The sequence below is a fragment of the Actinomadura bangladeshensis genome (assembly GCF_004348335.1).
Classification (GTDB): Bacteria; Actinomycetota; Actinomycetes; order Streptosporangiales; family Streptosporangiaceae; genus Spirillospora; species Spirillospora bangladeshensis.
In genome coordinates this window covers 57,672-108,484 of sequence record NZ_SMJW01000002.1, presented here as the reverse complement: position 1 = coordinate 108,484, position 50,813 = coordinate 57,672, and the positions used below count along the sequence as shown (strand labels likewise).

Below are 50,813 nucleotides of genomic sequence, written 5' to 3'. Positions count from 1 at the left end.
AGCCCCCGCCGCCCCCCGAACCCGCGCCGATGGACGAGAGCGACGAGGTCGACCCCGAAGGCGACGCGGACGCCGACGGCACCGAGGCCGAGATGAACGGCATGGCCCTCATCCAGCGGGAACTCGGCGGCCAGATCATCCGCGAGATCGACAACTCGAACTAGCGGCCGGCGGCGCACGGCCGGCGGCGCGGCCGGCAGGTCGGCGACGGCTCAGCGGTGGCCCAGCACGTTGACCACTCGGCCGCCGGGGTCGCGGACGAAGAACCGGCGCACCCCCCACTCCTCGTCCTGGAGCGGGTGCACGATCTCCGCGCCGCTCTCGCGCACGGCCGCGAAGGCCGCGTCCACGTCGTCCACCTCGACGCTGATGTCGGGGACGACCGGCCCGGTCTTGTCCTCGGTCATGAAGCTGACCTGCGCCGTCGGGTTGGACGGGGAGGCGACCGTCACGATCCAGCCCTGGTTCATGACCTCCTCGAAGCCCAGCAGCCCGTAGAACTCCCGGTTCTCCGCCACGGCCTCCGTACGGATGTTGGGCACGACACGGCGAACAGACATCAGCGACTCCCCATCTGGATCTGACCACTGCCGCCATCGTCTCCCGTGACCCCGCCGCCGTCTTGGACGGATGGCACCCGGGCCGCCAAGATCGTGACGTGCGTACTTACCGCATCATGGCGCGAGCCCGTAGTCTCGGGGGACGGACGTCCGGTGGCTGGCGGAGCGCCAGAGAGAAGGTCCCCGGCAAGGGGGCCGGAAAAGGGAGTGCACCGTGGAACCCGGTGGTCAGTTGAACATGCAGGAGCTTCTGCAGCAGGCGCAGGCCATGCAGGAGCAGCTCTTCAACGCGCAGCGCGAACTCGCGGAGGCCGAGGTGAAGGGCACCGCCGGCGGCGGGCTCGTCACCGCGACGGTCAACGGCCAGGGCGAGGTCACGGGCCTGTCGATCGACCCGAAGGCCGTCGACCCCGATGACCCGGCCGACACCGCGGAGACCATCGCCGACCTCGTCCTCGCCGCGATCCGGGACGCCGCGCGCGAGGCGCAGCGGCTCCAGCAGGAGAAGATGGGACCGCTGGCCCAGGGCCTCGGCGGGCTGCCGGGCGGCGACCTCCCCGGCGGCTTCCCCGGCCTCGGCGGCGGCCCGGGCGGCGCCTGAGCCCGGAGCACCGGGCGCACGGCGTCCATGGCGCGTACCAGGCGTCCAGCACAGACTAGGAAAGGAGGGGTCCGTTGTACGAAGGGGTGGTCCAGAACCTCATCGACGAGCTGGGCAGGCTGCCCGGCGTCGGCCCCAAGAGCGCGCAGCGGATCGCCTTCCACCTGCTCGCCGCCGACCCGGCCGACGTCGAACGGCTCGGCAAGGCGCTCAAAGAGGTCAAGGACAAGGTCCGCTTCTGCAAGACGTGCGGGAACGTCGCGGAGGAGGAGGAGTGCCGGATCTGCCGGGACGCCCGCCGCGACCCGCACGTCATCTGCGTCGTGGAGGAGTCCAAGGACGTCGTCGCGATCGAGAAGACCCGCGAGTTCCGCGGCACCTACCACGTCCTCGGCGGCGCGATCAGCCCGATCGAGGGCGTCGGCCCGGACGACCTGCGCATCCGCGAGCTGATGCAGCGGCTCGCGGACGGGACGGTCACGGAGCTGATCCTCGCCACCGACCCCAACCTGGAGGGCGAGGCCACCGCGACGTACCTCGCCCGGCTCGTGAAGCCCATGGGCCTTACCGTCACCCGTCTGGCCAGCGGCCTGCCGGTGGGTGGCGACCTCGAGTACGCAGACGAGGTGACGCTGGGCCGCGCATTCGAAGGACGGAGGCTGCTCGATGTCTGACACCAACAGCCCGCAGGACTGGAACGCCCTCGCCGAGCGCGTGGCGTGCCACGTCGACAACTACCTGAACGGACTGGAGGCGGTCGCCCGCGGCGACGGCGGGACGCACACGATCCCGCTGCTCCTCCTCGAAGTGTCGCAGGTCATCCTGGCCGGCGCGCAGCTCGGCGCCAGCGCCGACGTCATCCTTCCCGACAACTGGGAGCCGGAGGTCGGCGACGACCCCGACCTCGACGCGATCCGGCAGGGCCTGTCCGAGCGGCTCGTCGCGCTCGACGAGTACGTCGAGGTCTTCGACCCGTACAAGGACACCGAGCCCACGTCGTACCGCCTGTCGGACGACCTGGTCGACGTCGCCAGCGACCTCGTCCACGGGCTGCGCCACTACAACCAGGACCGCCCCCTGGAGGCCCTCTGGTGGTGGCAGTACTCCTACTTCAACCACTGGGGCAACCACGCCGGCGCCGCCCTGCGCGCCCTCCAGGCGTTCGTCGCGAACGCCCGCCTGGACGTCGCCCCGGAGGCGGAGGCCGCGACGGCCTGACCCACGGCGTTCGGACGGTCGGCTATCCGTCCGAGGGGGAGGTCGCGGGCGCGTCCAGGGCCCACGCGACGAGTTCGGCGGCCTTCTCGGCGTCCGGTCCGAGCTGCCCGCCGGATTCCCAGGCGTACTGGCCGAGGTCGCCGTCCCAGACGACGGTCGCCGTCCGGCCCCGGTACCCGACGCGCAGCGCGGAATCCTCCGGCGGCGCCGCGGACACCTGCGGGGCGCGCCGCCGCAGCGCCGCGTACAGCGAGTACAGCGGCCCCCTGCGGACGCGCGGCAGTTCATCGGACGCGGCCATCGGCTCTCCCATCGGCTCGGTCACCGCCGCGCACGCCCCCGCCGGGTCAGGGCGCGGACGCGAACGGCTCACGCGTGGACGAGATGAACCACGGCACCCCGCCGTTACCTAGACGCTTTGCCCCCCTTTCGGGTGGTCCGTGACAACCCGGGGATCCGGCGCTCCGCGACGGGGACGCGCCCGGAAACGACCGACCCCGACCGGAGGCGCGGGGCGCCGGCTCGGTCGGGGTCGGTGACGAGGAGGTCGTTCGGGCCGTCAGGCCACGCGGCCGCGGAAGGTGCCGGCGTTCTGGAAGGCGCCGTCCAGGATGCGGCCGACCTCGTCGAGCTTCTTGCGGACCTTGGCGACGCCGATCGCGCCGCCGGACATGCCGGTCGTGGCGAGGCCGGCGTCGACGACCACGCTGCCGTCCTGCTGCGGGCGCAGGATGATCCGGTACTTGTAGTGGGTGGCGAACGCGCCGAGCAGCAGCGCCTTGGTGCGGCTGCCCTTCTCGATGATGCACTCGCCGGGGTTCTCCCAGGTGAAGCGGAAGCCCTCGGCGCCGAGCACCTGCTCCAGCACGGGACGGACCTGGTCGGGCGTACCGGTCACGTGGATCTTGACGGAATCGGCCATGGTGTTCCTTCGTCAGGGGGTTCCGGCGTCCGCCCGCGGTGGCCGGACGGGGATGCGCGGCGCGTGCGCGCGCGAGATGTCGAGCAGTGAATCATAATCCCGAAAAGGCCGCCGGTGTGGGACAGCGGCCACAGTCGAGTTACCTGGTCGTAATCGATGGGCGGGCGCTCGGTAGACTCGTCCAACGGAACGCCTGACCCCGATCCGAGGAGCGCCCACTCGTGGCTCTAGTCGTGCAGAAGTACGGTGGCTCCTCCGTCGCCGACGCCGATGGCGTCAAGCGGGTCGCCCAGCGCATCGTCGCAACGAAGAAGGCGGGCAACGACGTGGTCGTCGTCGTGTCCGCCATGGGCGACACGACGGATGATCTCATCGATATGGCCAAGCAGGTCAGCCCCTTGCCGCCGGGCCGTGAGCTGGACATGCTGCTCACCGCCGGCGAGCGGATCTCGATGGCGCTGCTGGCGATGGCCATCGCGAACCTGGGCCACGAGGCCCGCTCGTTCACCGGCTCCCAGGCCGGTGTGATCACCGACGGCTCGCATGGCAAAGCCAAGATCATCGACGTGACGCCGGGGCGGATAAGGACCGCGCTGGACGAGGGCTCGATCTGCATCGTGGCCGGCTTCCAGGGCGTCTCGCAGGGCACCAAGGACATCACCACGCTCGGCCGCGGCGGCTCCGACACGACCGCGGTCGCGCTCGCCGCCGCGCTGGACGCCGACGTCTGCGAGATCTACTCCGACGTCGACGGCGTGTTCACCGCCGATCCGCGCATCGTGCCCGCGGCCCGTAAGATCCCGAAGATCTCCTACGAGGAGATGCTGGAGATGGCGGCGAACGGCGCCAAGATCCTGCACCTGCGCTGCGTGGAGTACGCGCGCCGCTACAACATCCCGATCCATGTGCGGTCCTCGTTCAGTCAGAAGGAGGGTACGTGGGTCGTCGACAGCAGCGAGATCGAAGGACAGGACATGGAGCAGGCGATCATCTCCGGTGTCGCGCACGACCGGAGCGAAGCCAAGATCACCGTGGTGGGGGTGCCCGACAAGGTCGGTGAGGCCGCCGCGATCTTCTCGGTGCTGTCCGACGCCGAGATCAACATCGACATGATCGTGCAGAACGTGTCGGCCGCGTCCACCGGGCGGACCGACATCTCGTTCACCCTGCCGTCCACCGACGGGCAGACCGCGCTGACCGCGCTGAACAAGCTCAAGGGCCGCATCGGCTTCGAGTCGCTCCGCTACGACGACCGGATCGGCAAGGTGTCGCTGATCGGCGCCGGGATGCGCTCGCACCCGGGCGTCACCGCCAACCTGTTCAGCGCGATCGCCGACGCCGGGGTGAACATCGAGATGATCTCCACGTCGGAGATCCGGATCTCGGTCGTCGTCGCCCAGGACGACATCGACACCGCGGTCGCCGCCGCCCACCACGCCTTCGACCTCGACTCCGAGCAGGTCGAGGCCGTCGTCTACGGCGGCACCGGCCGCTGACCTTCGCGCGGAGGCCGCGCCGCCCCGGGAGGCTTCCCGGGGCGGCGCGGCCTTTCGCATCCGCCCGGTGCCCGCGGGCGCCGACGTCGCGGTGTTCGCGGTGCCGGACGGGGTGGCCGCCGGGCTGACCGCCCGACGCGGGCCCGCGCCGGCGGCCGGCCCGCCCGCGCGACCGGGACTCCGCGCGAGCGGGACGCCGGGGCGGGGACCTAAAGTGGCATGCGTGACCGAGACGAAGGCCGTGAAGTCCGAGCAGACGCGGGCCGCGATCGTCGAGACGGCGCTGCGCCTGTTCCGGGAGCGCGGATACGAGGCGACGACCATGCGGGCGATCGCGAAGGAGGCGGGCGTCTCGGTCGGCAACGCCTACTACTACTTCGGGTCCAAGGAAGAGCTGATCCAGGCCTACTACGACGAGCTGCAGGACGAGCACGTCGCCGCCTGCCGGGCCGTCCTGGACACCGAGACGGAGTTCGCCTCGCGGCTGCTCGGCGTCCTGAAGGCCCGGGTCGACACGATGGTCCCCTACCACGAGTTCGCCGGGAAGTTCTTCAAGTTCGCCGCCGAGCCGACGAGCCCGCTGAACCCGTTCAGCGCCGAGTCCGGCCCGGCCCGCGACTCGGCGGTCGCGATCTACCGCGAGGTCGTCGAGGGCTCCGATCTGAAGATCGACAGGGAGTTCCGGGCGGAGCTGCCCGAACTGCTGTGGATCTACTCGATGGGCATCGTCCTGTACTGGGTGCACGACAACTCACCGGGCTGCCGCAAGACGTACCTCCTCGTCGAGCGGACGGTCCCGCTGGTGAACCGCATGGTGGCGATGTCGCGCCTGCCCGGCTTCAAGTCGGTGACACGGGAACTGGTGGGCATCATCCGCGAAGTCCGCGCCTGACCCCCTGCACAGGCTCGCCGGGTCAGCGGAAGGTGATGTCCCAGTGGTCCTTCTCGCGGGCGAAGACGGTGCCGTCCGGTGAGCGGTAGAGGCGGGCCCCGTCGCCGCGCGTGCCGGCGGACGGGTAGCGCTTGATCGCCGCGTCCACGCAGCGCCCGGGGGCGATGTCGAGTTTGTAGCCGTTCGCGTGGCTGTAGGTGCCGGGGGCGTGCCCGCGCTCGGTGCCGCCAGTGATGGTGATCTCGCAGCCGCTCGACTCCGCGAAGTCGATCACGCCCTTGATCGTCCCCCACCGGACGCCCTCGAACGACGTGCAGGTCCGGACCGTCCGGTCGGAGCAGCCCCCGGTCGAACGCCACCGGATGCCGCCGGCGCGCAGCGCGGTCTCCGCGAACCGCTGCTCCAGGCGCAGCGACACGGGCAGGTCCGGCGACTTCGGCAGCGTCTCCTGGACCTGCACCGCGGGTTCGGAGTCCGACGGCATCGGCGGACGGGTGAGGGGCGAGGCCGCCGATGGCGGGTCCTGTGCCGGCGTCAAGGGCGTGCTCTCGGTGGGCGTGCCACTGGCCGACGGGTCCGCGAACACGGGGCGGGGAGTCTGCGCGGGCGGCGTCAGGGGAGCGTCGCGGAGGCGCGCATGGGCCGGCATCAGGCGGACGGCGCGGCCGGGCCGGAGCGGCGCCGTGCGCGCGGACGTTGTGCTCGGATGCGCCGAGGTGAGGCGGGCTTCGCGCGTGTCGGCGGATGCCGAGAGGGGAGTGAAGGCCGTCGCCGCGACGGCCAGCGCCGTGACCGCGCCGGTCAGCCGGAAGGCCGGGCCCTGCGGGCTCGGTATTCGGTCGCCGAAGGCGCGTGCGGCGAACGCATGGGCGTGCCGGACGAGCGCACGGGCATGCCGAAGATGTGTCATCTGGGTCCCCCCGATCGGTGCTCTTCGATTACCGGGGGGTAGGCCGGCCGTCATGATCAACGGCCGACCCGAGGATGCCCAAGGTTCGATCTTGTAAACGCGGGGGACGGGCGGCCGCGCCGCCCGTCCCCCGGAGGATCACGACATGCCGAGATGCTTGCGGGCGAAGTTCATCTCCGCCGCCATCTGCGTGATCCGCTCCTCGACGATGAGGGAGCCGTGCCCCGCGTCGTACCGGTACACCTCGTGCGGCAGGCCCAGCTCGGCGAGGCGGCCGAGATAGTTGTCGATCTGCCGGATCGGGCAGCGCGGGTCGTTCTCCCCGGCCAGCACCAGCACCGGCGCCTTGACCGCGTCGACGTAGGTGATCGGGGACGATTCGCGGTAGCGGTCCGGGACCTCGTCCGGCGAGCCGCCGAACAGCGAGCGGTCGAACGCCTGCAGGCCCTCCATCTCGTCCTCGTACGCGGCGACGTAGTCGGCGACGGGGACGGCGGCGACGGCGACGCTCCAGTCGTCCGGCTGCGTGCCGATGCCGAGCAGCGTGAGGAAGCCGCCCCACGAGCCGCCCGTCAGCACGAGCCGGGACGGGTCCGCGAGGCCCGACGCGACCGCCCAGTCGCGGACGGCCTTGATGTCCTCCAGTTCGGTGAGGCCGACGCGGCCCTCGATGGCGTCCCGCCACTCCGAGCCGTATCCGGTCGAACCCCGGTAGTTGACGCGGACGACCGCGAACCCGTGGTCGACCCAGGCGGCGGCGGTCGGCGTGAACGAGTCGTCGTCCTGCGCGGTCGGCCCGCCGTGGACGTCGAACACCGTCGGGTACGGTCGGTCGCCGTCCGGCCTGCTGACCAGCGCGTGGATGCGGCCGCCGGGGCCGTCCACCCACACGTCCTCGACCGGGACGGACGGCGGCGCCGCCGGGCCGGGCGGGGTGAGGACGACCGCGCCCGACGTGGAGCGGATCACCGGCGGCTCGGCGGCGGACGACCACGAGAACTCGACGGTCCCGTCCGGCCGGACGCCGGCCCCGCCGATCACCCCGCGCGGGGTGTCGATCCCGGTCAGGGCCCCGTCGGCCAGGTCGTACCGGTACAGCTCGTCGCGCGCCTCGTGCGAGTGGGAGATCAGCAGCGCCGTCCCGTCCGGGTACCAGTCGGCGCCGATCTCGCCGGGCAGGTCGAGGACGATCTCCCGCTCGGTCCCGGCGACCGGGTCCCAGATGAGCATCTCGTCGCGGCCGCGCCGCTCGTGGTTGACCAGCAGTCGCGAATCGCCATCGACCGGGGCGAATCCGGCGCCGTAGACGCCCTTGCCCGGCCCGTCCCACAGGTCGGCGACCGTGGAGCCGTCGGGGCGCAGCACGCGCAGCGCCATGTGCCGGCTGTCGCCGTGCTCACTGTGGCCGATGGCGATGAGGGTCTCGTCGCGGGAGAGCGCGGCGATGTGGGCGTCCTCTGCGTGGTGGTAGAGCACCTCTGGCTCCGCCCCGGGGCGGCACAGGTGAACAGTGTTGCCCTGGTCGGTCGTCCGTCCGACGACGGCGAGACCACTGCGGCCCAGGGACAGCCCAGACGGATACGACGGCTCCAGCCCCGGAACGGCCGGCTCGCTCTGCATGCCCTCGCCTGAGAAGGGGAGGCGGTTCCATACACCGAACTCGTCGCCGTCCGTGTCGGCGAACCACCACACCCATTCGCCGGACGGGTCGACGGTTCCCATCCACGTCCCGTTGGGACGATCGGTCATCTGGCGCTGCGCACCGGTTTCCCGGTCCCACGCGTAGATCTCCCACGTCCCGGTCACGTTCGACCGGTAGATGCTGCGGTTCGGGGCGTCACGCGCCCATCGGGGCAGGCTCATCCGGGCGGCCCGGAAACGCGCCTTCCAGCGCTCGTCGTCGACCATGCCCCCAGTATCCCGACCGCGCGCCCCGGACGGGCCCGGGGGCGGACGGGCTCAGGGCGGGGTCAGGCGGCCGAGGAGCTGGTCGATCGCGGCGCGGACCTGCCGGTCCATGGCGCGCGCGAACCCCGCCTCGACCGTGACCTGCGCGCCCGGACGCAGCCGGGCGAGGGTCTCGGTGAGTTCGCCGAGGTCCTGGTCGTCGATGCTCTGCACGACGTGCGTGGTGATCAGCCCGACGAACATGGCGGCCAGGTCGTCCATGCTGCGCTGGAGCTCCCCGGCGGCCGACAGCACCGCGTCCAGCGGCACCCCGGCCCGGACGAGCGTGACGGTCGCCTCCAGCTGGCGGCGGCTCCAGTGCGTGATGCGGTCGCCGTCGACCTCGATGTGGCCGAGCTCGATGGCCCGCGCGATGGACTCGGGGCCGATCTCGCCGGGGAACAGCGCGGCCGCCTCGTCCAGCGTCATGGTGACGGGGACCTCGTTCGACCACGGCGCCGTCACCGCCTTCTCGACGCCGAGGAGGGCCTCGATGTCGCGGCCCTGCTCCCACGCCGACAGCAGCTCCCGGATGCCCTCCAGGGTGTGCCCGCGCTCCAGCAGGTTCCCGATCATGCGCAGGCGGGCGAGGTGGTCCTCGGTGTAGAGGCCGATGCGCCCCTCGCGGCGGGGCGGCGGCAGCAGCTTGCGCTCCTGGTAGTAGCGCAGCGTCCGGACGGGGACGCCCGCCGCGGCGGCGAGTTCGCCGATCCGGTACTCGCGTCCCGCGCCCTCCGGACGGTCCTGCGTCGGCTCTTCGCTCACGGGCGTCAGCATAGTTCGCGGCCGGACCCGGTCAGCCCCCGCCGTCCGCGGCGGCGGAACGGGACCGGCGCGGCGGGCGTCGGACCTGCGTCGTCACCGCAGTTGACAGAAAGGCCGCTCATGTCCAAGACCCGTCCCGCCGCACTCGCGCTGGCCGCCCTGGTCGCCGCGTTCGGGCTGACCGCGTGCGGCCAGGACCGGTGGTGCGAGCACGACGCCACCGACACCAAGGTCAGCGACCGCTTCTGCAAGAACGGCACCCCCGGGTACGAGTGGGAGACGGACGGCGGCCACGGCCACAAGACGAATCACAAGAAGACGAAGAGCAAGACGTCCAAGACAAAGTCGCACCGCTGACGGTCACGGGGACCGCCGGACGGTCCTGATCCTGCGTTGTCGGCGCCGGGGCCTCTCGTTCCCGGACCGGTCCCGGCCCGGCTGGGCCGCCGCCTCGGCGGCGAGAAGCTGGCGGAGCGACCGGGGAAGGATGTCCTCGCGTCGCTCGATGAACGGTGAACGCATCGGATTCTCCCTGTTCATGTGGCTTCGTTCGGGAGGGTCAGGCCGCCGTGCCGACGAAGGAGTAGGCGGCGGCCACGGTGTCGAGCGCCCAGCGCATCCGGGCGCGGTAGATCTCCGGGTGGTCGCCCGCCTCCTGCGCGACACTGGCGAGGCAGGCGGAGCTGTCGCCGCCGCAGGCGCCGATCCGGTCGTCGATCGCCGCGCGGACCTGCTCGGCGGTGGGGTGGTCGGACTCCTGCAGCCCGCTGCAGAACAGGATTTCGGCCAGGTCGGAGGCGGTCATCGAGGTGAGGGCCGGCGTGTTCGACATCGTGTGCCTTCTTCCTGCGGAGGGGCCTCGTCCCCCTGCTGCCAGATACGACTCTGCCCGCCGGGCGAAGTCATCGCCATAGGGGAAAACCCCTAATCACGGTGGAGCGATCCCCCGACCGACCTGTTCTGTTGCGCGAACCCGTCCGCGAGCGCCGCCCGGAAGGCGCGCACGGCCGGATGTTCACCGCCGCCCTGGCGGGACGCGGTGGACAGCCGGCGCGTCCGCTGCTCCGCCGGCAGCCGGACGACCCGGACGGTCGGCGGACGCCCCGCCCACACCAGGCCGGGCAGCAGCGCGGCGGCATGGCCCCGCTCCACCAGCCGCAGGTGGAGCAGCAGGTCGGTGGACTCGAACCGGACGTCCGGTTCGAACCCGGCCTCGCGGCACAGCCTCGTCGCCCACTGCCGGGACGCCGTCCCCACCGGCTCCATGACCCACGGGACGCGGGCCAAACCACGCAGCCCGGTGCCGGCGGCGCCGCTCGGGACCGCCAGCCCGATCTCGTCGTCGCCCAGCTCGGCGTACTCGACGCCCGCCGGGCGCGGCCCCGGCTCCCCCGGGTACTCCTCGGTGATGACGAGGTCGAAGTCCCGGGCGAGCAGCGCGGGCAGCGCGCTCTCCGGCTCCCGCTGGGTGATCTCGATCCGCAGCCGCGGGTGGGCGTCGCGCAGCAGGGTGAGGGCGTCCGGGACGAGCGCGAGCGCGGCGGTCTGGAACGCGGCGACCCGCAGCACGCCCGTGATGCCCTCCAGCGACGCGGCGAGGTCGGCCTCCGCGCGTTCGAGCCGCGCCAGCACCGCCTCGGTGTGCGCGACGAGGATCTCGGCCTGCGCGGTCAGCCGGACACGGCGCCCGACCGGCTCCAGCAGCGGGACCCCGACCTCCTTCTCCAGCACGGACAGCTGCTGCGAGATCGACGAGGGGCTGTAGGAGAGGGCTTCGGCGACGGCGGCGAGCGTCCCGCGGTGCTTCAGCTCGCGCAGCAGGCGCAGCCGGTGGAGGTCGAGCATGCGCGGCATCCATTCATCGGTTCTGCTGACGGTTATCGCTCGAAAACATTCGCTGGACCAACCATAGGACGCTACGGAAACGTATCGTCCATGGTCAATGCCCCCGCCGCCTGGTTCAGCCGCCCCGCCGCCCGCGCCTGGACGGGCCCGCCCGCTCCCGCCGGCGTCGCCGCCTTCCACCGGACGCTCCCCGGATACGCCCCGACGCCGCTCGTCGAACTGCCGTCCCTGGCCGCCGAGCTGGGCGTCCGGCGCGTCTTCGTGAAGGACGAGTCGTCGCGGCTCGGGCTCCCCGCCTTCAAGATCCTCGGTGCCTCCTGGGGGATCTACCGGGCGCTTTGCGAAAAATACGGTCTGGCGGCCGGCTCGCTGCCGCCGCTGCCCCGGCTGCGCGCCGCGCTGGGCCCGGTCCGGCTGATCACCGCGACGGACGGCAACCACGGCCGCGCGGTCGCGGCGATGGCCCGCCTCCTCGGCCTGGCGGCCGACGTCTACGTCCCGTACGGCGTCCACCCCGCCGCGATGGCCGCGATCAAGGCGGAGGGCGCCGGGCTGACCGAGGTCCCCGGGCCCTATGACGAAGCGGTGCGGCTCGCGGCGGACGTCGCGGCCTCCGACCCTGAGGCGCTCCTCGTCCAGGACACGTCGTGGCCCGGCTACGAACGCGTCCCCCAGTGGATCGTGGAGGGCTACTCCACCCTCTTCACCGAGATCGACGAACAGCTCGCTGCGTTGGGCGCCGCCCCAGCGGGGCTGATAGCCGTCCCAGTGGGCGTGGGTTCGCTGGCGCAGGCGGCCGTGGCCCACCACAGGTCAGGCCCGGCCAGACCCACCGTGCTCTCCGTGGAACCCGATGCCGCTGCCTGCATCTTGGCGAGCCTCCGCGAAGACGAGCCCGTGACCGTCGAGACGGGGTCGACCACCATGGCGGGCCTCAACTGCACCACCCCGTCCACTCTCGCCTGGCCCGTCCTACGCGCCGGTCTGGACGCGGCCGTAGCGGTGACCGACGCGGAGTCGGCCCAAGCCGCGCACGACCTGGCCGCCGCCGGCATCTCCGCAGGCCCTTGCGGCGCGGCTTCCCTGGCCGGCACCCGCACCGCCTTGGCTTACCGCCACGCACTGGCCCCCGAGCACGGCGACACGATCGTCCTCCTGAACACGGAAGGCCGGGCGGCCAACCCGTCCCTCCCCTGACCGGCCGACCGCCGTTGGCCGGATCGTGCGGTGTGGAAAGATCTGGCCGTTCATCGGGTGGCCGTGCCGGCGTCGTGGCGCTGGAGCATTTGCGGCCTGCTCTGTCGTTGAGCGGGGTGTCTCGGCACGCGCGTATGAGCGTGCGGACGTTCCGTGCCGAGCGCGTCTGATTCTTCCAGTCCCGATTGTTAAGGTGAGCGCGAATGGGCGACGAGGACCGCGAGTACCGGGTCGAGGAGCTGGCGGACGCGGCGGGCATCCCGGTCCGGACGCTGCGCTACTACCAGGAGCGGCGGCTGCTGCCCGCGCCCCGGCGGCAGGGGAGGGTCGCCCTCTACAACGCCTCCCACCTCGGCCGGCTCCGGCTGATCGCCGAGCTGCTGGACCGCGGCCACCGGCTGGACGGCATCGAGGAGCTGATCGCCGCCGCCGACGAGGGCCGCGACGTCACCGAGCTGCTCGGCTACGAGTGGGCCGCCGCCACGCCCTGGGCGGACCGGGAGCCCGCCGAGATGAGCCTGGCGGAGCTGGCCGAGGTGTTCGACGGCCGGCTCACCCCGGAGATCCTCGCGGAGGCGGCCGAACTCGGGTACGTCGCGGTCGAGGGCGAGCGGGTCGTGATCAGCAGTCCGCGGCTGTTCGACGCGGCGGTCCAGCTGTCGCGCGCCGGGATCCCGCTGCGCTCGATCCTCGCGATGAGCTGGGAGCTGGAGGCCGCGTTCGACCGGATGGCGTTCGGGTTCGTCCAGCTGGTCCGGGGCCGGCTGCCGGACCGCCCCGCCGGCGATCCGTCCCCCGAGGAGCTGGACCGGCTGGCCGCGCTGGTCGGGCGGTTGCGCCCGCTCGCCAGGACGGTCGCCGACGAGCATTTCGCCCGCGCGATGGACCGCCGCCTCACCAAGGACATTTCGGAGATCAAGGAGCGAATCCGGCCTACGCGCCGGTAACATACCCCTACCGCATCCCCGCGGGATTGGTTACTCTCGGCCAACAATCCCAGTCGCAACTGGGAATGAGTCGCGAGGGGGTAAGCACGGTGGCAGGGACGAACGACGGCCGGGTGGCAGTGGTGACGGGCGCCGCCCGCGGACTCGGCGCGCTGCTCGCCCGCAGCCTGGCCGACCGGGGCATGAAGGTCGCGCTGATCGGCCTGGAGCCCGCCGAACTCGCCGAGACCGCCGCCGCCTGCGGCCGCGACGCCCGGCACTGGGAGGCCGACGTCACCGACGACGCGGCCCTCGCCAGGGTCGCCGCCGAGATCAAGGCCGTGTACGGGCGGATCGACATCGTGATCGCGAACGCGGGCATCGCCACCGGCGGCCCGGTCGAGTACTCCGACCCGCGCACGTTCAACCGCGTCATCGAGGTCAACCTGCTCGGCAGCGTCGCCACCGCCCGCGCGTTCCTGCCCGCGCTCCGCGAGAGCAAGGGCTACTTCTTCCAGGTCGCCTCGCTCGCCGCGCTGTGCTCGGCGCCGATGATGGCCGCGTACTGCGCCAGCAAGTCGGGCGTCGAGGCGTTCGCGCACAGCCTGCGCGCCGAGGTCGCCCACCACGGCGTCGGCGTCGGCATCGGCTACCTGAGCTGGACGGACACCGACATGGTCCGGGGCGCCGACCAGGACGCCGCGCTCGCGGAGATGCGGGCCAAGCTCCCGTTCCCGACCAACCGCACCTATCCGCTGGAACCGACGGTCGATCGGCTGGTGGCCGGCATCCTGCGCCGCCGCGCGCACGTGTACGGCCAGCGCTGGCTGCCGCTTTTGCAGGCCGTGCGCGGCTTCGTGCCCGCGACTGTGACCCGGCACGCGCGCCGGCACCTCGCCGATGCCGAGTCCCAGTGGCTCGCCGGCGGCGCGGACACCCGCCTGGTCGGCGCGGGCGGTGCCGCCAACGAGACCCGGAACGTCCCATGAAGCCCGACCTGTACCGGTTCCTGGCCGACCGCATCGACGAGATCACCGCGGAGACGGCCGCCGAGATCGCCGCCCGCGTCCCCGCCTACACGCACCTGCGCCCCGGCGAGATCGCCAACCTCGTCGCGGAGGCCATCGCCGTCTACGCCGGGGCGCGCGAGCCGCGCGCCGTGCTGCCGGTGTTCCGCGCGCTCGGCGCCGGCGAGGCGTGCGCCGGGCACGACGCCGGGCACTTCGAGACGGCGCTGCGCACCGGCGCCCGCGTCCTCGTCCGCCGCACGGCCGGCGCCGCGGCCCGCCTCTACCCGCCGACCGCCGAGTTCATCGCCGTGATGGAGACCGCGTTCACCGCCGAGAGCGAGATCGTCGGCGCCGCCGTCGACGGGCACCGGCGGGCGGCGCGCCCCGCCGTGGCGCGCCGCCTAGCTAACGCCGCGAAACGTTGACCTGCGGCGTGTTGTTGTTATGAGCGCGTCGAAAGCAACAACACGCCGCAGATCAACGAAGTGGCGCTCAGCGCTGCTGGACGGCCCGCTCGTTGGGGACGCAGTGCGTCATCTTCAGGCCGGTCACGTCCCGGGGGCCGTTCTTGCCGAGGTTCGCGAGGCGCTGCCTGTCCTCGTCGGTGAGGGTCTGGCCGGGCAGCGGATCCAGGCGCTCGACGTCGTCCGGCCCGATGCCGAGGCCCTCGCCGACGCGCAGCCCGAGGTCGTCCTCGACGAGCAGCAGATGCCACACCATCCGCTCCTGGACGGGACGCGCCGCCTGCGAGATGTTCTCGACGAAATTGCGGACGAGGTCGTCGCGCTCCCAGTCCTCCATGAGGCAGTAGCGCTGGCCCGCCTGCTTGTAGTCGTTCGTCCGCGCGATGCGCATGCGCGTCAGCCGGCCGTGGATCTCCGGGCCCTGCTCATCATGCGTCGGGTATTCGCCTTCCCGCAGCCCGCCCGTGATGGACGGCTCGTAGTTCACGTGCGGGTTCTCACCGCAGGCGTCCACCTGATAGGCCATCTGCCCGTCGCGTTGGTGCGTGCGCACATTGGCGCCCTTGGCGCGGTTGACGGGCAGTTGCAGATAGTTCGCCCCGACGCGGTAGCGCTGGGTGTCGCTGTAGGAGAACGTCCGCCCCACGAGCATCTTGTCGTCGGAGAAGTCGAGGCCGTCGACCAGGACACCGGTGCCGAACGAGATCTGCTCGTTCTCGGCGAAGGTGTCGTCGACGTTCCGGTCGAGGACGATCCGGCCGACCGGCTTCGCGGGGAACTCGTTCTCCGGCCACACCTTGGTGTCGTCGAGCGGGTCGAAGTCGAGTTCCGGATGGTCGTGGTCGTCCATCATCTGGACGAGCAGCTCCCATTCCGGGAAGTCACCGCGGTCGATGGCGTCCTTCAGGTCCTTCGACGCGTGCCCGAGGTCGTGGGCCTGCACGTTCGCCGCGTCCTCGCCGGTCATGCTCCGCACGCCCTGCTTCGGCATCCAGTGGTACTTGACGAGCTTGGTCTCACCCGACTCGTTCACCCACTTGTAGGTGTTCACGCCGAAGCCCTGCTGGTGCCGGTAGTCGGCGGGGATTCCCCGGGGGCTGAACAGGTTCACCAGCATGTGCATCGACTCGGGCGTCTGCGACATGAAGTCGAAGATGCGCGCCGGCTCCTGCCGGAACGTCACCGGGTCCGGCTTGAGGGAGTGGATGACGTCGGGGAACTTGATGGCGTCCCGGATGAAGAAGACCGCCAGGTTGTTGCCGACGAGGTCCCAGTTGCCGTCCTCGGTGTAGAACTTGATGGCGAATCCGCGGGGGTCGCGCGCCGCTTCCGAGGAGTCCCGCCCGCCGATGACCGTGGAGAACCGCAGCGCGATCGGGGTGCGCTTCCCCTGACTCTGGAACAGCTTGGCCCGGGTGTAGTTCGCGATGGGCTCGTCGCCCCACTTCCCGTACGCCTCGAAGAACCCGTAGGACGTCACGCCGCGCGCGTGGACGACCCTTTCCGGCACCCGCTCCCGGTCGAAGTGGCTGATCTTCTCCAGATACTGGTAGTTCTCCAGCGTGGCCGGTCCGCGCGAGCCGATCGTCCGCTGGTTCTGGTTGTCGTACACCGGGTGGCCCTGCCGGTTGGTCAGCACCGGACGGTCGTCCCCCGGCTCCGGTCCCCTGCTCGCAACGTCCGTCACGACGCCTGCTCCTCTCCACGGGTTCGAGTGCGGCCCTACCCGAAAACCGGAAAGTAAACGGTCCGAAACAGGTAAACGCCTGCCGCGCGGAGGCTGGAGGCGTCACGCCTCCCGTCCGGGCGCGGGGAGCCGCGCGAAGACGGGGTCGGGGCTCGGAAGCCGTTCCCCGGCGCACTGCCGTCCGATCCGTGCGGCCAGGTCGGGCAGGAAGGGCGCGAGCTGCTCGGACAGGATCCGGCAGGCGAGGACGAGTTCCGCGAGGACGGCGTCAAGCCGCCCGTCCCCGCCCTTGGCCAGCTCCCACGGGCGGACCCGGTTGATGTAGCGGTTCGCCTCGTCCACGATCTCCCAGACGGCGGCGGTCGCCTGCCGGAAGTCGAAGCCGCCGAGCGCGGCGCCGACCCGGCCTTCCACCTCCCCGCAGACCTCGCCCAGCTCGCCGGGTCCGCCGGCCGTCGGCACGAGGCCGCCCCGGTACCGGTGCACCATGGACACGACGCGGTTGACGAGGTTGCCGAGCCCGTTGGCCAGTTCGTCGTTCGCGCGTTGGACGAGCCGCTCGGCGGTGAAATCGACGTCGCCGACGCGGGGCACTTCGCGTAGCAGCCACCATCGGACGGCGTCCGTCCCGTACGCCCTCGCCAACGCCACCGGGTCGACGGTCACGCCGCCCGACTTGCTGATCTTCCGTCCGCCGGCGGTGAGGTAGCCGTGCACCAGCACCTCGTCCGGCAGCGGGAGCCCGGCGGAGAGCAGCATCGCGGGCCAGTACACGGCGTGGAAGCGCAGCACGCCCTTCCCGACGAGATGGACGCGGTGGCCGCCGCCCGTCCACCACTTCCGGAATTGCGCGCCGTTGTTTCCGTAGTCGAGCGCGGTGATGTAGTTGCCGAGTGCGTCCCACCACACGTAGATGACCTGCTCCGGGTCGCCGGGCACGGGAATTCCCCAGCCGTGCGCCCGTTCGGACGACCGTGAAATGGAGAAGTCCTCCAGCCCGCCCGCGATGAACGAGAGGACTTCGTTGCGCCGTTCGGCGGGCTCGATCCGGAGCCGTCCCGTGCTGATGAGATCGTGGAGCCGGCCGGCGTATCGCGACAGGCGGAAGAACCAGTTCTCCTCGGAGACGTGGTGCGGAGCCGTCCCGTGTTCGGGGCACAGGCCCGCCGGCAGTTCCGCCTCGCCGTAGAACTGCTCGCATCCGACGCAGTACAGGCCCTCGTAATGGCGCCGGTACAGATCCCCGGCCGCGGCGCAGGCCCGCCACAACCGCTCCACGCCGGCCCGGTGCCGGGGATCGCGGCTGGTTCGGATCACGTCGTCGACCGACAGGGAGAGCGGTCCGGCCAGGCCGATGAACTCCTCGGCCCGCGCGTCCACGAAGTCCTGCACGCCGATGCCGGCGGCCTGGGCGGCGAGGACGTTCTTCAGGGAATTGTCGTCGGTCCCGGCCTGGAACCTGACGTCGTCGTGGCGGCGCAGATGCCGGGCCAGGACGTCCGCCTGGACGAGTTCCAGCGCGAACCCGAGGTGCGGGCGCGCGTTGACGTAAGGGATCGTCGTGGTGAGGTAAACGCCCAAGGGAACCTCCAGAGAAAACCGGAGCCCCAAAGGGAAAGAGGCCCCGCGAACAGGGCCTCGTGAAACGTCCAGCGTCAGCGACCCCGCGAGCGGGGCATCATCTCCTGACCGGTGGACGTCCTCATGCGATCAGGTTACCAGGGAGTGGCTCGGCGACCGGGTTTGCTGCTGCGGGTTGTTGTGGTGAGGATGTGACGGGTGATCCCCCTTTACACCACCGACACGGTTCCCATTGCGGGGCATCCGCCGGTGACGCATGCGTGGCCCGTCTGGACGGTGGCGGCCGACATCGGGCAAGGGCTCGAAACGCTCGCCGTGTCCGCGGGCACGCGCGGGGCGCACGCCATCATCGGTCTGCGGGTGACGGCGTTCTCGACTACACCGCTACTGGAGCGCTGCGTGCTGATGGGGACCGCCGTCGTGCTGGGCCAGGACTCGGGCCCGGCGCCGGCCCAGTGAGGCCGTCTCCCCCAAGGCGCGGGTCAGGCGTCGAGCGCGGCGGTGAGGTCGGTCAGGTAGCGAGAGACCGGGCCGAGGGTGAGGATGCCGCTGCCTGCGCCGGCCAGTTCGGCGGCGGCCGGGGCCAGTTCGGCGTGGGCGCGTTGCATCGTTTCGTGGTCGTTCACGGCCAGCGCCGCTGTGGCGGTCAGGCACCACAGGGCCTCGAAAAGGAGGTCATGGGGTGGATCCGGGGCCTTCTGCAGTGCGGCGGCGGCTTCGTGTGGGCGGTTGTGCGCGAGGAGCACCAGGGGGCGCGCCCATGGCTCGTACGGCCCCCAGTCGGTCGGCTCAGTCTGGGCGGGTTGCTGGTGTTGGACGCGGAGGCAGAGCAGCGCCAGCGGGAGCAGGCCGTCCTCCAGGCCCGGCATGCCCGAGCCCTGCATGCGGTCGGCCGCGCTCAGGTAGGCGGCCTCCGCTTCGGCTCGCGAGGCCCCGGACGAGGCCAGCCGCAACGCGCGATACCAAGCGGTGAACACCCCCACGAGGGGACGTTCGTGGCTTTCCGCCAGCCGTTCGACCGCGGCCGCCTGCTCGTCGGCCCCGGCGAAGTCGGCGAGCGCGCCGCGCGCCTGCATCCGGATCAGGCGGCCGAGCACCTCGTAGTTCGCCAGGTCGTGCCGGACGGACAGTCCGACCAGTTCAGCCCCGATCTCGTCCCGCCGCCGAGCCAGCCCCGCCCGCTCGAAAGACTGCATGAACACGCCGTTCAGCGCGAACGCGAGCAGCGCCGGATCGTCCAGGCCGCGGGCGATCGCCTCGGCCTGCCGGGCCGCCTCGCGGGCCCGCCGCGTTGCGGTGCCGCGCGACTCCACGGCGATCGTGGCGAGCAGCCGCGCCCGCGCGGCCTCGTGCCCGGCGGGGAGCGCGGCGAGGGTGCGCTCGGCCGCCGCCACGACCTGGACGGCCTGGCCGGGGTCGTCCGAGCGGGTCCAGATGGCGGGGACGTCGTACGCGCCGATCACGCGGGCGGTGAGTACCGGGTCCCCGAGCTGCTCGGCGGCGGTGATCGCCGGCACGCGCTGCTCGCGGGCCGCCTCCAAGCCCCCGCCACCGGACACCGCGAGGTTGCGCAGGATGCCGACCGTCGACTCCAGACGGGACCGCGCTCCGGCCGACACCGTCCGGTCGTAGGCTTCGGCTGCTCGCGCCCACAGCTGCGACGTCGCGTCCAGGTGTTCGGCTTGGCGGAGGATGTCCTCCTCTAGGCGACGCAACTCCGGCCCTGGGTCGACCCCCAGTTGCTCTACGAGTAGTGCTCGTGCAAGGCGAATCACTGCGAGCGCGTCCCCTTGGCGGCCGGTGCGGTAGAGGGCGAGCGCGAGCAGGCGCCACGCGTCCTCGCGCCACGGATGCTCGGCGACATGCGCGTCCAGATCCGGTACCGCGTCCGCGGCGAGGCCGAGTGCCAGCCTTGCCTCGGCCCGGCGCTCGATCGCCCGCAGGCGCAGCTCCGCCAGGCGCGACCGCTCGGCGCGGGCCCACGGTTCGTCGGCGAACTCGGCGTAGGCGGGGCCGCGCCACTGGGCGAGCGCCTCGTCCAGCGCGGCGAGCACCTCGGACGGCGGGGCGGTCGCGGCGACGGCCTGCTCGAAACGCCAGGCGTCCACGCCGTCCGGGCCGGGGCGCAGCGCGTACCCGGGCCCTTCGGTGACCAGGAGCCGGGACGGCGTCCGGGGCGGACGATCGGGCTCCAGGACGCGCCGCAGCGCCGCCACGAACGTGCGCACCGCACCGATGCCGTCCGAGGGCGGGTCCATCCACAGGTCGTCCACCAGCAGCGACACGGGGACGACCCGACCGCGCGCGATGATCAGCCGGGCCAGGACGGCGCGGTGCCGCGGCCCCTTCAGTGCGATCGCGTTCCCGGAGTCGTCCCAGGCCGTCACCGGCCCCAGTACGCCGAACAGGACGTCCACGACCGCCACCGTATAGCGATGCTCATCGGATGCTCATTCGCGCGGGGCAGCCTTGGGGACATGCCAACCATCACTGGATTCGAATACAAGCGCGTCCCGGTCGCCGAGGGCGTCTCCCTCAACGTGGCCGTTGGAGGGTCGGGTTCGCCGATCGTCCTGCTGCACGGCTTCCCGCAGACCCACCTGATGTGGCGGCACGTCGCCGAGGACCTTGCCGCCGACCACACCGTCATCTGCCCAGACCTCCGTGGTTATGGGGCCAGCGACAAGCCGGACGGTGACTACTCCAAGCGGGTCATGGCCGCCGATATCGTCGCCCTGGCACGCGCGCTGGGCCACGAGCGGTTCGCCCTGGCCGGACACGACCGCGGCGCCCTCGTCGCCTTCCGCGCCGGCCTCGACCACCCCGACGTCATCACCCACCTGGCCTGCCTGGACGTCCTGCCCACCCTGGACATGTGGGACGTCATGCACGGTGCCGGCGCCGCCGTCGGCTTCCACCTGTACCTGATGGCCCAGCCGCCCGGACTGCCCGAGCAGATGATCGCCGGGGCCTCGGACGCGTTCTTCGGCCACTTCCTCGACCTGTGGGGGAACGACTCGTCCGCCATCCCCGCCGACGTGCGCGCCGCGTACCTGTCGGCGTGCCGCGAGGCGATCCCGTCGATCGTCGCCGACTACCGCGCGTCCGCCGGGATCGACGTCGAGCACGACACCGTCGACCGCGACGCCGGCAACCGGCTGCGGATGCCCGTCACCGTCCTGCAGCAGGACTGGGGCGCCGCCCTCGGCTACGACGCCGTCGCGCTCTGGGGCGCGTGGGCGTCCGACCTCGACCACAGCACCGTGACCTGCGGCCACTTCATGGCCGAGGAGGCGCCCGCCGAGATCGCCAAGGCCTTCCGCACCCTCCTGACCCGCTAGCGCCCCGAACGTCCTCCGGGGCCACTTTCGTTGACCTGCGGCGTGTTGTTGTTTTCGACGCGCTCATAACAACAACACGCCGCAGATCAACGCACTTGGGGGGCCGGTCTGCGCGGTCGTGGGTTACCAGGGGGGTCCGCCCTGGGTGGTTGCCCATACCCACACGTAGATGATGAACGCGGTCCCCAGCAGTCCCAGCAGCAGTTCCCAGTTGAGCGGCGCGCTGTGTCCACGTTTACGGGCCATGGTCATCGTCCGTTCGTCGGCTCGTCCGGCGTTCTCGTTGCCTCGTCATGTAGCCGGACGATCCGCCCCTAACCTCAGCGAACGGCAAACAGCGGTGCGTTACTGGAAGTAGTCGTCGAACCCGGTCGCGAGCGATTCGGCCATGCGCTGCCGGAAGGCGGCGCTCGACAGCTTCGCCGCGTCCCCCGGGTTGGCCATGTTGCCGCACTCGATGAACACGGCCGGCACCGTGGACAGGTTCAGCCCGCCGAGGTCGTCGCGCTGGTCGAGGCCGTCCTTGCCGATGTAGGTGGCGAAGGGCATGCCGGTCCCGGCGCGGTAGGCGTCGCGGATCGCCAGGCCGAGATGGCGTGATCGGTCCACGATGCCCTTGTTCTCGCCCACGGGCAGCGGCACGATGACGTGAAATCCGTGACCGGATGCCGGGGCGCCGTCGGCGTGGATCGACAGCGCCGCGTCCGCGTGCGCCCGGTTGGCGGTCGCCGCGCGCTCCGTGATGCACGGCCCGACTCCGGTGTCGTTATCGCGGGTCAACGTGACCTTGGCGCCTTGGTTTCTCAGCACCTTCGCGAGGCGGTTCGCGACGTCCCAGGTGAAGGCGTGCTCGCTGTAACCGCTGGGCGTGCTGGTGCCGGTCGTGTTGCACGGCTTGTAACCGTTCCCGACGAAGACCTGCTTGTTGATCTCCTCGGGATGGGACGCGCTGCCGCCGTTGTGACCGGGATCGAGCACGATAACCTTCCCATTGACCGCGGACGCGCTCTTGGTGGCGGACCCGCCGGCCGTCGGAGTCCTGGTCCCGCCGCCCCCGTTGTCGCCGTTGCCGGACGACCCGCCGCCGCACGCGGCCAGCAGGCCGAGGCACAGCGCCGCCAGCCCGGTTACCGGAGCACCCACGAGACCCCGCACGACACCGCCCCCCCGAAGACATCGTCAATGTGCACCCAGGGTAAGTATGCAAACACGACACCGGGCGGGACGCCTCTGGGGTGCGTCCCGCCCGGTGCGCCGGCGGGGGGTCAGCTCTTCGTGAACTGGGCGATCGCGCCGAGCGTCACCACGTCCGTGAGGTAGCCGAGGTGGGTCTGGCAGACCACGTAGTGGTTGTTCGCGCCGTCCAGGCGGGTGCTGGTGTAGGGGATGATGATGCCGTCGCAGGGCGAGTACCAGGTCGCGTACCGTGTGTTCCCGGGCGTCTCGTCGCCCGCGCTGATCTGCTGGATGAAGGACGAGCCGGGGAGCATCTGGCGGCACGTCTCGAAGACGGTGCACGCGGCGGCGTACGTCGTCCCGTGGTTGGCGCCGGCGATGGACGCCAGGTGGGCCACGTTGCCGTTGCCGTTCAGGACCTTCAGGTAGTACTGGCTGACCAGCCCGCCCATGGAGTGGTTGACGATGTCGACCTGGGACGCGCCCGTCCGCGACTTCACCTGGTTCACGTACGAGGCGAGACCGGCGGCGTTCTGCTTGTTGTCGCCGTAGGAGTTGTACTCGTACGCGAACAGCTGGTCACTGCTGTAACCGGCCGCGCGGAACACGGACATGGCCGTGACCCAGTTGGACGCGCTGCCGGTGTAGCCGTGCACGAAGACGACGGGGCGGGGGCCGGCGGCGCTGGCCGGTGCCGCGAGGCCGAGCCCGAACGTCGCCAGTGCCGCGCACAGCGCGACGAGCGATCCGAGGATCCGTTTCATGATGCCTCCAGGGGGTGGGGGTGAGTCATCGCCCTGAACTGTGACCCCTCGGGTCCGGGTGCGCATCGGCGAAATCACCAGCCTCGCGCCGTCGCGCTCGTCGAGGGGGTAGCCGGCTTCGGACGGTGTGGGCTTCGGCCTGCGCTCGATGGCTGAGTGCGATTGAGTGATTACAGTGCGCTCGGGCGGGCATGGCTGAGTGGCATGAAAAGAACGTCCGGGCGGCGGACGGGGCTGGTCGGCGGTCGTATCTGCCTCCGGCGTGGTCGGCCGGACATGGGCGCATGACGGCGGGCCGCCTGCTGGGGCGTCGCGTGGTTGGGCGTTGCGGGGATCGGGAGGCGCCGCATGGGGAGCGAGGACGCACCGGTCAGGCCCCGCGTGCGCCGGGTGCTGCGCTGGTGGCCGCCGCTGTTCGCCCTGTGGATGCTGTTCGTGGGCGACTGGTCGTGGCAGATCGGAGTCTGGGGCGCGGCCATGGCCTTGGTCGCCGCGGTGAGCGCCGACCTCGTCGCCGCCGTGGGCCTGCTCGACGCCCGAGGACGGTGGGGCTGGGCCCGCGAGCTCGGCTCGGCCGCGGTCGCGGTGATCGTCGACTTCGGGATCCTCGTCCGCGTCCTGGTGACGTCGATCGCCGCCCGGCGGCGCGAGGCGGGCGTTTTTCTGGAGGACACGAGCGCGTCCGGTACGGGACCGCTCCCGGCGGGCCGGCGGGCATGGGTGGAGCTGGTGGCGGGCTGGTCCCCGAACTGCTACGTCATCGACATCTCGCCCGATTCCGGACGGCGGATGATCCACGATCTCCGGCCGCGCCGGCAGTCGGAGCGTCCCTGGTGACCCGGCCGCTGTTCCTGGTCGCCGCCGTCGTCCTGCTCACCGGGTGGCTTCCGCTGCTCGTCGTCGGCCTGCGCGCACAGGCCATCGACGGGGTGGCCGCGCTCCAGGCGGCGGGGACGCAGGCGACCCTGGTTCTGGTCTGCCTGTGCGTCGGGCTGCAGCAGTCGTCCTTCTCGTCCCTCGCCCTCATCACCGCGGTCTGCCTGATCGTCAGCGGACTGATCTTCGCCCGCTTTCTGGACCGGCTGCCGTGACCGCCGCCGAGCTGGCCGCGCAGGTGCTGCTCTGGACCGGAGTGGCGGCCCAACTCGTGTGCTGCGTCGGCGTGTGGTGGATGCGGGACGTCTTCGACCGGCTGCACTACACCGCCGCGTCCACCGCCGTAGGACCGGCGCTCATCGGCACGTCGGTGGTGGTGACCGGCGGGGCCGGCGCGGTGTCCGGGACGGTCGAGGTGGTCACGGCGTGCGCGGTGATCATGCTGCTCGGCCCCGTGGTCACGCACGCGGTCGGACGGGCGGCGCGGCGCATGCTGCACGACGACATCGGGCCAGAGCCCGGGGAGGTGGCCGACTCGTGACGGCGACGACGCTGACGACCGTCCTGCAGGCGATGGCGCTCACGCTCGTCGGCGTCCTCGCGGTGGGGACGGTCCTGGTGCGCGACCCGCTGCGCCAGGTCGTCGTCTTCAGCCTGTTCGGCCTGTCGCTCGTCATGGCGTTCGCGACGCTGATGGCCCCGGATGTGGCGATCGCCGAGGTCGCGGTGTCGTCGATCGGCGTCCCGATGGTGCTGCTGCCGGTCATCTACCTCACCCATGGCGGGGGCAAGGGGTGAGCGTCCGCTGGAGACGGGTGCTGGTGCTGCCTCCGCTGGCGGCCATACTCGGTGTCCTCGTATGGGGATATATGGGGCTGCCCGGCTTCGGGGCCCGGATCGGCGAGTACGGCAACCTCATCAACGAGCACGCCCAGGGGCAGCGGCACATCACCAACTACGTGACCGCCGTGATGTTCGACTACCGCGGCCTGGACACCCTGATCGAGGAGTTCATCCTCTTCACGGCCGTGATGGGGCTCGTTCTGCTGCTGCGGTCGGGACGGGACGTCGCCGAGCAGCGTCCGCGCGACATCGTGACGAGCGACGCCGTCCGTACGGTCGGCAGCCTGCTGTCACCTGTTCTGCTGCTGTTCGGGCTCTGGGTGATCACCTTCGGGTACATCACGCCCGGCGGGGGGTTCCAGGGCGGCGTCATCGCGTCGGGGGGCGCGCTGATGCTGTGGGTGGCCGGGAGCTACCGGCATTTCCGGCGGCTGTCCGCGTCCACCGTGCTGGACGCGTCCGAGGGGCTGGGCGCCGCCGCGTACGTGGCCGTCGGATTCATCGGCCTGACCGCCGGCGCCGCGTTCCTGACGAACACCCTGCCGCTGGGGTCGGCGGGGACGCTCGCCTCCAGCGGCACGATCGCCGCCCTGAACTGGGCTGCGGGCGTCGAGGTCACTGCGGCGTTCGTCCTGATCTACCACGAGTTCCTTGAGGAGTACATCCAGACGTTCCCCGGAGTGAAGGGGGAGCGGTGACCTATTACCCCTATGTGGTGGCCGGCGTGCTGTTCGTCGCCGGGCTGTACGGGGTGGCGACCAGCCGCAGTTACGTGCATCTGGGGGTGTGCCTGAACATCATCCAGTCGTCCACGTACCTGTTGCTGCTCGCGGTCGGTTTTCGGCGGGGTTCATCGCCGCCGGTCACTCAGGGCATGACGCCTGGCACTCCGCTGACCGATCCGGTCGTGCAGGCTCTCACCCTGACAGACATCGTGGTCAGTGTCGTCGTGCTGGCCCTCGTCCTGTCGCTGGCGCTGCAGGCCCACCGTCACGCGGGGACGGTGGACCCGGAGCAGATGCGCCCCACCCGCGGATGACCCGCGGATGAACCAACTCGTCCCGCTGGTAGTCGCGCTACCGCTGATCTGCGCCGCCCTGCTGGCCGCCGTGGGCACCCACCTGCCGCGGCTCGTCCCGGACGCTCTCGCCATAGCCTGCGCCGCGGCCGTGGCCGGTATGACGTTGACGCTCACCCTTCACTCGGGCGACCGCACGATCGTGTACTGGTTCGGAGATTGGAAGCCGGTTGCGGACGGCTTCCCATGGGGGATCGGGTTCGTCGTCGACCCGTTCGCCGCTGCGGAGGCGACGTTGGCCGCCGTCGCCGTCCTGGCCGCCCTGGTGTTCTCGTGGGGGCATTTTGAGAGCATCCGGCATCTGTTCTATTCGCTGATGCTGGCCTTCCTGGCGGGCATGGTCGGGTTCGCCCTCTCCGGTGACCTGTTCAACATCTTCGTGTTCCTGGAGTTGATGAGCGTCGCCGCTTATGCGTTGAGCGGCTACCACGTGACCCGTCCGGAAGTTCTTCAGGGCGCCCTTGACTTCGCAGTGCTGAACACCATCGGAACGTTGACGCTGCTGATGGGCATAGCCGTTCTGTACGGCCGCACGGGCAACCTGAACCTGGTGGGGATAGGCGCCGTTCTGGCGCGCGACCACCCGTCCGGCCTGCTGGTGCTGGCGCTCACGCTCATCACCGTGGGGTTCCTGGTCAAGGCTGGCACGGCACCGTTCCACTTCTGGCTGACCGATGCCTACGGTGTGGCGACTGCTCCTGCGGCGGCCATCTTCACAGCGGTAATGAGCGATCTGGCCTTCGATGTCTATTCGCGTGTACACGCCACCGTTTTCGCTCCCACTCTGGGGAGCGATGACGCCGTGCGGCACGCTCTCCTGGCCCTGGCGGTGCTGAGTGCGGTCATCGGCGCCGTGATGTGCTTCCTGGAAGCCGATCTGAAACGCCAACTGGCGTTCATGACGGTCAGCAATGGCGGCGTGGTCCTGGCCGGCATGGCGACTCAGACCGCCACCGGGCTGGCCGGCTCGATCATGTACATCATCGCCGCGGGTCTGCTGCGAGGGGCCCTGATGCTGTGCCTGGGCATGCTGATCGTCCGCATGGGCTCCGCTGACGAGATGATTCTGCACGGCAGAGGCAGAACCGGCCATCCCGTCCTGGCCTTCCTGCTGACACTATGTGCGCTCGGCGTGGCGGCACCGCCCGGCTTCGGGCCTTTCCTGTCGCTGACCCTGGTCTACGACGGGCTAACGGCCAGCGGCTACGCCTGGGCGGCTCCGGTCTTGGCCGTGTGCATTGCCGTCAGCGCTGCCGCGCCGCTCCGTGCGGTAGCCCGCATCTTCCTGGGGTGGGGTCCCGCTCACGACCCGATCCTGACGAGCCAGGAGGCAAAGCCGCGCCGTTTCCCCGACGGCCACCACCGGCTATGGCCTCTGATCGCGCCCCTGCTGCTGGCCCTGACCGGCTACTTTCTGGCCTTGGCGCCCGACCTTCCCGGCCAAGCGATAAAGGCAGCCGCTCAACTCCACGACCACGCCGCCCACGCTCGCCTGGTAACGCAAGGCATCGTCCCGCCCGCAATGCCGCTCCCCGGGCACGCCATCCCTCTACGCGACTGGCTCTACGGGGCAGTCTCGTTCGCAGGCGCCTTCCTGATCGCCGCAATCGGCCTATGGTGGCAGCGTCTACCTGTCCGCGCCCAAAGGCCAATACGCACCTGTATTCGCCCGCCGATAATCGCCGTGAAAACCATTCACAGCGGCAGCATAGGCGACTACACGACCTGGCTGATCGCGGCGGCCGCAGCCCTGGCCCTGGCCTGGACGGTCACACTCTGAGCGCCGGCCCGGCACGGCCCGGCGGACATGTCCCGAGCCCGGGCCGACTCCGTCGGCTCGCAGATCGTCGCCGTCGGGCAGACGGCTCAACGTCCGCCCTTCGCGCGCTCGTAGTGGCGGGCGGCTTTCGCGCGGTTGCCGCAGACGGCCATTGAGCACCACCGACGAGTGCCGCTCTTGGTCGTGTCATAGAAGTGGAGCACGCAGTCTGGGTGCGCGCACGGCTTGACGCGTCCCGGGGCGCCGGCCATGAGCCGCAGGTAGTCGGCGGCGGCCAGCCAGGACGGCAGCCACGCGGGATCGGCAGTCCGCGGATGCTCCTCCACCCCGTCGTCCCCGAGCCGGTAGTGCAGCGCCCCGCGTTCGAGAACCCGGTTGCACGCCTCGACCGTCTCAGCGGACCGAGACCGACCCTGCTCCAGAAGCGCCAGCAGAATCTCGCGCGTCTCCACCGTGGCGTCGAGCGTCGCTCGATCGGCCACAGCCCGGTCGTCCAACCCCGCCGAACGCAGCCAGACGGCCAGTCCGTCGACCGAATCGAGCAGGTCGTGACGGACGCGCTCCTCGATCCACCGCGTGTTGAGCAGGTCCAGGCACAGCGGCTCGCCGACCAGCGGACGGGGGTCCGCTGCGTCCTGCCGCCGAGATCGGTGTTCCTCCTGCACCCCGCGATTCTATCCGGCTATCGCCACTTAGCCGGTTGACGATCACTGCCCTAACTGTCTATCTTCAGATAGCCAGTTAGATCAAGGATCGAGCTCGGGCGAGACAGCCCGAGGGTTAGCGAGGTGCGTCATGGAGACGGCCGCCATCAAGGCCCTGCAGATGGGGCACGTCGGGTTGAACGTGACCGACCTGGACCGGTCGCTGCCCTTCTACCAGCGCGTCTTCGGATTCGAGGTGCAGGCCGAAGGCAAGGAGCCCGACCGCCGCTGGGCCTTCCTCGGACGGGACGGAAAGCTGGTGCTGACCCTCTGGCAGCAGAGCGACACCGCGTTCGCGACCCGCTCCGCCGGCCTGCACCACCTGTCGTTCCAGGTCGAGACGATCGACGAGGTGAAGTCCGCCGAGCAGGTGCTGCGCGAACTGGGCGCCGAGTTCGCCCACGACGGCGTCGTCCCGCACGGCGAGGGCGTCTCGTCCGGCGGGATCTTCTTCACCGACCCCGACGGGACGCGCCTGGAGATCTACGCACCCACCGGCGCCGACACCGCCCCCGCGCCCAGCGGAGCCGCTCCGACCTGCGGTTTCTTCTAACCTCACCCGGAAGGAGGCCGCTGTGGCGGTCGACGTCTACCACGAAGGCGAACGAGCCGCCCAGCGGCGCGCCGGCCTGCTGGACCAGGGCGGAGTCTCCGGACGTGCCATCCGCGCGGAGATCCCGGAGGTGGCGCAGAAGTTCCTGATGCAGCAGCCGATGGTGGTGCTCGGAGCCACCGACAACGCCGGACGAATGTGGGCCACACTGCTCACCGGCCGCCCCGGCTTCCTGCGCGCCGAGGACACCCGCACCGTCACCATCGAAGCCGCGACCGGCCCCGACGACCCCTTGCACGACCGGCTCACCACACCCGCCCCGGTCGGGATGCTCGCCATCGAACCGTCCCGCCACCGCCGGATGCGCATGAACGGACGAGCCGTCCCGACCGACAACGGGCTCCACGTCAAGCTCGACCAGGTGTACTCGAACTGCCCCAAGTACATCCAGAAGCGCGAGTACCAGTGGGAAACGGGGACCACCCCAGGCCGCCCTCACCATTCCCGCACCCTCACCGGCGACCAGCAGCGCTGGATCACCGACGCCGACACCTTCTTCATCGCCACGTCCGACCACGAGGGCAACGCCGACGCCTCTCACCGCGGCGGCAACCCGGGATTCATCCAGGTGGTGTCGCCATCGGTTCTGCGCTGGCCCGACTACGTCGGCAACGCCATGTTCAACACCTTGGGCAACCTGGAGGTCAACCCCCAGGCCGGCCTCCTACTCCCCGACTGGCGCACCGGCGCCCTCCTGCACCTGACCGGCACCGCCGAAACCGACTGGACCCCGGCGAACGCCGCCGCGATCCCCGGCGCCGAACGCCTGGTCGAATTCACCATCACCGAAATCACCGAGATCCCGACCGCCGTCCCCCTTCGCTGGACCGCCCCCGTCTCATCCCGCTTCAATCCACCTGTTCGTGGAACCTCGTGACTCACCCGGCCCGAGCGCGTGTCGGGGCCCCTTCGACACCTCTCACAGAAGCACCTCGCCGTCGCGCCGTGACCGATCCATTGCGATGACTTGGCGGGCCGGGCGTGCCATCGGCCCGCCGCGGGGGACGTCGGAACGTGACGACCGGACACGTCTGATGGGGGCGACGCCATGGCCAGGGGTTTCAAGGGAAGGATCGCGCTCGACATCCGCGATTCGGAGCCGGACTGGGAGCCGTACCTGTCGCCGTGGGCGCCCAAGGACGCCCCGAACGTCCTGGTGATCGTGTGGGACGATGTCGGCTACGGGACGATGGACTGCTACGGCGGCCCGGTGAAGACGCCGACGATGACCCGGATCGCGAACCTGGGCCTGCGCTATTCGAACTTCCACACCACCGCGCTGTGCTCGCCGTCGCGCGCCTCGCTGCTGAACGGCCGGAACGCCACGTCGAACGGGATGGCCACGATCGCCGAGTTCAGTGCGGGGTTCCCCGGCATCTCCACCCGCGTTCCCAGGGAGAACGGGTTCATCTCGGAGGTCCTCGTCGAACGCGGCTACAACACCTACTGCGTCGGCAAGTGGCACCTCACGCCCGGCTGGGAGACCGGCATGGCCGCGTACAAGGGACGCTGGCCCCTCGGCTGCGGCTTCGAACGGTTCTACGGTTTCCTCAACGGCGAGTCGAGCTGCTGGTACCCCAACCTGGTCCACGACAACCACCAGGTCAGCCCGCCGGCGACGCCCGAAGAGGGTTACCACATCGCCAAGGACCTGTCCGACAAGGCCATCCAGTTCATCCGCGACGCCAAGGCCGTGCAGCCGGACAAGCCGTTCTTCATGTACCTGGCGCTCGACGCGGCCCACGCGCCCCACCACGTCTTCAAGGAGTGGGCGGACCGGTACAAGGGGATGTTCGACCAGGGTTACGAGGCGATCCGGCCCGAGATCCTGCGCCGCCAGAAGGAGCTCGGGCTGCTGCCCGAGGACACCGAACTCTCCCCGATCAACCCGCACGGCGAACCGGCCGCGACCGGACCGGACGGGCAGCCGTGGCCGCAGCTCGACACCGTCCGGCCGTGGGACTCCCTCAGCGCCGGCGAGCGGCGCCTGTTCAGCCGGATGGCCGAGGTCTTCGCCGGATACGTCTCCTACACCGACGACCAGCTCGGCAGGGTGATCGACTTTCTGGACTCCGCCGGTGAACTCGACAACACGATCATCGTCGCCGTCTCCGACAACGGCGGCAGCGGCGAGGGCGGGCCCGACGGGACCTTCAACGAGATGCGGTTCTTCAACAACCTGCCCACCCCGGCCGAACTGTCCCTGGAGCACATCGACGAACTGGGCGGCCCCTCGTCCTACAACCACTACAACACCGGGTGGGCGTGGGCGTTCGACACCCCGTTCCCGTACTGGAAGCGCTGGGCCGGGTACGAGGGCGGCGTGGCCGACATGTGCCTGGTCGCCTGGCCCGCGAAGATCAAGGCGCGGGGCGGGGTACGGCACCAGTACGTCCACGCGGTCGACGTCACCCCGACGCTCTACGACCTGCTGGGCGTCACACCGCCCGACGTGCTCGGCGGCCGCCCGCAGAACCCGATCGAGGGCGAGAGCTTCGCGGCCTCGATCACCGACCCCGCGGCACCGGGGAAGCGGACCCAGTTCTACTCGATGCTGGGGCAGCGCGCGATCTACCACGAGGGGTGGCTGGCCTGCACCGTGCATCCGCCGCTGAGCGGCTGGGGCAGGTTCGAGGACGACGTGTGGGAACTCTACGACCTCACCGCGGACCGCGCGCAGAGCCGGGACCTGGCCGAACGGGAGCCCCGCCGGATCGAGGCGCTGAAGGCCCTCTGGCACTACCAGGCCGGCATCTGCAACGGGCTTCCGCTGGACGACCGGACCGCGCTGGAGCAGACCCTCGCCGAACGCCCGCAGGGCACCCCGGCCCGTAACCGCTACGTCTACTACCCCGACTGCGCGCCCGTGCCCGAGCAGTCCGGCGTCATGCTCAGCGGCCGGTCGTACACCATCGCCGCCGGCGTCGACGTCCATTCGGCCGACGCCGAAGGAGTCCTGTACGTCCAGGGGGGCGTCACCGGCGGGCACGTCCTCTACATCAAGGACCGCCGCCTCCACTACGTCTACAACTGGGTCGGCAGCCTGCTCCAGGAGGTGTCCGCCGACCTGGAGATCGAGCCGGGCAGACACCTGTTCACGGCCGAGTTCAGAGCCGAGGACCGCAGCAGCGACCCCGAGATGCCCGGCACCAGCGGACCCCTCACCCTCTATGTGGACGAGCAGCGGCTGAACGAGGACCGCATCATCACTCAGCCCGGCTACTTCCACGTCGTGGGGGACGGCATCTGCGTGGGCCGCGACGACGGCTCGCCCGTCACCCCCGACTTCCGGCCGCCGTTCCGGTTCACCGGTGGCACGATCGACAGGGTCGTCGTCGACGTCTCCGGCGACCGCTTCATCGACCACGAGGCGGAAGTGCGCGGCTGGCTGATGATCGACTGACGCGCGGTACCGCCTCGCCCGCTCAGGCGGTGCGGTGGCGGGAGGTGGTGCAGTACTCGGCGGTGACGGCCTGGGCGGTGAGCCGGACCTGGTCGACGGCGTCGGTGGTGAGGACGAACGACATCGTGTGCCGGCCGTCCCGCGTGCCGCCCGTCCAGGTCTCCCAGCCGTCCAGGGTTCCGCCGTTGCCGTACACCCGGACGCCGCAGGGCGGCGCGGCGATGACCACCCCGAGGCCGTAGCGGAACATGTCACTGCCGGGGTAGGGCCGCGATCCCGGGACGGGACGCAGCATCGCGCGCAGCAGCCGTCCGGGTAGCAGCCGCCCGCCCAGCAGGGCGGAGTCGAACCGGTTGAGGTCGCCGACCGTGGAGATCAGGTCGCCCGACGCGCGTGCGAAGGTCGTGTTGACCTCGGTGGTGTCGGCGAGCCGTGCCGGGTCGCCGTCCACCGGTGTGTACGCGTGCAGGTGCGGCCCGCGGATCCGCGGGTCCGCGCCGGGGAAGTAGGTGCCGCGCAGGCGGAGCGGCCGGATGATCCGCCGCGTGATCTCGTGCGTGTACGTCCGGCCGGTGAGGCACTCGATGATCATGCCGAGCAGCACGTAGTCGGTGTCGGAGTACCGCCAGGAGGTGCCGGGCGGGAAGTCCGGCGGGTACTCCAGGCCCGCCTCGGCGAGTTCCCGCAGGGTGAAGTCGTGCCGCGGGTCGGTGACGGCGATCTCCTCGATCCGGGGGTTGCGCGTGTAGTCGGCGATGCCGCTGGTGTGGTCGAGGAGCATGCGCACGGTGATCTCGTCACCCCGGTACCCGTTGCCCTGCACGACACCGGGGATCACCCGGTCGACGGTGTCGCCGAGACGCAGCCGCCCCTCGGCGACGAGCTGGAGGATCACGGTCGACACGAACGTCTTGGTGATGCTGCCGATCCGGAACCGCATGTCGGCCCGCGGCGGCCGCCCGGTCGTGCGGTCGGCGACGCCGCTGGACAGGTTCCGGACCCGCCGCGGCGTGCGCGACTGGGCGAGCGCCCCCGGAGCGCCCTGCTGGACGGCCTCGTCCAGGACGCGCTGGAGGGCCTCCCCCGGCCCGTCGCCGCCGGGCGCGGGTGCCCGCTGTGCGGCTGCGGCCGTGCCTCCTCCGGCGATGTGCGCCCCGGCGGCGAGCACCAGAACGGCGAAGGCCGCACCCCGGGACGCGGGGGTGCCCGTGCGAACTCCTCCGAACATCATCCTGTCACTCTAAGTAACATTCCGGCGGCAGTGCGTATACCGGAGGAGAAGTAATGGTAATGCGAATAATGCTCGACTCGGAGCGGCATTCGAGGGTGATTCATCGATCACCCTCGACAGAGGATTTACCTGCCTGAGGAGATGGCCGAAGATCTCGGATGGAAGATCGTCTTAGTCCGCGCATTCGTGCGTCCCGGCGGTCGTTCCGTTCCGCGCCGGCGAACGAATCGGATGATTCGGGCCAATCGACGTTTCCCAACTGGAGAGATCGGTGACCATGTCACATTCCCGCAGGGGCAGGCGGTCGGCGTTCCTGGCCGTGCTGGCGCTCGGCGTGGGCGCGCTCGCGCCCGTGCCCGCACGCGCCCAGGAGCCCGTCCCGCACCACGAGGACGCGGTGGTGCGCGCGCTCGCCAGAAGCGCGCGACCGCTGCTCACCGCCGAACCGAACCGCGACGCGCGCGACCTGCGCCCGCTGGGCCGGATGATCGGCGACGCGCCGGTGGTCGGCCTCGGCGAGGCCACCCACGGCACGCACGAGTTCTTCAGCCTCAAGCAGCGGGTCTTCGAATACCTGGTCAAGGAAAAAGGGTTCACCACGTTCATGCTGGAGCTGAACTGGGGAACCGGACTCGAACTCAACGACTACGTCCGGTACGGCAAGGGCGATCCGGTCAAGATCATGCAGCGGGAGTTCCAGCAGAACTACCGCCTGTTCGCCAACCAGGACTACCTGCGCCTGATCCGGTGGATGCGCGCCTACAACGAGAAGCACCCGGAGCGGCAGCTCCAGTTCATGGGCGACGACGTCTACTTCCCGCACGTGCGGATCTTCGAGGACATCTTCAGGTACGTGCGCGAGCGCGGCCGCCCCGACCTCGTGCCCACGCTCAAGGCCCTCTACGACGGGCTGATCCCCACCACGGACTTCAACAGGTGGGAGAGGTGGTACGACGCCAAGCCCATGAGCGAGCGCCAGAAGGTGCAGCGCCAGGCCGCGCAGGCGCTGCGCCTGGTCGAGAGCCTGCGCCGGGGCGCTCCCCGCAAGGCGGCGGAATGGGCCGAGCAGCAGGCGAACGTCGCGTTCTGGATCGCCAAGGCGCATGCCGCCGAGGACTTCTCGGGCCCGCGCGACGAGGCCATGGCGCTGAACACCGTCTGGTGGCTGCGCCACATGAAGAGCAAGATCCTGCTGTCCGCGCACAACGCCCACGTCGGCTACCTGGGGGAGTTCCCGCCGCACACGTTCAAGCGGCAGGGGACCTGGCTGCGGCAGATCCTCGGCCCCCGCTACGTGGCCGCCGGCCTCAGCTTCTACAAGGGGACGTTCACCGCCCTCGACGAGGACACCGGTTTCCTGCGCAGGTTCACCGTGGGCCCGCCTCCGCCGGTCAACGCCGAGCGGGTGCTGAACCGGGTCCGCTACCCCAAGTACTACCTCGACATGCGCACCGCGGACGAGCCGGCGCGCTCGTGGCTGAGGGAGGAGCACCAGGTCCGCTACATCACGGCGGTGTACTCGCCGACCGCCACGGAGGAGAACGACATCGTCCAGTCGCTGGGCCGCACCTACAGCATCCTCATCGAGATGCGCGACACCACCCCGTCCAACCTGATACCGGGCATCCCGCTCGGACCGCAGGAGTAGAGCCGCGGCCGGCCGGGCGACGTCCCCTCGGGGATGCCGCCCGGCCCGCTCGCTCGCAGGACGCGGAGGCGCGCGCATGGGTACTGTGCGGACACGGGGGCGGGGAGATACTCGGCGGGAGGCCCGGGTGATGATTCGGCGTTCACGGCTTTCTCCACGCGATGACGTGCGGCCGGCCCATTGGGTGATCGCGGGTGTCGGGCCGTTCGGGTCCGGGGTGGGCGGTCTGGTGCCGCACGGCTTCGAGGCGTACGCGCGGATCCTGCACCCGGCCTACGCGGCCGACGGAAGCCCGGTGACGTGGGCGCGGGTGGCCTCGTGGTCGGGCGGGACGGTGCATCCGCGGGTGCAGTTCCAGGCACTGGCCGGGCCGGTACCGCGTTCGGGCGCCGCACGTCCATGGGTGGAGGAGCCCGACCCGGGGTCGCTGGCTCCGGCGCTCCTGACGGCACTGTGCGACGTCCTCGCCGGGCACACCGAAACGCCAGGACACTGCTGGTTCTGCGTCTGGGACGGCTACTACGACCCGGCGCCGGACGGGGCGACCGCCACGTTCACGGCGGACGCGGACCAAGGGGAGGAGCGGCAGCCCGACGTGCGTGCGCCGGCGATCCCGCCAGAGATCGCCGAAGGCCCTCGAGTGGAGCTGCCGGAACGCGCATATCTCCTGCTCGAGGGCCCTCTTGACGCTGCCGGGGAACTCGCGATGCCGCTCCGTCCGCAGTCACCCAACCTGTTCTGGCCCGATGACCGGGCATGGTGTGTCACGACGGAAACGGACCTGGACTCCACCTACCTCGGCGGCACTGCGGCGCTCATCGCCGACATACTGGCGGACGAGCGCTTGGAAGCCGTCCCGGTCGATGTGACCGACCCGGTATGGGCGGACAGCGACGACGTCAACAGGTGACGCCTCAGCAGTGAATGGAGACCGTCGGAGTCCGCTTTCCGACGGTGGCGACCCTGGGGGAGTATCCCGGGGGCGCGTAGAGGGTGGCGACCGCTTCACCGTGGTACCTGCCGGTCCTGCAGACGAGCGCCGCGTTGCCCTTGGCCGTGCGCGCCCCGGTGCTGCCGAACCGCCGGATCTTGGATCCGTGGTTGCTGAAGAGGCCGACCTTCCCGCGGATCATCCGGAGCGGCTGGGTGCAGGTCACACCGGTGCGGACGTTGACGGTGCCGTGCACGTGACCGGACTTGTGCGGGATGCCGCCATGGGCACCGATGAACCGGATCTCGCAGTGGATGACCCTCCTGCCGAAAACCTTGGAATGGGACGAGAAGTCGACGTTGGACGCGGCCGGTACCGGCGGCCGGACGGGCGTCACCGTCGCCTCCGCCGTCGCCGCGTTACCGACGACACCCATGACGGCCACGGCCCCCACGACGGCCAGCCTCCGCCTCAGACCCGCGGCGGATCCCCGATCCTGCTGCCCCATGTGCTGCCTCCAAGCAATTACCGAACCAAGACCCCCGTCAAGGCCAGCAATGCTCGCAGCGCCAGTGAATTGCTGTCAATGAACTCCGTTCGATCGAGAGCGGCTGCGGTTCGCCATTTTTGTGCATATAACTGAATACCTACTTCAGATGAAACGGATATGTAACCCGCGCGCCGCCCGCCCGCCCGCGCCCGCCCGCGCCGCGGCGGGGAGGCCCTGCGCCGCTGCGTCTACGGGACGATGAGCCACACGGCCAGCGGCGGGCGGGGCTCCCGTCACCTGGCTGAACTCCGACCAGACGACCGCACCCGATCCCTTCTGAAGGCACCCATCAACAACGACGGAACTCTGGCCCGTGTCGGGGGACTCCGCGCGTCCGGACGTTCTGCCAAGCAGATCGCCCGTGCACTCGGCCTGTCCCCCCGCCATGGTGACTCCGCTGATCCGGGCGGTGTGGGCGGCCCACGCGAAATCCGACGAGATCGTCGCCTGCCACGTCACACCGGAGTGGAGCAGCGGACTGACGGTCGCGGGCGAGCCCGACTGGCCCGCCCCTCGCCGCACCCGAATCCGAGGCGTCCGGGACTGGCCGGGGTAGTCCTCGCGCGGACCGCCGGACACAACCGGGTCAGGCCCGTGGGATTCCTGATCGACGTCTACTGCCCGGGCGTCAAGAACGTCTGGCCGCCCACGGAAATGACCGCGAGCCGCCTCCCCGAGTACACCGACAAGTTCTTCTACCTCTTCTCCGGCCGCTGGGTCCGTGGTCACTGCCCAGCGCCATCACCTAGGACGGCAAGCCCTTCTACATCCAGGGTCCGCACGACAACGGCCAGAAGACCATCAGGACGCTCGAACGCACGGCAGGCGCCGGCAACGACGACTACCTGGCCGTTATCGACCCACCCGAGGCGGCCGGCCTACTGCGAAGCGCTCCAAACCGCTGAACGCCGCCCTGGACGGCTCAGCCGCCCGGTCGCGACTGCCAGGCCAAATCCGGCCATGTGAAGAGCGTTCACGGCCGGTCTCGCGGTATATAACTGCATACACCGAGTTCGACCGGTGTGTGCTCGTTAACTGTCGGCATGTGCGCAGCCCGTTTTCAACGTGCCGAAGTACCTGCTCGGACGGGCTACGGCACGGCATGGACAGCGACGTGAGGGCAGGTGGGGCGTGGCGGCGGCAGAGCGTTCGGAGGCCGGCGACGGGACAGAGCCGGCCGCCGAGGATGCGCGAACGGCGGACGAGCCCGACGAGACGCCGAACAAGCTAGAGAAGGTCGGAGCGGCCCTGGTCGATCAGCTGATGAAGGTGGTCGACAACGGCGTCGGCCCCCTCGTCGGCTCGCGCGCGTACGCCGATGCGCGGGCCGCCTCGTTCGGTGACCCGGAGAAGGCGGCTCGCCGGATCATCAACGAGACGACCGCGCTGGTGGGCACGGCCGGCTTCGTGACGGGCCTTGGAGGCTTGATCGCGCTCCCGGTGACACTTCCGGCGAACATCACCGGCCAGGCCGTCCTCAACGCCAGGATGGTCGGCGCGATCGCCCACTTGCGCGGCTGGGATCTCCAGGACGAGATCGTGCGACACGCCATCCTGATCACGGTCGCCGGCGGGTCGCCGAATGCCGTGCTCTCGGGATTCGGGGTGAAAGTCAGTCAGAAGCTGGCCGAGACTGCGATCAAAAAGCTCCCCGTTGAAGTGCTGAGGGCGATCAACAAGAAGGTCGGCTTCATGCTCGTGGCGAAGTACGGGACGAAGCGTTCAATGATCACTCTGACCAAAGCGGTTCCCGGAGTCGGCGGCATCGTCGGCGGAACCGTGGACGCGGCCTTCACGCGAGTCGTCGCCCGCCTCTCGAAGAAGGCATTCCCGCCACTCGGCCTTGACGATGCCGAGGAAGCCACTCACTGAGCGGCCTGACTATCTCGGCTCAAAGCCAGAACCTTATGCCGAGGTCGTTGAGGTGACTTTCCAGATATGGCGCGGTCCGTGTGCTGACCTAAAGGGGACATGGACGTTTTCGATGTGCGTGATCAGCTCATCCGGGCTACCCGAAGTTCACATCGGGGGCGGTCAACGTCCGCGACGAGTACAGAGCCGATTAGTGCGACGGGGATTGGATGCAGGGGCAGTGGCCCGACCCGTTGGCTGTCCCTGAACCCATCCTCCGCTGACGACGGAACGCCAAGGAGCTGACGGAGCCGACCGGCATGTCCGGGGAACGATGCGCCGAGGTCATCAAAGCCACGCTCAAGCCGGCCATTTTGCAGATGAACGACCCGCCCGCAAAGGCAATGGCCGGTTCCCCGGGCTAGCGAGCGCCGATCGTGGCTCGCTCGTAAAGAGTCTGCGCGGAGGACCTACATAAATGGGACCACTCGCGGAGCGTAAAGTCCAGGACGGTTCGGTGCCGTCTTCCTTGATGTCGCGTGGCGGAATTTGAACCCACGACCTCTTCGTCCCGAACCGATGATCACGCAAATACCTGGACGTGTGATCAACGTCGTTTCACGGTAAAGTCCCAGGTAGATGGCCTGCATCGTTGTCAGTGAGTGATGGCTAGGATCCCGCCGTCATTCATAGTCCGGGGTCAAACGAGGGTCAGATGATCAAGCCTGGGAGGTGGGGAGCCCCATGGGGCAGACACGCAAGAGAGTGGGCAAGGACGGCAAGCTTCGCTACACGGCCTACTACGACGACATCCGGGGCCAGCGGAGATCGGCCGGAACCTACGCGAGCAAGAAGGAAGCAGAAAAAGCATGGCAACGCGCCGAAGTAAAGGTCTCCGAAGGCAGAACCGGAGAACCCGCACGCGGAAGGCAGCGCTTCAAAGACTACGTCGAGGACACCTGGCTCCCGAACCATGAAATGGAGGCCAGCACCCGATCGGGGTACACCTACACCATCTACAAGCACATCATGCCGGAGTTCGGCCCCATGCGGATGGTTGACATCCTCCCCGAGCATGTCCGCGCTTGGATCGCCAAGCTCAAGAAGCAGGGCATGACGCCCGTGACCATCCGTTGCACCAAAATCATCCTCAGTGCCATCTTCACCACAGCGCTGGAGGACCAGGTCACGTTCCTCCACCCCTGCCGCGGAGTGAAGGCCCCACCCGTCGTCCGCAAGCCGCTCAAGATCGTCACGCCCGAGCAGTTCGACGACATCTACCACGCGCTCCCTGAGGGGACCTTCCGCCTCCTCACCGAAACCGAGATCGAGAGCGGCCTCCGCTGGGGTGAACTCAGCGAGTTGCGTCCCAAGGACCTCAACCTCAGAACCCGCATCCTCACGGTCAGCCGCACGGTTGTGGAGCTCAACCCGAAGTTCCACCCGGACGGCGGCCACTTCCTCGTCAAGGACTACCCGAAGGACAAGGAGTACCGCCGCTTCAAGCTCAGCGCCCAGATGGCCGAGAAGCTCGAAGATCACATCAGGACGGCGCGCCTTACCCAGGACGACCTCCTCTTCCACATGCCGCCCCAAGACAAGCCCCGCGCCCGCATCACCGAGATCCCTGACCCGGCCACCCTCGGCCGCACCGAGCCCAACGACAAGGGCCGTACCTACAACCACGGCACCCTCAGCGCCTACACCGCCGGCAGATGCCGCTGCGACTACTGTCGCGGCGCCTTCGCCCTCTACCGAGCCGGCCGCCGCTCCAAAGGCAAGGACAACCCTCGCCCCCTCCGCACACGCATGACGGACGGCCACATCCCCAACGACTGGTTCCGCCGCAACATATGGTACCCGGCCATCGCCGCCGCTGGCCTCGACTTCAGACCGACCATGCGCGACCTACGCCACGCCCACGCCTCCTGGCTCCTCAACGGCGGCGCCGACCTCCAGATAGTCAAAGAACGCCTCGGCCACGCCTCCATCGCCACCACCGAGCGCTACCTACACACCCTCCCAGACGCCGACGAAACAGCTCTTGAAGCCCTAGCCAAAACCCGGAGCAGGTCAGGAACGCGGTAGCGCACATGCCTATAAGACCTGGTCTGCTCATGTGCGGCCAGCGTAGCTTCTCTTCATGCCGGTGCGTCGAGGCTGCCGACTTCTGCTGCCTTGTCAGGATGTGACAGTGGTGTTGACCGCGACTCACCATCCGCACACGCCTTGTGGCTGAGAGGGGACCTCTACGCTGGATAGCCGGGACGAGCGTCGTACTATCCGTCTAAAGTTGTTCTCGCGTCCGACATCCGCACGGTGGTGGCTCTGGTGGAGGGAACCTTGTCTGAACCGTCGGCGGCCCCCAACTCGCCCGGGGAGCAAGAGCCAGAACTATGCCCGGCGTTGCTACAGGCACTTCCACCAGAAGTCACGAAGACACTGATCGGCTGGCAGGGTAGGTTTGACACCAAGATCATTTTCGATCGCTGGCTGATCCCTGGACGAAGCGGCGCCCAGGTCGCGTCCGTCGCTTTGAGTGGCCGACTGGGCACGCGCAAGGTCGTTATGAAGGTCTGTCCGCCGGGCCAGACGACCAGCAAAGAACCGGTGCGCCACCAACAAGCGCTGGAGGATGCTCCTCAGGCGTTTGCGGCGCGCCATCTGGTCCAGCAGCCCATCGCCCCGGTGAAGACCAGCAAGGGGGGTTGGTGGGTCATGTTCCAGGAGATTGCTGGCGGGAGCATGCGCAATGTGCGGGGTCTATCGACCCTGCGTGGCCGCCAACTGCCAACCCTAGCGGCTTCGGTCGCGTCCTCCGTCCTGGCCGAGTGGAATCCCGCTCCCGACATAGTGAACAAAACACCAGCAGATTTCCTGGCTGAGCACCTCGATGGGCGGCTGACAGCTGGCGGTCCGTTCGACGACCTCCTTAGAGAACTTACCTACGCTCCTGCAGCAGAAGGTACCGATCACCCCCACTGGGTGCGTACGTCACCCCAACGCATATCCCCCAACGCAGCAGCATGGATCAAAGATAGAGCGTGGGACGGTTCGGCTGGCCAGCATATCCTCGCACTTTACGGCAAGGCGCACGGCGACCTGCACCCAGACAATATCGTCCTACCAGTCGGCCCGCATCCCGAGGTTGACAAGTACCGGCTCATCGATCTATCCGCCTATTCTCCGGCTGCTCCACTTAGTCGGGACCCGGTTCACCTATTGCTCTCCTGTGTCATCACAGAAGTGGCTGAGATGACCGAGGTGCAGCGAAAAGCTATTGCGGATTTCCTTATCGATCCGACAATGGATGCCCCTGCGCGACTGCAAGTATCCGGCGTATGTGACATAGCAAACGATATCGCCGAGGCAGGTGAAAGATATGCGCGGCAGATCGACATGCTTGACGATTGGCAGGACGCGCAACTGCTCTCACTTTCTGGGAATGCACTGCTTTTTGCAATTCGCCCACTTAACCCGATCATAAGAGCATGGGCCTATCAGCTCGCGTGTGACGCCCTCGGGAGGTTTCTCGCCGGGCGCGGCATTGAGGCGCCAGCGGGCGATATTCCGCTACTGACGTTTGGTGTTAACCCTGCCGCTACGGTGGATGTGGTGGAGGCCATCGAGGAACTTTCTGAGGCCTGCGGGCGCTGGTCAGGAACCAGCGCGAATATTGCAGTGGTTGACTCGAGTACCCTCAATGATGAAGCAATCGCCCGGTTCGTGCGGCTGGGCTGGGACTTGGTCGTCGAGATAAATCCCCAGACGGACGTTGCCGGGTGCTGGGCGAACGCGAGTTCAGATATGAATCGGGCACACCGGCTTCGGCTTCCAGGTCAGGACCTGATTCTTGGCAAGAAAAGTACATTATGGCTCGCCGCCGCTGGGCTGAGCGATACCAATCCCATCAATCCTATCGAGAACCTCAGGGCTTGGCGTAAGAGATACCTGCGGTTCGTAACCGATGCGTTCGAAGCACTTGCCCGGCATACATCGAAGCCGGTGACCGTCACATGCTTCGGCTCGCCTGGGCGTGCACAACTTGCCATCGGCGAGACTGCTTTGGACGTCTTTGATGACCGGGCACGGTTGGTGGTTGTCTCCGATACGGATGCCGGGGATCTCGCGGACTATGCAGCTGACGTGGTTCGCTGCGATCCGAGCGCGCTTCTGCCTGCAATTGGTTCGACCTCGGTAGCTAGCGATCTTAAGCGTCGGCCAACGTTGCCGTCGACAAACGGCCCGATGCTGGTGCCCGATGAAGTCGTCTCACGGCTCGGAGACACCGCGGAGCTCTTGCACTCAGAGGTGGGCATCAAGGACGACAGTGCGGATGCAGATATCGGGGCGTTCTATCGGGGCAGGCCGATCTCCTGGTTCGAGCTTGACCTCGATCTCGACGTCCCGCGCCGCGTCACTGACGACCTGCTGGTCCGAGTGACGGAGGCGCTGGAGCAGCGAGACACTCTGCGCATTATGCTCGGGCACGCCCCAGGAGCCGGCGGCACCACGGTTGCCCGACGCATCGCTTGGCGTATCAAGGACACCTATCCAACTGTCGTCGTGCGTACCGTCTCCGATGACGTGGTCCTCGCTGAGGCTGTGGCCGATCTGGCCCAACTATCGAGTATGCCTGTCCTCTTGATTGTCGAGTTGGTTCCTGAATCTGTCCTTGATCGTCTTTTCGGCATGCTACGGGCTAGGAGCATCCCAACTGTTCTGCTGATCAGTGCCCGGCGTACGGGGCGAGGATACGGCCAATCTGGCAGAGAAATCGGTGTGAAGGCGTTCCATGGGGGGAGCACTGCCAGTCAGCGAGGCCTGCGGCTTGGCCCCATGACACGACGGAACGAGCGAGTCTTGATGGCGGAACGATTCGCCGAGATGGTGCCGGAGCGAGCAGACGCCCTGTACGCACTGACGGGCGGTAGCTTGGCCACCAATGTCCCGTTCTTTTACGCGTTGACAGCTTTTGATAGCGACTTTGAGGGTGTCCCCCACTACGTTAGACAGTTCTTCAACGGCCTGCGAGAAGAGGAACGTGAGATCCTCATCTTGACTGCGCTGGTGCATCGATTCAGCGGCATCGCGGTTCCAGCTGAGCTGTTCGCGCCCTTGCTGAATTTGCCCAGATCGACACCTGTCGAGCTGGCTAAGTCGGTGAGCGCCCAGCTTCTAGATCTGCTATCTGAGACTGAGCCGGGTACTTGGCGGATGACGCACAGTTTGATCGCCGAGGAAGTCCTTCGACAGTTGCTTATGCCCGAGCGACTTTCCTCAAGGGAAGACTGGCGGGCTGGACTGCCTTCGTGGAGCCTGCGACTAATTAGCCATGCGAGTACCGTCTATGGGCGTTATCTGCCCGAGGATATAAGCCTAATTCTTGGACGCCTTTTTACACGGCGTGATGACCGCGACCCAGTCGAGCCGCGTAGCAACGGGACATACACGGAACTTCTGCAAAGCATGTCCAGTCCAGGTCGATTGGAAGTAATGCGTGAGCTGACCGAAGCGTTCCCTCATGAGCCACATTTTTGGGGACATTTGGGACGGTTGCTCTCCTATGACCATAACGATTATGCGGGTGCCCTCACTGCCGTGGACAGGGCCATTTCTTTGTCCCCACGGGATGCGTTGCTGCATCATATGCGCGGCATGATCTTCCGGAATCAGATACGCAACTTGGTCCGCCAACGACCCGACCAGGACGTCAGTCAGGCTGAACGAGAAAACACGGTGCTCTACTTGGCTGAGTCTGCACGTAACGCCTTCCGCGAGGCATCGGAGCTCGATGACACCAGCGAATATGGCCACATTGCGCTGGCCCGAGTTTGCGTCGACGTTATCGAGTTCGGTTACCAGCTGTCGGGCGAGCGGACTTACGCGACCTTCCTGGCCAAGCCAACGACGGGTGTTTACCGTGATCTCCTAGAGGAAGCAGAGGAGAGCATCGACGCTGCCCGAGAGATCCGCGGTGCCGACCGCGCATCCTTCGCAGCCGAGGAAGCCGAGCTTGGCGTCCTCAAGCTTTATGACGATTACCAGGCGCTTCTTCAGGGGTGGCGCGGCCTACTGGATCGGCCCGACCTATATAAGCCGACAATCAGGCGTCGGCTCGCACGGGCGTACCGAAATCGACATGGCAGCTGGCTTAATGCGAGCCAGCGAGATATTCGACAGGCTGTGGAGCTTCTTGATAGCAACCTCAGGGATGACCCGCGCGACTTCGCGAGTCTCCTGGAGTGGCTCTGGGCAGCGCGATTCATTCCAGTCTCTGTCGACCGTGCGGCCGATCTAGTCGAGATATGGGCGTCTGCGGAGAAAGATCGCAATGCGCTTTTTTATGACTATGTCCTTACCTGTCTTCGGGTGCTTAAAGGGCAGGACAGTGCCATTCCTGAATATCAGCGCAAGCTTGAGCGTTCCAGGGAACGTTCAGCCTTCTTTGGCAACCGTAGATTCGATTACGAGTGGCTTGGAGAGGGGACGGAGCTTGGCAAACTTGTTCACTACACAGATTTGCGTGACTGGGATAGGTCAGGGGAAGGGCCTGCGCCAAGCCATCTTGCGCGCATTTCCGGGCGCGTCAACCGGATCAATGGGCCCGCCTCCGGCACAATAGACTTTGGGCGAGGTGTTGAGGCATTCTTTGTACCGCAACGCGCCGGTCTGCACCGAGGAAGCGACGAAAATCGCAGGGTCAGTGCTTTGCTCGCATTCCGTTACGACGGCCCTCAGGCCTGGAGCGTTCGGACTGAATGAAGGGAGTTTCGGATATTCTTCCTGTGTGCAGATCGTCTCGACGCTAAGGCGGCTGAAGGGCTGATCTGTATACGCGGAAGCGTGGATTGCTACGGCTGACTACATCGCTGTGAGTAGAGTCGCTCAGATCCACCTCCTAGGCATCCGTTATGAGGCTGAGGGGGCGCGACATGATTAGGGTTGGCAACATGGCGCCGAACTTGCCCCCTGGGTGTGATCTGGTCGCGTATGGCGGGAACGCCGAGGACGTTGTGTTGGTGCGTACTTTCGGCGACCGGCCCGGTGGATTCTTCGTGGATGTTGGGGCCGGGAACCCGGTTCAGGGGTCGCTGACCAAGAACTTGGTGGATCGGCTTGGATGGCGCGGGGTCAACATTGAGCCGCTGCCCGAACGCTTCGAGAGGTTGCGGGCTGCTCGGCCGGGTGATGTGACGTTGGACGTGGCGATCGGGGAGCGACCTGGTCTGGCGAGCTTCTTCCGGATCGTTCCGGGGCCGGGGAAGACCGGCGGCGGTGGCTTGAGCACGCTGGAGCGGGACGTACTGGCGTTGCACCTGGCCGATGGATGGCGGTGTGAGGAGTTGCGCGTCGAGGTGACGCGGCTGGAGACGGTGCTGTCGGATTACGCCCAGCCAGGGTTCGATCTGTTGAAGGTGGATGTCGAAGGGGCTGAGGCGTCGGTATTGGCCTCGGCGGATCTGGCGGCGTGGCGGCCGCGGGCGATCGTGATCGAGGCGACGGTGCCCTTGACCTCGCGTCCTAGCCATCACGAGTGGGAGCCGGGCTTGCTGGCGGCGGGATATGAGTTGGCGCTGTTCGACGGGCTGAACCGCTTCTACGCGCGTGACGACGAGCCTGAGCTCCGTGAGCGGTTGTCGGTGCCGGCCAACGTGCTGGACAACTACATCCCGTATCGATGGGCGGTGCGGCTGGGCCTGGCGGTTTAGAGGCTCAGCTCGTCTTCCACTAGCGCCAGTAGGTCCGGATGGTTGTCGCGCAGATGACGGGCTATCCACTGGCCGTCTGTGTCGGATAGTCCCAGGGCGACGGTGTCGATGAGGCGGCGCAACAGCATGAGCGGAAGCAGAGCGTTCAGGGACGCGCGATCGGCTTCGCCGTAACCCTCCAGGAGTGGTTCGGCCGACCCGCCGTGTGGAAGGTCCACGGCAAGCGCCCAGGCCAGGTCGAGCATCGGCGGGCCCTGTTCGACGGCGCCGGGGTCCAGGACGCCGGTGAGGGTGTCGCCGTCGAACAGCGCGTTATGGCCGACGGCAACGTCCCCGTGGATCGGCGTCATTGGCATCGCTTCGCAGGCGTCGCTGAGACGTTGGGCGATAGCGGGGTAGGCGTGGGGGACGGCGCGACGTGCCCAGCCGAGCAAGACGCCGAGCGCCCCAGGGTCGTCGAGCCGTAGGCCGGCGGCCGGGCTGTGGGAGTGCCACGCGCGCAGCATGCTTCCCAGCGCACGCTGCTGCTCGAAGGTCGGCTGGTCGTTGTGTGTTCCAGGTAGCCGTTCGAGGACAGCCCACCAGGTGCCGCCAGGGACGGTGCCATAGTCGAGGAGCTGCGGGGCCGGGATGCCGGTCGCGGTGCGGAGTTGCTCCAGGTGCAGTGCGGTCTCCAGGCGCTCGTGGGCGCGGCGCTGGAGCTTGATGACAGTGCGTTCCCCGTTGATGATCCCGTCGTTGGCATGCTGGACGGGTGGCCCATCGAATGCCGGAGAGGCGGACGCCGACCGCACAGTGCGATCGAGGACATCGCCGGGTAGCCGGTCGGTGGGGATGAACGCCTCTCGGTCAGCCACGTCGAGCGGTGCGCACACACTACGGTGCTGGCGCCGAAGCCGGTCTAGGGGCTCCTTCCAACGCTGTAGGGCGGTGTCGGTGCTGTCCAGCCATTGCAAGGCCGCATCCCGTGGGGCAGGAATGCTGGCCCACCAACTGGTCACTTGGACCCAGACGGGTAGGCACTCGGGTTGCGGGCCTTGGGCGGAGGCGGCGAGCCGCGTGGCGATGGCCGTGGCTTGGTCGATGCGTCCGTCGGCGGCGTACTGCAGTACCCGGATGGCTTCCGCGGGGGTGAGTTCCCCGGTGGCGCCGAGCTCTTCGTATTGGCGGGCTGCACTGTTCAAGAGGTCTGCGGCCTGCGTGTGCTCGCCGCGCAGGGCGTGGGCCATGGAGGCGGCCAGGTCACACTGCGCCACACCGATCAGTTCCCCAACAGCGGAGTTGAGGTCGCGGGCTCGGGGGACGAGGGCGAGGGTGCGGTCGGGGTCGTACCACATCAGTGCGAGGGCCAGGTGGCGCAGGGCGCGGGCTTCCCACAGAGGCGTTCCCGCAGCTTGGGCGGCTTCCAGCGTGGTCTCGAAGAGACGGGCGGCGTCGGCGAAGCGGGCGTTGTGGATGTAGGTGTGGCCGAGCATGTCGGCGACACGGATGCGGTCGAGGCCTTCGTCAGTGGCCTTGTCCATCAGTTCGGCGACCTGCCGGTAGTCGCCGCGGCGAAGGGCGTTGTCGGCCAGGCCGAACAGAGCGCTTGCGCCGATCAGCGAGCCGTCGGGCGTGATCGCCGACAGGTGACCGATCGCTTCGTTCAGGTGTCCGGCGACGTGGGCGCGGGTGCCCAGCTCCCAGCGATAGTAGTCGGCGAATGGGTCGGTGGACTCGGGCGTTGCGTGCTCACCGACCAGCCCCTGCATCGCCTGGTAGCGGTCCTCGGCGTTGAGGTCACCACGGGTGGTCAGCCGGGCGACGGCAGACAGGCGCGTCAGCTCGGGTATCGCTTCCGGTGCGGGTAGGGACGCCAGGACCTGCCAGTGGCCGGCGACGCTCAGGCTGTAGGCGAGGTCGGCCAGCACTGGCGGCAGTACGTCGTGCTCGATCGCGGCACGCAACAGCAGTAAGAATGCGGCGACGGTCCGGCGGCTCCGCTCAGCCAGCGAGGCCGACTCTTCCTCGTCCCAGATCGACAGCGCGATCTTCGCGAGGTGGCTGATGGCGCGCTGCAGGTATTCGCGGCGCTCGCCGAGCGTCCATCCGTCGGGGGTGTGGGCGTCGCAGTCCAGGACACTGCGGCGCAGGTTGTCGTGCAGCCGATAGGCAGGCCACACCGACTCCTCGCGCCGGACGAACGGGCGGGAGGTGAAGGCCTCGATGCGCCGGCGGCGTATGCCCGGGAGCATCGCCTGCAGCAGGTCGGCATCGAACGCTTCGAGCAGCGCGGCGGCACGGAGAAGGTCACGGTCGGTCTCTGACAGGTCCCTCATCGTCCGCAGCACCAGCTCGGGGAACCCGAGTCCGAACACCTCCGGGGGTGGCGTCTGGCCGCGCGCGAGGTACTGCCCGTACAGGCTCGCCGACAGGTCCAGATACAACGGTGACCCGCCGGATCCGTCGATCATCCGGTTCCGCACCGCCTCGTCGATCGCGGGGCGGTCGTCCACGGTCAGTCGGGTCGTCAGATACTCGTTCGCGGACACCGGATCGAAGCCGTCCAGCCTGAGCTGGACCGGTCCAGCGAGATCGGGCCAGCGGTGCGCGCCGCCGTAGGTCAGTCCAAGGGCACGGACCGGGTCGTGCCAGCCCAGTGGCAACCGGCTGGCCGCCAAGAACGCCACGTTCGGCATCAGGTAGACCAACCGCGACACCAGGTCTTCCAGGCCGCCGCGCTCGGACGGCAGCCCCTGGACGATCTCCAGTGTGTCGAGAACGCACACCGCGAGTACGGGCCTCTTGGCGCGGGCGCGTTCCAGGTCAGCCGACAGCAGAACGGGCATGTAGCCGAGCATCCGGTCGGGGTCGGGCTCATCAAGGATCGGGTCGAGCGCGGGCAGCTCGTTACGCAGCGACTTCAGCTTGGCCTTCTGCGCAACGGTGCGTCCGAGCTTGTCCAAGACCTGATAGGTGATGCTGATCGCGCCGAACCCACCGAGGAGCTGGTCGACGGTCCCGCTCACCTGATCCGCTGCCCGCCTTCTGTCCACCGACCCCTTGCCGAGGAAGGCGGCGAGCGACTCACCTGGATGCTTGCGCTCCCAGTAGAGGGCCAATGCGACGTCGAACGCCGGCCAGCTATGCGCCAGAGGCCCCAACCCAGCCCGGACGCGCAACAGCAGAGACTCGAAGCTGGAGGTGTCGGGGTCTGCGAAGTCCAGGACGGCGCACGCCCGGTTCTTCGGAAGCCCGTCCAACTTTCCCTGAACCGCGAGGTCCGCGACGTGACGCGTCAGCGTGGACTTGCCGATGCCGCCCTCTCCAGCCACCGCGAGGATGTTGACCGCGGGCCGCTGGAAGTCCATTAGCGCCGGGACAGGCCACTCACGTGCGGAGTGCTCGATCAGCCAGCGATGACATCGACCGATCTGCTCTTCCCGGTTGGTGAACACCTCATTGGTGGCGAACGGCGCCTCAGGCCCGTAGCCGAAGAACTGATCGATGCTCACCGGAACACCCGATCACATGCGACCACCGATGACAACGCCGCCTGCAGCCCGTCTGGTCCGGCAGTCCCTCACCCTTGAGGGCCTTCTATGAGACAACTGTGCGCTATGTCGACGAATTCGCCGCTAACGCCCGCCGGTGGGCCGATGCATGAGTCGCCGAGGCGGCATCTGGCGTCATCGACCGCGTGACCACCGTCGAGCGTGACCTCGCGTACGAGGATGCGCCCATGCACTGCGACGTCTGCAAGAAGACCATCACCGCCCTCCTCTACCTGGACGAGTAACAGTCCGCATGGTCCCTCCGCTGCTGCAGGGGAAGGACCCCAAGTGCTTGCGGGAGCGCGGAAGCGGCCCTCTGCGCCGGCTCACCTCCAGTCGAAGGTCCCAGCCTTGATCTGATGCCTAAGATTCCGCCAGGCTCGACCTTCGAGGACAAGCTTGGGACCTTCCGGATCCTTGGAGTCCCGCACGGCCGCGTAGCCGCTGACACCGGCCAGTTCGACGCACTGATCCGTCGTCTGCTGGCTGTGTGTGCTCTTGATCCAAGAAACTTGGCTGAAATCCGGAATCATGCTTACTTGTCTACCTGGTCTGGTGGCGACGGGCGATGGCTTTGATCAGGTCGACAGATGCCGCAGGGCTGAGAGCGGTCGCGCTGAGGTGCTGGAATGCAGTGGTTGTGGCCTGGACATCGGCGGCACGTTCCAGAAAGAGGGTGCCCGAGACGCTGTCGACATAGGCGACGTCGGGATCCGGGCCGGGGAAGGTGAAGACTCCGATCATGCCGCTCAGTGAGG

Annotated in this window: 48 protein-coding genes (1 of these 48 only partly in view); 29 read left to right on the top strand and 19 right to left on the bottom strand. The window is 68.8% G+C overall.

Going from position 1 to position 50,813, the window contains the following annotated elements:
• Positions 1 to 212 precede the first annotated feature (212 nt).
• The gene (locus E1284_RS01175) at positions 213 to 560 is read right to left on the bottom strand and encodes a VOC family protein (protein ID WP_131936047.1); all 348 of its coding nucleotides are present in this window, start codon (positions 558 to 560) and stop codon (positions 213 to 215) included.
• Positions 561 to 774: 214 nt separating this feature from the next.
• On the opposite strand from E1284_RS01175, the gene E1284_RS01170 reads away from it, so the two are divergent.
• The 3 genes from E1284_RS01170 (at position 775) to E1284_RS01160 (ending at position 2,379) form a co-directional block, all read left to right on the top strand.
• Positions 775 to 1,161 carry a YbaB/EbfC family nucleoid-associated protein gene (locus E1284_RS01170; protein ID WP_131936045.1) on the top strand — a complete coding sequence of 129 codons (387 nt, stop codon included), beginning with the start codon at positions 775 to 777 and terminating at the stop codon, positions 1,159 to 1,161.
• A 74-nt stretch (positions 1,162 to 1,235) separates the two neighbouring features.
• Positions 1,236 to 1,835 carry a recombination mediator RecR gene (gene recR, locus E1284_RS01165; RefSeq protein WP_131936043.1) on the top strand — a complete coding sequence of 200 codons (600 nt, stop codon included), beginning with the start codon at positions 1,236 to 1,238 and terminating at the stop codon, positions 1,833 to 1,835.
• Positions 1,828 to 2,379: a DUF5063 domain-containing protein gene (locus E1284_RS01160; RefSeq protein ID WP_131936040.1), complete on the top strand. Its 552-nt coding sequence runs from the start codon at positions 1,828 to 1,830 to the stop codon at positions 2,377 to 2,379. Before recR ends, E1284_RS01160 begins: the two co-directional genes overlap by 8 nt.
• 22 nt (positions 2,380 to 2,401) lie before the next feature.
• On the opposite strand, the gene E1284_RS01155 is transcribed toward E1284_RS01160, so the two are convergent.
• Entirely contained in the window at positions 2,402 to 2,752 is a 351-nt protein-coding gene (locus E1284_RS01155) for a hypothetical protein (RefSeq protein ID WP_131936038.1), read from the bottom strand.
• Positions 2,753 to 2,938: 186 nt separating this feature from the next.
• Complete coding sequence (locus E1284_RS01150; protein ID WP_131936036.1) at positions 2,939 to 3,301, bottom strand: hypothetical protein; 363 nt, start codon at positions 3,299 to 3,301, stop codon at positions 2,939 to 2,941.
• 221 nt (positions 3,302 to 3,522) lie between these two features.
• On the opposite strand from E1284_RS01150, the gene E1284_RS01145 reads away from it, so the two are divergent.
• Positions 3,523 to 4,797 (top strand): aspartate kinase, encoded by a 1,275-nt coding sequence (locus E1284_RS01145; protein WP_131936034.1) that lies wholly within the window; start codon positions 3,523 to 3,525, stop codon positions 4,795 to 4,797.
• 223 nt (positions 4,798 to 5,020) lie between these two features.
• On the top strand, positions 5,021 to 5,689 hold the full coding sequence (locus tag E1284_RS01140) for a TetR/AcrR family transcriptional regulator (protein WP_131936032.1): 669 nt from the start codon (positions 5,021 to 5,023) through the stop codon (positions 5,687 to 5,689).
• 22 nt (positions 5,690 to 5,711) lie between these two features.
• On the opposite strand, the gene E1284_RS42340 is transcribed toward E1284_RS01140, so the two are convergent.
• The 3 genes from E1284_RS42340 to E1284_RS01125 all read right to left on the bottom strand — a co-directional run bounded on the left by E1284_RS42340 (position 5,712) and on the right by E1284_RS01125 (position 9,311).
• On the bottom strand, positions 5,712 to 6,599 hold the full coding sequence (locus E1284_RS42340; RefSeq protein ID WP_207923483.1) for a hypothetical protein: 888 nt from the start codon (positions 6,597 to 6,599) through the stop codon (positions 5,712 to 5,714).
• Positions 6,600 to 6,737: 138 nt separating this feature from the next.
• Positions 6,738 to 8,507: a S9 family peptidase gene (locus tag E1284_RS01130; protein WP_131936030.1), complete on the bottom strand. Its 1,770-nt coding sequence runs from the start codon at positions 8,505 to 8,507 to the stop codon at positions 6,738 to 6,740.
• Positions 8,508 to 8,558: 51 nt separating this feature from the next.
• Positions 8,559 to 9,311 (bottom strand): MerR family transcriptional regulator, encoded by a 753-nt coding sequence (locus tag E1284_RS01125; protein WP_243714181.1) that lies wholly within the window; start codon positions 9,309 to 9,311, stop codon positions 8,559 to 8,561.
• Between the two features lie 120 nt (positions 9,312 to 9,431).
• Here E1284_RS01125 and E1284_RS01120 point away from each other — a divergent pair, with 120 nt between their 5' ends.
• Entirely contained in the window at positions 9,432 to 9,668 is a 237-nt protein-coding gene (locus tag E1284_RS01120) for a hypothetical protein (RefSeq protein ID WP_131936026.1), read from the top strand.
• Between the two features lie 202 nt (positions 9,669 to 9,870).
• On the opposite strand, the gene E1284_RS01115 is transcribed toward E1284_RS01120, so the two are convergent.
• Together E1284_RS01115 and E1284_RS01110 are read right to left on the bottom strand one after the other, a co-directional pair.
• Positions 9,871 to 10,143 carry a hypothetical protein gene (locus E1284_RS01115; protein WP_207923482.1) on the bottom strand — a complete coding sequence of 91 codons (273 nt, stop codon included), beginning with the start codon at positions 10,141 to 10,143 and terminating at the stop codon, positions 9,871 to 9,873.
• Positions 10,144 to 10,235: 92 nt separating this feature from the next.
• The gene (locus E1284_RS01110; protein WP_131936024.1) at positions 10,236 to 11,156 is read right to left on the bottom strand and encodes a LysR family transcriptional regulator; all 921 of its coding nucleotides are present in this window, start codon (positions 11,154 to 11,156) and stop codon (positions 10,236 to 10,238) included.
• A gap of 90 nt (positions 11,157 to 11,246) precedes the next feature.
• On the opposite strand from E1284_RS01110, the gene E1284_RS01105 reads away from it, so the two are divergent.
• The 4 genes from E1284_RS01105 (at position 11,247) to E1284_RS01090 (ending at position 14,714) form a co-directional block, all read left to right on the top strand.
• Complete coding sequence (locus tag E1284_RS01105; RefSeq protein WP_131936022.1) at positions 11,247 to 12,353, top strand: diaminopropionate ammonia-lyase; 1,107 nt, start codon at positions 11,247 to 11,249, stop codon at positions 12,351 to 12,353.
• Between the two features lie 203 nt (positions 12,354 to 12,556).
• The gene (locus E1284_RS01100; RefSeq protein WP_131936020.1) at positions 12,557 to 13,300 is read left to right on the top strand and encodes a MerR family transcriptional regulator; all 744 of its coding nucleotides are present in this window, start codon (positions 12,557 to 12,559) and stop codon (positions 13,298 to 13,300) included.
• Positions 13,301 to 13,389: 89 nt separating this feature from the next.
• Positions 13,390 to 14,268 carry an SDR family oxidoreductase gene (locus E1284_RS01095; protein ID WP_243714180.1) on the top strand — a complete coding sequence of 293 codons (879 nt, stop codon included), beginning with the start codon at positions 13,390 to 13,392 and terminating at the stop codon, positions 14,266 to 14,268.
• Positions 14,265 to 14,714: a PucR-like N-terminal domain-containing protein gene (locus E1284_RS01090; RefSeq protein ID WP_131936016.1), complete on the top strand. Its 450-nt coding sequence runs from the start codon at positions 14,265 to 14,267 to the stop codon at positions 14,712 to 14,714. Before E1284_RS01095 ends, E1284_RS01090 begins: the two co-directional genes overlap by 4 nt.
• Before the next feature lie 67 nt (positions 14,715 to 14,781).
• Here the strand turns inward: E1284_RS01090 and E1284_RS01085 are convergent, their stop codons facing one another.
• Positions 14,782 to 16,440, bottom strand: coding sequence for a catalase (locus E1284_RS01085; RefSeq protein WP_131936014.1), 1,659 nt, complete (start codon positions 16,438 to 16,440; stop codon positions 14,782 to 14,784).
• A 102-nt stretch (positions 16,441 to 16,542) separates the two neighbouring features.
• Complete coding sequence (gene metG / locus E1284_RS01080; RefSeq protein WP_207923481.1) at positions 16,543 to 18,021, bottom strand: methionine--tRNA ligase; 1,479 nt, start codon at positions 18,019 to 18,021, stop codon at positions 16,543 to 16,545.
• Between the two features lie 198 nt (positions 18,022 to 18,219).
• Between metG and E1284_RS01075 the strand changes: the two genes are divergently transcribed.
• Complete coding sequence (locus E1284_RS01075; RefSeq protein ID WP_131936012.1) at positions 18,220 to 18,480, top strand: hypothetical protein; 261 nt, start codon at positions 18,220 to 18,222, stop codon at positions 18,478 to 18,480.
• Between the two features lie 23 nt (positions 18,481 to 18,503).
• On the opposite strand, the gene E1284_RS01070 is transcribed toward E1284_RS01075, so the two are convergent.
• Positions 18,504 to 20,438, bottom strand: a complete 1,935-nt coding sequence (locus tag E1284_RS01070) for an AfsR/SARP family transcriptional regulator (protein ID WP_131936010.1) — start codon at positions 20,436 to 20,438, stop codon at positions 18,504 to 18,506.
• 60 nt (positions 20,439 to 20,498) lie between these two features.
• Here E1284_RS01070 and E1284_RS01065 point away from each other — a divergent pair, with 60 nt between their 5' ends.
• A complete protein-coding gene (locus tag E1284_RS01065) occupies positions 20,499 to 21,362 on the top strand; it encodes an alpha/beta fold hydrolase (RefSeq protein WP_131936008.1) in 864 nt (287 codons plus the stop codon).
• A gap of 345 nt (positions 21,363 to 21,707) precedes the next feature.
• Here E1284_RS01065 and E1284_RS01060 read toward each other — a convergent pair whose 3' ends face one another.
• Together E1284_RS01060 and E1284_RS01055 are read right to left on the bottom strand one after the other, a co-directional pair.
• A complete protein-coding gene (locus E1284_RS01060; protein ID WP_243714179.1) occupies positions 21,708 to 22,505 on the bottom strand; it encodes an N-acetylmuramoyl-L-alanine amidase in 798 nt (265 codons plus the stop codon).
• A 122-nt stretch (positions 22,506 to 22,627) separates the two neighbouring features.
• Positions 22,628 to 23,302 (bottom strand): esterase/lipase family protein, encoded by a 675-nt coding sequence (locus E1284_RS01055; protein WP_131936006.1) that lies wholly within the window; start codon positions 23,300 to 23,302, stop codon positions 22,628 to 22,630.
• A gap of 348 nt (positions 23,303 to 23,650) precedes the next feature.
• Here E1284_RS01055 and E1284_RS01050 point away from each other — a divergent pair, with 348 nt between their 5' ends.
• Genes E1284_RS01050 through E1284_RS01025 form a run of 7 tightly spaced genes read left to right on the top strand, consistent with a single transcriptional unit; the run spans position 23,651 to position 27,879 of the window.
• Entirely contained in the window at positions 23,651 to 24,139 is a 489-nt protein-coding gene (locus tag E1284_RS01050; protein WP_131936004.1) for a hypothetical protein, read from the top strand.
• Entirely contained in the window at positions 24,136 to 24,393 is a 258-nt protein-coding gene (locus E1284_RS41130) for a monovalent cation/H+ antiporter complex subunit F (protein ID WP_165965077.1), read from the top strand. The genes E1284_RS01050 and E1284_RS41130 overlap by 4 nt, the downstream gene beginning before the upstream one ends.
• On the top strand, positions 24,390 to 24,719 hold the full coding sequence (locus E1284_RS41125; RefSeq protein ID WP_165965076.1) for a monovalent cation/H(+) antiporter subunit G: 330 nt from the start codon (positions 24,390 to 24,392) through the stop codon (positions 24,717 to 24,719). Before E1284_RS41130 ends, E1284_RS41125 begins: the two co-directional genes overlap by 4 nt.
• Complete coding sequence (locus tag E1284_RS01040) at positions 24,716 to 24,976, top strand: Na(+)/H(+) antiporter subunit B (RefSeq protein WP_131936000.1); 261 nt, start codon at positions 24,716 to 24,718, stop codon at positions 24,974 to 24,976. The genes E1284_RS41125 and E1284_RS01040 overlap by 4 nt, the downstream gene beginning before the upstream one ends.
• A 17-nt stretch (positions 24,977 to 24,993) precedes the next feature.
• The gene (locus E1284_RS01035; protein WP_131935998.1) at positions 24,994 to 25,719 is read left to right on the top strand and encodes an MnhB domain-containing protein; all 726 of its coding nucleotides are present in this window, start codon (positions 24,994 to 24,996) and stop codon (positions 25,717 to 25,719) included.
• Entirely contained in the window at positions 25,716 to 26,060 is a 345-nt protein-coding gene (locus E1284_RS01030) for a sodium:proton antiporter (RefSeq protein WP_131935996.1), read from the top strand. Before E1284_RS01035 ends, E1284_RS01030 begins: the two co-directional genes overlap by 4 nt.
• 7 nt (positions 26,061 to 26,067) lie before the next feature.
• Positions 26,068 to 27,879, top strand: coding sequence for a complex I subunit 5 family protein (locus E1284_RS01025; protein ID WP_131935994.1), 1,812 nt, complete (start codon positions 26,068 to 26,070; stop codon positions 27,877 to 27,879).
• Positions 27,880 to 27,965: 86 nt separating this feature from the next.
• Here the strand turns inward: E1284_RS01025 and E1284_RS01020 are convergent, their stop codons facing one another.
• The gene (locus E1284_RS01020) at positions 27,966 to 28,544 is read right to left on the bottom strand and encodes a CGNR zinc finger domain-containing protein (protein ID WP_131935992.1); all 579 of its coding nucleotides are present in this window, start codon (positions 28,542 to 28,544) and stop codon (positions 27,966 to 27,968) included.
• Between the two features lie 130 nt (positions 28,545 to 28,674).
• Between E1284_RS01020 and E1284_RS01015 the strand changes: the two genes are divergently transcribed.
• The 3 genes from E1284_RS01015 to E1284_RS01005 all read left to right on the top strand — a co-directional run bounded on the left by E1284_RS01015 (position 28,675) and on the right by E1284_RS01005 (position 32,599).
• A complete protein-coding gene (locus E1284_RS01015; protein WP_131935990.1) occupies positions 28,675 to 29,136 on the top strand; it encodes a VOC family protein in 462 nt (153 codons plus the stop codon).
• A 22-nt stretch (positions 29,137 to 29,158) separates the two neighbouring features.
• The gene (locus E1284_RS01010; RefSeq protein ID WP_131935988.1) at positions 29,159 to 30,073 is read left to right on the top strand and encodes a pyridoxamine 5'-phosphate oxidase family protein; all 915 of its coding nucleotides are present in this window, start codon (positions 29,159 to 29,161) and stop codon (positions 30,071 to 30,073) included.
• A gap of 171 nt (positions 30,074 to 30,244) precedes the next feature.
• A complete protein-coding gene (locus E1284_RS01005) occupies positions 30,245 to 32,599 on the top strand; it encodes an arylsulfatase (protein WP_131935986.1) in 2,355 nt (784 codons plus the stop codon).
• A 22-nt stretch (positions 32,600 to 32,621) separates the two neighbouring features.
• On the opposite strand, the gene E1284_RS01000 is transcribed toward E1284_RS01005, so the two are convergent.
• Positions 32,622 to 33,830 (bottom strand): serine hydrolase domain-containing protein, encoded by a 1,209-nt coding sequence (locus E1284_RS01000; protein ID WP_243714178.1) that lies wholly within the window; start codon positions 33,828 to 33,830, stop codon positions 32,622 to 32,624.
• A 277-nt stretch (positions 33,831 to 34,107) separates the two neighbouring features.
• Between E1284_RS01000 and E1284_RS00995 the strand changes: the two genes are divergently transcribed.
• On the top strand, positions 34,108 to 35,478 hold the full coding sequence (locus E1284_RS00995) for an erythromycin esterase family protein (RefSeq protein ID WP_243714182.1): 1,371 nt from the start codon (positions 34,108 to 34,110) through the stop codon (positions 35,476 to 35,478).
• 166 nt (positions 35,479 to 35,644) lie between these two features.
• Entirely contained in the window at positions 35,645 to 36,388 is a 744-nt protein-coding gene (locus tag E1284_RS00990) for a hypothetical protein (RefSeq protein ID WP_207923480.1), read from the top strand.
• 4 nt (positions 36,389 to 36,392) lie between these two features.
• Here the strand turns inward: E1284_RS00990 and E1284_RS00985 are convergent, their stop codons facing one another.
• The gene (locus E1284_RS00985) at positions 36,393 to 36,845 is read right to left on the bottom strand and encodes a hypothetical protein (protein WP_207923479.1); all 453 of its coding nucleotides are present in this window, start codon (positions 36,843 to 36,845) and stop codon (positions 36,393 to 36,395) included.
• 499 nt (positions 36,846 to 37,344) lie between these two features.
• Here E1284_RS00985 and E1284_RS41120 point away from each other — a divergent pair, with 499 nt between their 5' ends.
• The 5 genes from E1284_RS41120 (at position 37,345) to E1284_RS00965 (ending at position 46,522) form a co-directional block, all read left to right on the top strand.
• Positions 37,345 to 37,515 carry a hypothetical protein gene (locus E1284_RS41120; protein ID WP_165965075.1) on the top strand — a complete coding sequence of 57 codons (171 nt, stop codon included), beginning with the start codon at positions 37,345 to 37,347 and terminating at the stop codon, positions 37,513 to 37,515.
• Between the two features lie 575 nt (positions 37,516 to 38,090).
• Positions 38,091 to 38,831 carry an EcsC family protein gene (locus E1284_RS00980; RefSeq protein ID WP_207923478.1) on the top strand — a complete coding sequence of 247 codons (741 nt, stop codon included), beginning with the start codon at positions 38,091 to 38,093 and terminating at the stop codon, positions 38,829 to 38,831.
• 723 nt (positions 38,832 to 39,554) lie between these two features.
• Positions 39,555 to 40,898, top strand: a complete 1,344-nt coding sequence (locus tag E1284_RS00975) for a tyrosine-type recombinase/integrase (RefSeq protein ID WP_131935978.1) — start codon at positions 39,555 to 39,557, stop codon at positions 40,896 to 40,898.
• 234 nt (positions 40,899 to 41,132) lie between these two features.
• Positions 41,133 to 45,575: a tetratricopeptide repeat protein gene (locus E1284_RS00970; RefSeq protein ID WP_131935976.1), complete on the top strand. Its 4,443-nt coding sequence runs from the start codon at positions 41,133 to 41,135 to the stop codon at positions 45,573 to 45,575.
• A gap of 188 nt (positions 45,576 to 45,763) precedes the next feature.
• Complete coding sequence (locus E1284_RS00965) at positions 45,764 to 46,522, top strand: FkbM family methyltransferase (RefSeq protein ID WP_165965074.1); 759 nt, start codon at positions 45,764 to 45,766, stop codon at positions 46,520 to 46,522.
• On the opposite strand, the gene E1284_RS00960 is transcribed toward E1284_RS00965, so the two are convergent.
• The 3 genes from E1284_RS00960 to E1284_RS00950 all read right to left on the bottom strand — a co-directional run.
• Positions 46,519 to 50,016 (bottom strand): aminoglycoside phosphotransferase family protein, encoded by a 3,498-nt coding sequence (locus E1284_RS00960; protein ID WP_131935972.1) that lies wholly within the window; start codon positions 50,014 to 50,016, stop codon positions 46,519 to 46,521. The genes E1284_RS00965 and E1284_RS00960 overlap by 4 nt on opposite strands.
• 365 nt (positions 50,017 to 50,381) lie before the next feature.
• Positions 50,382 to 50,588 (bottom strand): DUF397 domain-containing protein, encoded by a 207-nt coding sequence (locus tag E1284_RS00955; RefSeq protein ID WP_131935970.1) that lies wholly within the window; start codon positions 50,586 to 50,588, stop codon positions 50,382 to 50,384.
• A 10-nt stretch (positions 50,589 to 50,598) separates the two neighbouring features.
• Positions 50,599 to 50,813: the 3' portion of a helix-turn-helix domain-containing protein gene (locus tag E1284_RS00950; RefSeq protein WP_131935968.1), read on the bottom strand. It continues 643 nt past the right edge of the window; the window shows 215 of its 858 coding nt (coding positions 644-858); its start codon lies beyond the right edge, outside the window — the gene reads right to left on this strand; the stop codon is at positions 50,599 to 50,601.

Excerpts from the sequence above, each read along its gene's own strand:
- E1284_RS01120 (WP_131936026.1), top strand. The coding sequence starts at position 9,432 with ATGTCCAAGACCCGTCCCGCCGCACTCGCGCTGGCCGCCCTGGTCGCC.
- E1284_RS01130 (WP_131936030.1), bottom strand. The coding sequence starts at position 8,507 with ATGGTCGACGACGAGCGCTGGAAGGCGCGTTTCCGGGCCGCCCGGATG.
- E1284_RS00965 (WP_165965074.1), top strand. The coding sequence starts at position 45,764 with ATGGCGCCGAACTTGCCCCCTGGGTGTGATCTGGTCGCGTATGGCGGG.
- E1284_RS01110 (WP_131936024.1), bottom strand. The coding sequence starts at position 11,156 with ATGCTCGACCTCCACCGGCTGCGCCTGCTGCGCGAGCTGAAGCACCGC.
- E1284_RS01015 (WP_131935990.1), top strand. The coding sequence starts at position 28,675 with ATGGAGACGGCCGCCATCAAGGCCCTGCAGATGGGGCACGTCGGGTTG.
- E1284_RS01100 (WP_131936020.1), top strand. The coding sequence starts at position 12,557 with ATGGGCGACGAGGACCGCGAGTACCGGGTCGAGGAGCTGGCGGACGCG.
- E1284_RS01055 (WP_131936006.1), bottom strand. The coding sequence starts at position 23,302 with ATGAAACGGATCCTCGGATCGCTCGTCGCGCTGTGCGCGGCACTGGCG.
- E1284_RS01005 (WP_131935986.1), top strand. The coding sequence starts at position 30,245 with ATGGCCAGGGGTTTCAAGGGAAGGATCGCGCTCGACATCCGCGATTCG.
- E1284_RS42340 (WP_207923483.1), bottom strand. The coding sequence starts at position 6,599 with ATGACACATCTTCGGCATGCCCGTGCGCTCGTCCGGCACGCCCATGCG.
- E1284_RS00995 (WP_243714182.1), top strand. The coding sequence starts at position 34,108 with ATGTCACATTCCCGCAGGGGCAGGCGGTCGGCGTTCCTGGCCGTGCTG.
- E1284_RS01000 (WP_243714178.1), bottom strand. The coding sequence starts at position 33,830 with ATGATGTTCGGAGGAGTTCGCACGGGCACCCCCGCGTCCCGGGGTGCG.
- E1284_RS01115 (WP_207923482.1), bottom strand. The coding sequence starts at position 10,143 with ATGTCGAACACGCCGGCCCTCACCTCGATGACCGCCTCCGACCTGGCC.
- E1284_RS01090 (WP_131936016.1), top strand. The coding sequence starts at position 14,265 with ATGAAGCCCGACCTGTACCGGTTCCTGGCCGACCGCATCGACGAGATC.
- E1284_RS00975 (WP_131935978.1), top strand. The coding sequence starts at position 39,555 with ATGGGGCAGACACGCAAGAGAGTGGGCAAGGACGGCAAGCTTCGCTAC.
- E1284_RS01050 (WP_131936004.1), top strand. The coding sequence starts at position 23,651 with ATGGGGAGCGAGGACGCACCGGTCAGGCCCCGCGTGCGCCGGGTGCTG.
- E1284_RS01105 (WP_131936022.1), top strand. The coding sequence starts at position 11,247 with ATGGTCAATGCCCCCGCCGCCTGGTTCAGCCGCCCCGCCGCCCGCGCC.
- E1284_RS41120 (WP_165965075.1), top strand. The coding sequence starts at position 37,345 with ATGGTGACTCCGCTGATCCGGGCGGTGTGGGCGGCCCACGCGAAATCC.
- E1284_RS01150 (WP_131936036.1), bottom strand. The coding sequence starts at position 3,301 with ATGGCCGATTCCGTCAAGATCCACGTGACCGGTACGCCCGACCAGGTC.
- E1284_RS01025 (WP_131935994.1), top strand. The coding sequence starts at position 26,068 with ATGAACCAACTCGTCCCGCTGGTAGTCGCGCTACCGCTGATCTGCGCC.
- E1284_RS00955 (WP_131935970.1), bottom strand. The coding sequence starts at position 50,588 with ATGATTCCGGATTTCAGCCAAGTTTCTTGGATCAAGAGCACACACAGC.
- E1284_RS00985 (WP_207923479.1), bottom strand. The coding sequence starts at position 36,845 with ATGGGTGTCGTCGGTAACGCGGCGACGGCGGAGGCGACGGTGACGCCC.
- E1284_RS01175 (WP_131936047.1), bottom strand. The coding sequence starts at position 560 with ATGTCTGTTCGCCGTGTCGTGCCCAACATCCGTACGGAGGCCGTGGCG.
- E1284_RS01160 (WP_131936040.1), top strand. The coding sequence starts at position 1,828 with ATGTCTGACACCAACAGCCCGCAGGACTGGAACGCCCTCGCCGAGCGC.
- E1284_RS01065 (WP_131936008.1), top strand. The coding sequence starts at position 20,499 with ATGCCAACCATCACTGGATTCGAATACAAGCGCGTCCCGGTCGCCGAG.